At 67.3% G+C, this 43,062-nt stretch carries 33 protein-coding genes, 1 tRNA gene and 2 pseudogenes (1 of these 36 running past the window's edge); 11 read left to right on the top strand and 25 right to left on the bottom strand.

All coding sequences use genetic code 11. The features are described from left to right. The 8 genes and pseudogenes from ASE58_RS07855 to ASE58_RS07825 all read right to left on the bottom strand — a co-directional run. A pseudogene (locus tag ASE58_RS07855) lies at nucleotides 1-1,120 on the bottom strand (glycoside hydrolase family 125 protein); the annotation flags it as partial. Nucleotide 1,121: 1 nt separating this feature from the next. Beyond that, nucleotides 1,122-1,343 (bottom strand): annotated as a pseudogene (locus tag ASE58_RS18300) (glycoside hydrolase family 125 protein); the annotation flags it as partial. A 37-nt stretch (nucleotides 1,344-1,380) separates the two neighbouring features. Beyond that, entirely contained in the window at nucleotides 1,381-2,889 is a 1,509-nt protein-coding gene (locus ASE58_RS07850; RefSeq protein ID WP_055819462.1) for a tryptophan halogenase family protein, read from the bottom strand. Between the two features lie 89 nt (nucleotides 2,890-2,978). After that, on the bottom strand, nucleotides 2,979-6,041 hold the full coding sequence (locus ASE58_RS07845; protein ID WP_055819459.1) for a TonB-dependent receptor: 3,063 nt from the start codon (nucleotides 6,039-6,041) through the stop codon (nucleotides 2,979-2,981). Nucleotides 6,042-6,182: 141 nt separating this feature from the next. Further along, nucleotides 6,183-7,817: an endo-beta-N-acetylglucosaminidase gene (locus ASE58_RS07840; protein ID WP_055819456.1), complete on the bottom strand. Its 1,635-nt coding sequence runs from the start codon at nucleotides 7,815-7,817 to the stop codon at nucleotides 6,183-6,185. Further along, a complete protein-coding gene (locus tag ASE58_RS07835) occupies nucleotides 7,814-10,219 on the bottom strand; it encodes a beta-mannosidase (protein WP_055819453.1) in 2,406 nt (801 codons plus the stop codon). Before ASE58_RS07835 ends, ASE58_RS07840 begins: the two co-directional genes overlap by 4 nt. Further along, nucleotides 10,216-13,209, bottom strand: coding sequence for a GH92 family glycosyl hydrolase (locus tag ASE58_RS07830; RefSeq protein WP_055819451.1), 2,994 nt, complete (start codon nucleotides 13,207-13,209; stop codon nucleotides 10,216-10,218). Before ASE58_RS07830 ends, ASE58_RS07835 begins: the two co-directional genes overlap by 4 nt. 2 nt (nucleotides 13,210-13,211) lie before the next feature. After that, a complete protein-coding gene (locus ASE58_RS07825) occupies nucleotides 13,212-15,098 on the bottom strand; it encodes a sodium:solute symporter family protein (RefSeq protein ID WP_055819447.1) in 1,887 nt (628 codons plus the stop codon). A 189-nt stretch (nucleotides 15,099-15,287) separates the two neighbouring features. On the opposite strand from ASE58_RS07825, the gene ASE58_RS07820 reads away from it, so the two are divergent. From ASE58_RS07820 to ASE58_RS07805, 5 genes are all read left to right on the top strand, one after another. Further along, a complete protein-coding gene (locus tag ASE58_RS07820; RefSeq protein ID WP_055819445.1) occupies nucleotides 15,288-16,280 on the top strand; it encodes a LacI family DNA-binding transcriptional regulator in 993 nt (330 codons plus the stop codon). A gap of 79 nt (nucleotides 16,281-16,359) precedes the next feature. Continuing rightward, complete coding sequence (locus ASE58_RS17890) at nucleotides 16,360-16,509, top strand: hypothetical protein (RefSeq protein WP_156347655.1); 150 nt, start codon at nucleotides 16,360-16,362, stop codon at nucleotides 16,507-16,509. Between the two features lie 18 nt (nucleotides 16,510-16,527). Then, nucleotides 16,528-17,259: an ROK family protein gene (locus tag ASE58_RS07815; RefSeq protein ID WP_055819442.1), complete on the top strand. Its 732-nt coding sequence runs from the start codon at nucleotides 16,528-16,530 to the stop codon at nucleotides 17,257-17,259. A 15-nt stretch (nucleotides 17,260-17,274) separates the two neighbouring features. Continuing rightward, entirely contained in the window at nucleotides 17,275-19,605 is a 2,331-nt protein-coding gene (locus ASE58_RS07810; RefSeq protein ID WP_055819439.1) for a GH92 family glycosyl hydrolase, read from the top strand. 65 nt (nucleotides 19,606-19,670) lie between these two features. Then, nucleotides 19,671-20,375, top strand: a complete 705-nt coding sequence (locus ASE58_RS07805) for a dihydrofolate reductase family protein (RefSeq protein WP_055819436.1) — start codon at nucleotides 19,671-19,673, stop codon at nucleotides 20,373-20,375. A gap of 31 nt (nucleotides 20,376-20,406) precedes the next feature. Here the strand turns inward: ASE58_RS07805 and ASE58_RS07800 are convergent, their stop codons facing one another. The 7 genes from ASE58_RS07800 to glmM all read right to left on the bottom strand — a co-directional run bounded on the left by ASE58_RS07800 (nucleotide 20,407) and on the right by glmM (nucleotide 28,686). Further along, nucleotides 20,407-22,746 (bottom strand): hypothetical protein, encoded by a 2,340-nt coding sequence (locus ASE58_RS07800; RefSeq protein ID WP_055819433.1) that lies wholly within the window; start codon nucleotides 22,744-22,746, stop codon nucleotides 20,407-20,409. A gap of 97 nt (nucleotides 22,747-22,843) precedes the next feature. Continuing rightward, nucleotides 22,844-23,944, bottom strand: coding sequence for a dihydropteroate synthase (gene folP / locus ASE58_RS07795; RefSeq protein WP_235515902.1), 1,101 nt, complete (start codon nucleotides 23,942-23,944; stop codon nucleotides 22,844-22,846). After that, the gene (locus ASE58_RS07790; RefSeq protein ID WP_156347654.1) at nucleotides 23,920-25,053 is read right to left on the bottom strand and encodes a site-specific DNA-methyltransferase; all 1,134 of its coding nucleotides are present in this window, start codon (nucleotides 25,051-25,053) and stop codon (nucleotides 23,920-23,922) included. Before ASE58_RS07790 ends, folP begins: the two co-directional genes overlap by 25 nt. A gap of 198 nt (nucleotides 25,054-25,251) precedes the next feature. After that, nucleotides 25,252-25,845 (bottom strand): ribonuclease HII, encoded by a 594-nt coding sequence (locus tag ASE58_RS07785; protein ID WP_055819427.1) that lies wholly within the window; start codon nucleotides 25,843-25,845, stop codon nucleotides 25,252-25,254. Continuing rightward, complete coding sequence (gene thiD / locus ASE58_RS07780; protein WP_055763542.1) at nucleotides 25,838-26,992, bottom strand: bifunctional hydroxymethylpyrimidine kinase/phosphomethylpyrimidine kinase; 1,155 nt, start codon at nucleotides 26,990-26,992, stop codon at nucleotides 25,838-25,840. Before thiD ends, ASE58_RS07785 begins: the two co-directional genes overlap by 8 nt. A 177-nt stretch (nucleotides 26,993-27,169) precedes the next feature. After that, on the bottom strand, nucleotides 27,170-27,346 hold the full coding sequence (locus ASE58_RS17505; RefSeq protein WP_082457187.1) for a DUF1272 domain-containing protein: 177 nt from the start codon (nucleotides 27,344-27,346) through the stop codon (nucleotides 27,170-27,172). Then, complete coding sequence (gene glmM / locus ASE58_RS07775; RefSeq protein WP_055763539.1) at nucleotides 27,346-28,686, bottom strand: phosphoglucosamine mutase; 1,341 nt, start codon at nucleotides 28,684-28,686, stop codon at nucleotides 27,346-27,348. The genes ASE58_RS17505 and glmM overlap by 1 nt, the downstream gene beginning before the upstream one ends. 71 nt (nucleotides 28,687-28,757) lie before the next feature. On the opposite strand from glmM, the gene ASE58_RS07770 reads away from it, so the two are divergent. Next, nucleotides 28,758-30,023: a dicarboxylate/amino acid:cation symporter gene (locus ASE58_RS07770; RefSeq protein WP_055819424.1), complete on the top strand. Its 1,266-nt coding sequence runs from the start codon at nucleotides 28,758-28,760 to the stop codon at nucleotides 30,021-30,023. Nucleotides 30,024-30,162: 139 nt separating this feature from the next. Here the strand turns inward: ASE58_RS07770 and gorA are convergent, their stop codons facing one another. Next, nucleotides 30,163-31,512: a glutathione-disulfide reductase gene (gene gorA, locus ASE58_RS07765; protein WP_055819422.1), complete on the bottom strand. Its 1,350-nt coding sequence runs from the start codon at nucleotides 31,510-31,512 to the stop codon at nucleotides 30,163-30,165. Continuing rightward, complete coding sequence (gene pgi / locus ASE58_RS07760) at nucleotides 31,509-32,999, bottom strand: glucose-6-phosphate isomerase (protein ID WP_055819683.1); 1,491 nt, start codon at nucleotides 32,997-32,999, stop codon at nucleotides 31,509-31,511. Before pgi ends, gorA begins: the two co-directional genes overlap by 4 nt. Before the next feature lie 131 nt (nucleotides 33,000-33,130). Between pgi and lepB the strand changes: the two genes are divergently transcribed. Both lepB and rnc read left to right on the top strand, forming a co-directional pair. Next, the gene (lepB, locus tag ASE58_RS07755; RefSeq protein ID WP_156347653.1) at nucleotides 33,131-33,970 is read left to right on the top strand and encodes a signal peptidase I; all 840 of its coding nucleotides are present in this window, start codon (nucleotides 33,131-33,133) and stop codon (nucleotides 33,968-33,970) included. Beyond that, nucleotides 33,967-34,635, top strand: coding sequence for a ribonuclease III (rnc, locus tag ASE58_RS07750; protein ID WP_055819680.1), 669 nt, complete (start codon nucleotides 33,967-33,969; stop codon nucleotides 34,633-34,635). Before lepB ends, rnc begins: the two co-directional genes overlap by 4 nt. Nucleotides 34,636-34,905: 270 nt before the next feature. On the opposite strand, the gene ASE58_RS07745 is transcribed toward rnc, so the two are convergent. Further along, nucleotides 34,906-35,358, bottom strand: coding sequence for a hypothetical protein (locus ASE58_RS07745; RefSeq protein WP_055819416.1), 453 nt, complete (start codon nucleotides 35,356-35,358; stop codon nucleotides 34,906-34,908). A gap of 33 nt (nucleotides 35,359-35,391) precedes the next feature. Next, nucleotides 35,392-36,114 carry a phosphatase PAP2 family protein gene (locus ASE58_RS07740; protein ID WP_055819414.1) on the bottom strand — a complete coding sequence of 241 codons (723 nt, stop codon included), beginning with the start codon at nucleotides 36,112-36,114 and terminating at the stop codon, nucleotides 35,392-35,394. A gap of 62 nt (nucleotides 36,115-36,176) precedes the next feature. Between ASE58_RS07740 and ASE58_RS07735 the strand changes: the two genes are divergently transcribed. Next, nucleotides 36,177-36,710: a DUF3617 domain-containing protein gene (locus tag ASE58_RS07735; protein WP_156347652.1), complete on the top strand. Its 534-nt coding sequence runs from the start codon at nucleotides 36,177-36,179 to the stop codon at nucleotides 36,708-36,710. Between the two features lie 34 nt (nucleotides 36,711-36,744). On the opposite strand, the gene ASE58_RS07730 is transcribed toward ASE58_RS07735, so the two are convergent. Together ASE58_RS07730 and folK are read right to left on the bottom strand one after the other, a co-directional pair. Next, nucleotides 36,745-36,820: transfer RNA gene (locus tag ASE58_RS07730), tRNA-Lys, on the bottom strand. 15 nt (nucleotides 36,821-36,835) lie between these two features. After that, nucleotides 36,836-37,312: a 2-amino-4-hydroxy-6-hydroxymethyldihydropteridine diphosphokinase gene (gene folK / locus ASE58_RS07725; RefSeq protein ID WP_055819408.1), complete on the bottom strand. Its 477-nt coding sequence runs from the start codon at nucleotides 37,310-37,312 to the stop codon at nucleotides 36,836-36,838. A 22-nt stretch (nucleotides 37,313-37,334) separates the two neighbouring features. Between folK and ASE58_RS07720 the strand changes: the two genes are divergently transcribed. Continuing rightward, the gene (locus ASE58_RS07720; protein WP_055819405.1) at nucleotides 37,335-37,997 is read left to right on the top strand and encodes a uracil-DNA glycosylase; all 663 of its coding nucleotides are present in this window, start codon (nucleotides 37,335-37,337) and stop codon (nucleotides 37,995-37,997) included. A 61-nt stretch (nucleotides 37,998-38,058) separates the two neighbouring features. Next, complete coding sequence (locus ASE58_RS07715; protein ID WP_055819402.1) at nucleotides 38,059-39,828, top strand: DUF885 domain-containing protein; 1,770 nt, start codon at nucleotides 38,059-38,061, stop codon at nucleotides 39,826-39,828. Between the two features lie 24 nt (nucleotides 39,829-39,852). Here the strand turns inward: ASE58_RS07715 and ASE58_RS07710 are convergent, their stop codons facing one another. The 4 genes from ASE58_RS07710 to ASE58_RS07695 all read right to left on the bottom strand — a co-directional run. Continuing rightward, nucleotides 39,853-40,560, bottom strand: a complete 708-nt coding sequence (locus ASE58_RS07710) for a DUF4163 domain-containing protein (RefSeq protein WP_055819400.1) — start codon at nucleotides 40,558-40,560, stop codon at nucleotides 39,853-39,855. A 61-nt stretch (nucleotides 40,561-40,621) separates the two neighbouring features. Further along, on the bottom strand, nucleotides 40,622-41,962 hold the full coding sequence (locus ASE58_RS07705) for a dihydrolipoamide acetyltransferase family protein (RefSeq protein ID WP_055819395.1): 1,341 nt from the start codon (nucleotides 41,960-41,962) through the stop codon (nucleotides 40,622-40,624). A gap of 5 nt (nucleotides 41,963-41,967) precedes the next feature. Next, the gene (locus ASE58_RS07700) at nucleotides 41,968-42,972 is read right to left on the bottom strand and encodes an alpha-ketoacid dehydrogenase subunit beta (RefSeq protein WP_055763687.1); all 1,005 of its coding nucleotides are present in this window, start codon (nucleotides 42,970-42,972) and stop codon (nucleotides 41,968-41,970) included. A 10-nt stretch (nucleotides 42,973-42,982) separates the two neighbouring features. Continuing rightward, nucleotides 42,983-43,062, bottom strand: the 3' end of a protein-coding gene (locus ASE58_RS07695; RefSeq protein ID WP_055763512.1) for a 3-methyl-2-oxobutanoate dehydrogenase (2-methylpropanoyl-transferring) subunit alpha. Its footprint extends 1,213 nt past the window's final position; only the last 80 of its 1,293 coding nucleotides appear in the window; its start codon lies beyond the right edge, outside the window; the stop codon is at nucleotides 42,983-42,985.

Raw genomic sequence — 43,062 nt, 5'->3', positions numbered from 1 at the left:
TCCATGCCCTGGTGCGGCCCGCCGATCCCCTCGCCCGCGCGCCCCTTGAAGAACCACGGGTTGGCCTCGCTCCACGCCGCCGCCGCCGTCCGCTGCCACCGCGCATCGCTGGCGGGTACACAGCCGAGCCACGCGAGGCTGGAGAGCGAGGGTACGTTGGCATCGTCCATGAAGATCGCATTGCCAAAGCCATCGACCTCATAGGCCCACACGTCGCGCCCATCGGGCAGACGCATCGTGCCGTGCTGCGCCACGGCGGCGGCGACCTCGTTCGCCAGCGCGGTCGCATCGTTGGCGAGCGCGGCATCCTTGCGTGCCTCATTGGCGACCTGCGCCATTTCGCGCAGCGTCGTCACCGCAAACATGTTGGCCGGCACGAACAGCGGGTACTGGCAGGCATCGTCCGACGGGCGGAAGCCCGAATGGATCATGCCCACCTTGCGCGTCGGCGCGCCGTATCCGGCGAGCAGCGTCTCGGTCGGCTGGCGGCTGGCGCGCTGAAACTTGTAGGGTCCGGGCCCTTGCTTGCGCTGCTGTTCGCGGAAGGTGCGCACGATCGCGCGCATCGCCTCCGCCCAGGTCGCGTCGAACGGCGCGGCGTCGCGGGTGGTGGACCAGTATCCATGGCTCAGCCGCATCGAATAGCAGAGCGAGTCGATCTCCCACTTCCGCTCGGCCACCCCCGGCTTCATCTCGGTTTCGTCGACCTTCGCCCATTCGAGCGAGGTCTTGGCGGTCGGGTCTTCCATGAAGGCATTGGCATAGGGGTCGATCAGCACCGAGCGGGCGTGGCGCGCGATCAGCCCGCGGAACAGCTCGCGCAGCTTCGCGTCGCGCGGCGCCAGATGCAGGTACGACTTCACCTGCGCCGCCGAATCGCGCAGCCACAGGCAGGGAATGTCGCCGGTGATGACGAAGCTGTCGGCCTTCCCGCCGACCATCCCCATCCGCACCGTGGTGTCGAGCGTGTTGGGATAGGCATTGGCGAACAGCCACGCCAGTTCGGGATCGGCGATCATCCCGCTGACCCGCGCGATCTCCTGCTCGACCGACTTGCTCACGAACCGGCGATCCGCCGGCGCCGGGCCGAACCGCCGACAAGAGCGGAAAGCAGGGGCGCNATAGGCATTGGCGAACAGCCACGCCAGTTCGGGATCGGCGATCATCCCGCTGACCCGCGCGATCTCCTGCTCGACCGACTTGCTCACGAACCGGCGATCCGCCGGCGCCGGGCGCTTGCTCGCAAATGCCGGCTTGCCCTGCGCCATCGCGAAMCCCCCGGTCGCCAGCCCCGCGCCCAGCAGCGCGCCCTGCGTCATCAAAGTGCGGCGGTCGGTCGGCATCGGGCAGTCTCCGTTGGTAAACAAAATAGGCGCGCGGTCAGGCGACCGTCGCCTTGCAATGGTGGTCGATGAACTGGTGGTGCGGCGGCATGGCGGCGACCGCGCCGGCGATCTCCCCCCGCACCCGCGCCAGATACTGGTCGAGATGCCCCTCGGGCATGGCATCGACGATCGGGTGATAATCGGCGGGCACGATCCCCTGCCCGATCATCACCTGCACCCAGCTGGGCAATGCGAAGAAATCCTCGCCATTGCGGAAATAGCGGCCATCGGCGCGGAACAGCTCGATCGCCTCGCGCAGCGGATCGGGCACGTCCATCGTCCGGCAATAGCGCCAGAATGGCGTGTCGTCGCGCGTCGTTGCCTTGTAATGCAGTACCAGGAAGTCGCGGGTACGCTCATATTCGAGCGCAGTTTCCCGGTTGAACCGATCGGCCAGCGCCGGGTCGAAGTCGCGCCCGGGAAACAGGCCCAGCAATCGCCGGATACCTGCCTGCGCCAGATAGATGCCGGTCGATTCCAGCGGTTCGAGGAACCCGGCGGCAAGGCCCAGCGCCACGACATTGCCGCTCCAGGCCTTCACCCGCCGCCCCGCCGTAAACCGCAACTGGCGCGGTACGTCGAGCGCCTGTCCCTGCAGCGTATCGAGCAGCGTCGCCATCGCCTGCTCGTCGCTTTCATACGCGCTCGAATAGACATGGCCGTTGCCGACCCGGTGCTGCAACGGAATGCGCCATTGCCATCCGGACGAGCGCGCCGCCGCTTCGGTATAGGGCATGGGCGGCCCGACCGTCTCCGACGGGACCGCGAACGCCCGGTCGCACGGCAGCCAGTGTCGCCAGTCGAGATAGCCGGTCTTCAGCGTCTGCTCGATCAACACCCCGCGAAAGCCGGAGCAATCGATGAAGAACTCGCCCTCGACCCGCCGGCCATCGGCCAGCGTGATCGCGGCGACATGGCCGTTCTCACCCTGTTGCTCGACGTCGACGACCTTCCCTTCGATCCGCTCGACCCCGCGTCGTTCGGCCAGCTCGCGCAGGAACCGGGCGTAGAGCACGGCGTCGAGGTGATAGGCATAGGCAATGTCCGACAGCAGCGAACCCGGCGGGCCGTTCCACTGGAACCGACCGGCGGGCGCAGCCACGGTCTGGAGCGAATAGTCGCCAAGCGGCGCGGCCTTGCCGGCCAGGAACCGCCGCAGCCAGAGCTGGTGGAACGGCAGCGGCCCCAGCCCCTGTCCGATCGTACCGAAGCCGTGGATGTAGCTGTCGCCGATCCGCCCCCAGTCGGTGAAGCGGATGCCAAGCTTGAACGTGGCATTGGTGCGCGTCACGAATGTACGTTCGTCGATGCCCAGCGTCTCGCTGTTGAACGTCTTCATATGGGGGACACTCGATTCCCCCACGCCGACGATGCCGACCTCTTCGGATTCGACCAGCCGCACCGACACGCCGCGCCCCAGATAGGTGGCGAGCGCCGCCGCCGCCATCCAGCCGGCGCTGCCGCCGCCCAGCACGACGATGGTCCGGATGCGGTTGTCGGTCATTCGGCGTTGCTCCCTTTGCATGCCGCCGGTCGTATCAGCGCGACCGGTCCGACACAGCCCGTGCGCTCCGTCGGACCGGTACCGTGCCGTCAGAACTTGAAGGTCGCCCCGGCGAACAGGATGCGGCCGGAATAGCCGTTGGTCCAGAACCGCGCCTTCGTATCGTCGCCCAGATGCTGGCGCAGCTCCGATTTGGTCAGGTTCAGCACCGAAGCCGTCAGCACCAGCTGCGGCGTCAGGTTGTACGCGACGTTCAAATCCACCTGCTCATAGGGTTCGGTGTAGATCGTCAGCTGGTTGTGCGTGCCGTTCACCACCTCGCCCCGGCGGTTGTACGATGCGCGCGCCAGGAACTTGTCGTTTTCATAGAACAGCGTGAAGTTCGCCTGGTTCTCGGCACTGCCGACCAACGGTGACTTGGCGATCTCCCGACCGTTCAGCACGACGGCGGCAAGGTTCGTGTCGTTGAAGGTCAGGTTGGCCTGATACCCCACCCCGAAATCGAACGTATGCTGTGCATAGAATTCGATGCCCTGCGACACGCCGTCCTGCCCATTGGCCTGGGTCGAGAAGTTGCGGACGTTGACCGTCTCTCCGCCGATCGTCACCGCCTGATCCTGCGACACCGGCACGACGAAGTTCTTCACGTCCTTGCGGAACAGGCCGACGCCGATCACCGATCCGCGATGGTAATACCATTCGAGGCCGATATCGTATTGCCAAGCCTGAAACGCCTCCAGGTCCTTGTTCGACCCGCTGCCGGTCCAGCCGGGCTGGCTGGTGCCGCCACCGGCCACGCGGTCGCTGCTATATTCCTCCGACACGAAGTTCAGCGCCCCGGGGAAGGCGAGGTTGGTGAACGCCGGCCGCGCGATGACCTTCGCCACCGCACCGCGCACGACGAGGTTCGACGTGGCGTCGAAGGCGAGGTTCAGGCTGGGCAGGACGTCGGTATAGGTCTTTTCCAGCGTGTTCAGCTCGAACGTCTTCTGCCGCACCTCGGCACGCACGAACCCACTCTCGCAAATCTGGTTGGCCGCACCCGGCGTACAGGCGAGCGGGCGGCCATCGGGACCATCGGCGAAATAATCGAGGAAGCGTTCGACCGCATCGGTCGATTCCGCGCGCTGGTTCGTATGGACGACCCGCACGCCCCAGTTGCCACGCAGGCGATCGCTCTTGATGTTCGCCTGCAGGTATCCCGACCAGATCTTCTCACCCACATTGTAGATGAAGTCCGGCTCCTCGAACCGCACCGACCCGCCATAACGGTCGTCGAGATAGCTGAGATAATTGGTGAAATTGATGCCGGGGAACACGTTCGCCGCGAACCCGCCGGGAATGTTGGTGATCGGGTTCGACAGGAAGAATTCGGGCCGCGCAGTGCTGGCCGTCGTATCGCACTGTTGATAGCGGGTGGTCGTGCCCGGACAGTTCCAGATCGTGTTGCCGGTATTGCGATGCACCGTGCCGTCGCGATACTTCAAACCGAACTGCAATGAATCGAACGCCCCGTTCGACACCAGCCATGTGCCATCGGCCTGACCATAATATTGCGAGATGCGGGTGTTGATCCACGACGAATCCGTCGACCCGACATCGATCTCGGCAAGGCCGCCCAGAATGCGATCCTGCAGGTCGGGCGAAAAGGTCATGGTCGGGGTGCCGGTCAGGTCCCACGCGCTGAAGCGGTTGCCGGGCTGATAGGCACCGTTCACCGCCACGCGCGGCTTGGCCGACATGCGGAAGTTGATCGACGGCCCGCCTTCGGACCAGGTGCGGCCAAGCTTGATGGCGCCGACGAAATTGTCGCTCTTATATTCCGCCTCGAAATCGGCGGTCTGCGACAGCGCTTCCTCGCGGCTGTAGCCGCCGGTCAGCTGCGGGGTGGGCACGGTGCAGTCGTCGGGGCCCCAGCCGCCGGGCCGCTGACCGCCCGCCGCCGCCTGTGCCTCGCTGCAATAATATTGCTTGCCGTTGACCAGGCTGAACTGCGCGCCGGTGACGATCGTCCCGCTGGGATCGAAGGTCAGCTTGTCGAGCAGGCGCCCGCCGGCCCAGTTGCCATCCCCGTTGAAGCGGGCGATGTTCCATTCCGGAATCTTCAGCGAATTGTTGACGTAATCGCCGGTCAGGTTGAACCGGAAATAATTGGCGGTCAGCGTCAGCCCATCGGTCGGCCGCCATTGCGCCGTCGCCTGAACGCCCAGCCGTTCGCGATTTTCGTCGCGGATGCCGAAATTGACGGCGGTCGGCATGAAGAAGCCCGAATACAGCCGGCCGTTCTGGTCGTTGAAGCCCGACTGGCCCCACCATTCGCTGGGCTGTGGCGAGAACGGCGTGCCATTGACGTCGACGCCGCTGCGCGACGGGTTCTGATCGTACCACAGCCAGTCCTCGGTCGTGGCGCTCATCGTGCGCGTCTGGCGCTTCTGCCACGTCGCGCTGACCAGCACGCCGAACGTCTCGTCCTTGTTCTTCCACGACAGCTGACCCGACAGCTGCGGGTCGACGCCCTTGGTCGTGTCGGCATAGGTGCCCTCGGCCGTTACGAAGCCCGACCATGCCGGCAGGTCGAGCGGACGGCGGGTGTGCAGGATCACGGTGCCGCCGATGCCGCCTTCGTCGATGCGTGCTTCCGACGACTTGAACAGCTCGGCCTTTCCCAGCAGGTTCGACGGCATCAGCAGGAAGTTGAACGAGCGGGTCGCCTCGCTGTTCGTTTCCGACGACGCGATGTAATTGCCGTTGAGCAGCGTCAGCGTCAGGTCGGGTTGCAGCCCGCGCACGCTGACCGTGCGCCCTTCACCGCCGTCGCGGGTAATGACCACGCCCGGCACGCGCTGCAGCGCGTCGGCGACGTTGCGGTCGGGGAATTTGCTGATGTCCTCGGCAGTGATGACCTCGACGACGGCGGCCGAATTGCGCTTGTCGCGCAGGTTGCGGTCGATCGACGAGCGATAGCCGGTGACGAGGATTTCACCGTCGCCCTGCCCTTCGTCGGCGTTTGTCGCCGGCGTATCGGTCGCGACCGGATCGGCCCCGACCGTCGCCTGCGCCTGCGCCGCCGTGGCAAAGCCGATCATGCCGGCGACCGCGACACCGGTCATCAGCCCCGCCCGCACGCGCTCGCCCATCCGAAAATTCTTCATCCCGTCCTCCCCTTTTTCAGCGGCGGCCCGAACCGCCCGCCTCGCTGCTGCGCAGTCGTCCGGTCTCATGCCGACTCGAGCTGCCCTTAATCATGTAATCGATTACATGCACAACACGCGGCGAATATGTCAAGAGTCTTTCTAATCCCGGCAGCCGGCCTCGACCGACAACTGACCGAGGTGCAGGGCGTGGCGGGCGGCGCGAAGGACGATGACCGACACACGCACCTCCCCCGCGCCCGGTCGCATGCACCAGCGGGTCTGTTGCCATCCGGCACTGGCAGCGACGGGGCGGCTGGATTGCCCGACGCGCACGGCATAGCCCGCCCCGCCCCGCGTCACCGCCGTCACCGTGACCGCCTGCCCCAGCCGCAGCGTGTAGAGCGGCACCGTCACCCGCCCGCCCGCCGCCTGTGGCGCGATCCGCAGCGACGACCCACCCTGAAACGGCGCGTCATAATCATAGCCGACCGTGACCGGTCGCTGCCCCAGTGTCGCGAACTGCCACGTCGGCAGCGCATCCTGTCGCGCCATGTCATGCCACGGGCCGCCGACGATGCTGCCGCCCCGCGCCTCGACCCGGCCATGGCCGGTGTTGAAGCTGGTGGTGAAGGGCAAGGCCGGCACCAGCCCTTTGGTCGGCGCGAGCGAGGCCACGCCCGGCCAGCCCGCGCCGCCAGCCCTGCCCAGATCGCGCCCGTCACCCGCGAACAGCCGGCGCTCGGCATCCTCGAAGCGCGCCACATCGCGGGGGTCCTGCGCGAAATCACTGAAGCGCGGCGTGCGGGCATCGCCCGGCCAGCTATAGCCGAAATGCGGCGCGAACAGCGCGATCGAGCCATAGGCCCGCCCGCCGGGTCGTTCGCGTAGCGCATCCAGCCAGCCGCTGTTGCGAAACGCAGGCTGGGCATCGCGTGCCGGCCACAGGTCGGCACCGATGAACACGTCGTAGCGGCTACGCCCCATCCGCTCCGCCAGCGCCGCCCCCGTGGCCAGTCCCGCCCGCGTCCAATCGTAATTCAGGAACATCGCGTCCGCCGTGCGCCGCGTGCCGTCCTGCAAAAACCGGGCATTGGCGGGGGTCAGCGCATTCTGCCACCGCACGCGCCCATCGGGCAGCAGCGCGTCGTACCAGTGGATCGTCATGCCGGCTGGTGCGACCGCGCGGAGTTCGGCCATGAAATCGATCATCGCCGCGCCGTCTGCCCCCGCAGTTTCGGCATTCACGAACCAGCCGTCGAAGCCATAATGGCGCGCGATCCGCACCAGCTGCCGTGCCGCCGGGAAATGCCCCTGCGCATCGCGGCGCAGGAAGGACGCGACCGTCCCGGGCGATCCGCCCCACGCGACGGGCGCAAAGAACACCGTGCCGATGACCTCGACGCCGTTGCGATGCGCCGCCTCCACCCAGCCGCGAGACGGCAGGTTGATGCCGCGATCCGCCGTGCCCGCGAACCACGCCAGCGTGTCGATCTGCGGCCGATGGATGACGACATAGCCGTTGAACCGTGCCTGCCGCCCGCGCTCACCGCCCAGGTCGTTCATCCCGTCCGGGGCATAGAGCACGCGGACCTGCGGATCGATCGCCGCGCCCCGCCGCAGCGGCCGGGCGACGAAACGCCGCGCGACCGGTACCCGTGCGACATTGCCCGGATCGGCGGTCGCCCCGTCCGGGGTCCAGCGCAGCAGTTCGTCGATGGTCAGCGACAGTGGCGCCCCCTGCCCCGCCGCCGGGGCAGCCGCGATCAGCGCGGCAGCGGCAACCGCTCCCCTCATGCGATCCAGTCGACCAAGCTGGATGCTGCGACAGCGGTATCGTCGGCCAACCGTCCCGCACGCAACGTCACCCGCCGTTCCTCGCCCGGCAACAGGTCGAAATAATTGTCGGTCAGATTACCTGCAGCGACCACGATCTTCACCGCCCGCGCAAACCGCTCCGCGCGCACCACGACGGCACCGTCCTCGATCCGCACCGACAGCCCCGGATCGGGCAGGCGACAGGCGGGCGCATCGCGCACCATCCGCACGTCGCGCGCCAGTTCGCCCGAAGCCGCGACGATGCGGCTGACCAGCACATCGCCTGCCGCCGCCGGCACGTGCGCGACGATGGCGGCGGCGTTCGCAGCCACCATCATCGGCTCCGCCAGTCGCCAGTGCAGCGTGCCGTCGAACCCGATCCGTTCGACCACCAACTCCGCCTCGATCGGATCGATCAGATCCGACACGACATGAATTGCAAAGCCGTCGCCCACCGGCTCGGCCGACAGGATCAGCGGCGCAAACGACCGCGCCGCCTGATACTGCAGCGCCTTCCACCGACCATAATAGTCGATGCTCGACCACGAGATCGCCGGGAAACAGTCGTTGAACTGCCAGTAGAGCGAACCCATGCAGCGCGGCATCGCCCGGCGATGCGCCTCGAACGCGATGCGCAGGCCATCGGCCTGGGTCAGCTGGCTGAGCGTGCAGAAGGCAGCGAAGTCGCGCGGCTCGCCATAATGGTGGCGCAGGAACCGCCCGATGATCGCATCGCCGCGTGGGTGCTTCTGGTGCAGCGCCAATACCGCCGACCCCACCACGCGGTCGTCGGGATCGGTGAAGCGCTCGACCGAGGCGACGTCGGGATAGGACTGGAACCCGTATTCGCTCATGAAGCGCGGCACCCGCTCGGCATAGGCGCTCAGCGGTTCCTCGCCATGCCACACGCCCCAATAATGATTGTCGCCGCGGCAATCATCGGCGGGGTCGTTCCAGAAGCCAATCGGCGACGACGGCAGGTAGAACCGCTCCGGGTCCTGTTCGGCGACCAGTTCGGGCAGCACCCGCTCGAACAGCTCGCGATTGGCCGCGACCAGTCGCTCGAACAATTCCGGTGGATAGCCGAACGTCGTCGGCCAATCCCAATGCGCGATGCCCAGCGACACCTCGTTATTGCCGCACCACAGCGCCAGCGACGGATGCCGCCGCAACCGCCGGATCTGCTGCCGCGCTTCCTCGGCGACATTCGCGAGGAAGGCGGGATCGGACGGATACAGCGTGCAGCTGAACATGAAATCCTGCCAGATCAGGATGCCATGTTCGTCGGCCAGGTCGTGGAACAGGTCGCTCTCATACGTCCCGCCGCCCCACACCCGCAGCATGTTCATGTTCGCGTCGACGGCATCGCGGAAGAGCTGGCGGTAGCGCTCCGGCGTCACCCGTTCGAGGAAGCTCTCCGACGGGATATAGTTCGCGCCCTTCATAAAGGTGCGGCGGCCGTTCACCTCGATCTCGAAACACTCGCCGATCGCATCCGGCTCGTTGCGCACGCGGATGGTACGTAGGCCCACGCGGGTGCTCGCCCGGTCGATCACCCCGGCATCGTCATGGAGCGTCGCGGTGAAGCGATACAGGAACGCCTCGCCCAGCCCGTTCGGCCACCACCGGCGCGGGTTGTCGATCACCACCCGCGCCGTCGTGCCGCGTACCGGCGCGATGCCCTCGACGTCGCAAGCGATCTCGACCTCGCCCGCGCCTTCGACCGCGACGTCGAACGCGACGACGGCCTGCGCCTCGCTCAATGCCTCGATCCGGTACTGCACGTCGACGATCCGCCCGCGCCGCACCACATCCAGCCACACCGGCCGCCACACGCCGGAGGGCACATATTTCGGCCCCCAGTCCCAGCCGAAATGATAGGGCGCCTTGCGCACATAGACGCTGGCATGGACGTCGGTCTTGTCGTTCTCCGCCGGATAGGTGAAGCCGTCCGCCGCCTGGCGCGCCTCACCATAAAACACCGGCGATCGGAACAGCAGCACCAGTTCGTTTGCACCGACACGCAGCCGATCCTTCACCTCGACCCGATGCGACCGGAACATATTGTCGCTCGACAACAGCGCCGCGCCGTTCAGCGACACGTCGCACAGCGTATCGAGGCCGTCGAACACCAGCGCCACGCTGTCGCCCGCCAGTTCCTCCGGCGTCACGTCGAAGGTGCAGCGATACTCCCAGTCTGCGCGCTCGATCCATTGCAGGCGCGGTTCGGCGTCGCGATGATACGGGTCCTCGACCACCCCGGCGCGCCACAAATCGGTGAAGTTCGACCCCGGCACCTGCGCCGGCAGCCAGTGTTCCGCCCCCGACTGGCGAAAGGTCCAGCCGCTGTCGATCGCGCGGCGGGTCGTGGCAGGCATCATTGCAGGTTGATCTCGTCGAGGAACAGCCAGGCCGGCTTGCCCGGCGGCTTGAGGGAGGCGGGCATGTCGCCCCACGCGACCGCGCGGACGCGGTAATGGCGATACGGGCGACCGGGCAGCGGAATGGCGATACGCTCGACGCGCTGGGTCACGCCCTGCCAAGCGCCGATGTCGTGCGTGGCGATCGGGGTCAGGCGGGCGGGATCGTCGCCGGCCAGCACCTCGAACCGGCGCGGCGGCAGGATGCCGTTCATCGCATCGTCGAGATAACCGATGGTGAGCGTGCGCGCCGGCCTGGGGCTGCCGAGGTCGATGGTCGTGGTGATGTCACCGACCCGCCCGGTCCAGCGCTTGTCGCCATAGGCCTGCCCACCGACAATGCCGTCGATCAGCATCGCGCCGTCCTTCTCGCCATAGCCGATCCCGTCCTCGGCAATAGCGATGCGCGGGAAACCGGGGGCCAGCCCTTTCAGCAGGCTACGGACATAGTGCCGCTCCAGCGTCGTGCTGCGCCCCAGCTTCGGATCGAACGCGGCGGCACGGATCACGGTATCGCGATCGATCCGCACCGGCGCGCCGTAGCGGGTCGAGCGCAACGTCGGCTCGCCCCCGTCGCGGCTATAGCGGATCGTACCCCCCGCCGCCTGCAACGTCACATCACGCGTCACGGCAAAGCGCGGATCGTCGACCGGATCATAAGGCGCCCAGGGGGCACGCTGCGCCACCGCCACCTGTGCCCGATCGTCGAACGCGCCGAGGCTGCTATCCTCCGGCCGACTGCCCCAGCTCGACGGCTGCGCCCCCATCACGAAGCGCAGCGTGCCGCCCGCCAGCAACTGCCGGTGCGTCAGATAGCTGGCGGTCAGCGGTTGCCCGTTCAGCGTCGCCGACTGAACGTAGATATTGCGCGCCGACAGTCCCTCCGCCTCAACCGCAAACGTCCGCCCGCCGGGCAGGGTCACCGTCGCGCGGCGGTGGTAGGGCGCACCGATCTGATAGGTCAGATCACCCGGCGCGGCAGGATAGAAGCCCAAGGTGCTGAACACATACCATGCCGACATCTGGCCCAGATCGTCGTTATTGACCAACCCGCCCGGCCGATCCGAATACATTTCGCGCACCACGCGGTTTACATAATATTGCGTCCGCCCCGGCTGTCCGGCGAGGTTGAAGAGATACGGCATCTGATGCCCCGGCTCGTCGCCATGGCCATAGCGCCCGACGAACCCCGACAGGTCGACATGCTGCTCGCCCCCGATCGGCGTCGTGTCGCGAAAGATGCGCTCTAACCAGTCGCCATAGGCTGCCCGCCCGCCATGCAGCCGGATCGCCGCCGCCATGTCGTGCGGGGTGTAGGCGGAATAGGCCCAGATATTGCCCGACACGTAATGGCGGTTGAGGTCACCCCAATCGTCCCGCCGCATCGGCGCGAGCCGCCCGTCGGTCAGCCGCGGCAACAGCCAGCCGGAAGCCGGGTCGTACAATTGCCGCCACCCGGTCGCACGCTCAGCGAACAGCGTGGCATCGTCGGCACGGCCCAGCTTCGCCGCGACCTGCCCGATCGTCCAGTCCTCGTAATTCTGCTCGGTCGTCTTCGACACCGAACTGGCGACGTCCGCCGGCACGAAGCCGTAACGCAAATAGCCGTCCATGCCGTTCAGGTCATAGACGTTGCTGTGCTTCGTTCGGTCGAACGCGCTCGCCCGGATCGCGGCATAGGCGCTGGCGGGATCGACGCCCGGCAGCCCCTTGAGGACCGCATCGGCGACGATCGACACGATCGGATAGCCGATCATCACCCGGTTATCATGGCCGACCGCTTCCCAGCTGGGCAGGATCAGGGCGGCATCGCGGTGGCGCGACACCATGCTGGCGACAATGCCGCCGGCCTTGTCCGGATCGACAATGGTCAGCAGCGGATGGACTGCGCGATACGTGTCCCAGTTCGAAAAATTGCTGAACTGCGGGATCGCCGAGCGCAGCACCCTGCCCTCCACCCGATAGTCGCCGGTCACGTCGGACACGAGATTGGGGGCGATCGCCGCGTGATAGCTGGCGGTGTAGAAGATGCGCTTCTTCTTCGCATCCGCCTCGTCGATCCGGATCGCCGACAGCCGCTTCGCCCACATTTCCTGCGCCGCGCGGCGCACTGCGTCGAAGCTCTGCCCCTCGGCCTCCGCCCGGAAATTGGCCAGCGCCCCTTCCGCCGAAGCGTGCGAGATCGCCACCGCCACCTCGACCTGGCCCACATCCTTCGCAAAGCGGACATAGGCCCGCCGCGCTGCGCCCTTGCCCGCCGCCCCGGCGACCGGCCGGTCGGCTTCGGTCAACTGGCTCGCGGCGAACGGCTGCGAGAAGCGCGCCACGAAATAGACGGTGCGCCCGCCCGCCGACGACCCGATCGTCCGCCGCCACCCGCGAATCTCGCGATCGGACACCACCTCGATCCCACTTTCCAGCGCATGATCGTCGCCGACCGCATGGATCGGGTCGATCACCACATAGCGATCCCCCGCCCCGTTGAAGCGATAGCGGTGGAACCCGGTGCGCAGCGTCGTCGTCAGTTCGACATCGACGTCGGCATCGTCGAGGTGGACGCGGTAATAGCCCGCCGCCGCCTTCTCCCGATCATGCGAGAAGCGCGAGCGATAACCGCTGCCGGGCTTGTCCAGTGCACCCATCGCCGTGCCCGCCACCCGCGTCGGCATCAGCAATATGTCGCCCAGCGCCCCCAGCCCCGCGCCACTGATATGGGTATGTGCGAACCCGTCGATCACGGTGTCGCTGTAATGATAGCCCGAGGTCCACTTCCATCCGTCGCGGCTGTTCGACGGGCTCAACTGCACCATGCCGAACGGCAGCGTCGCGCCCGGAAAGACATGGCCGTCGCCATCGGTGCCGATCATCGGATCGACCCACTGCACCGGATCGTCCGCCTCCTGCGCCACCGCCGGGATCGCCAGCGCCAGCAGCATCGCCCCCGCCAGCATCCTCACGCGCGCCACCCCGCCGGGCCGTCGGCCATGTCCTCGGGCCAGTCGGCCAGCCGCCGATACCAGGTCCGCCACAAAATCCCTCCACACATCAGCACCACGGCCAGGCACGCGGCCATGGCGGCAAAATTCTTGACCACCAGGAATACCGGCGTCGCGACCAGCGCGGTCTGCATCAGCGTGCCAACGACGATATTGAACGCATTGCGCGGCAGATCGCGATTGGGCTGCGCGGCCGGGTTTTCCGCCTGCAACAATACCTGCACCGGACCCCAGAAGCCCCACGGCCGCACCTGCCGATAGAAGCCGAGCAGCACCGCCGGATCGGTCGGCTTCGTCAGCAAACTGGCCCCGATCGCCACCGCCCCCGACACCAGAATGATGAGCGGGAAGAGGTAGAGCGGCAGGATCGCCCCAGCCTGCGGCAGGACGGGCGCGAACACGAACGGAAAGCTCAGCGAACAGGCGATCCCGGCGACCATCCCGGCGAAATAACCCTCGCCGTTGAAGCGCCACCAATACCATTTGATGACGTTCGACACGGTGTACCCGCCCCACAGCCCCGACACGATCCATTGCAGCGCATCGTTGATCGACGCGACGAACAGCCCGATCCCCATCGCCAGCAGCACGACCGCGACCGACACCGCATAGCTCAGCCGCACCAGCAGCCGTTGCGACGCATCCGGGTTCACGTACCGCCGGTACACGTCGTTGACGATGTAGAGCGGCGCGGCATTCAGGCTGGAGGCAAAGGTCGCCATGAATGCGGCGAGCAACCCGGTGACGATGACCCCGCGCACGCCGGCCGGCATGAACGCCTGGATCGCGGCGGGCAGCAAATTCTCGAAATCGACCTTGCCCCCCGACGCCAGGTCGAGCCGGTCGACGAACACCAAAGCCAGCACGGTGAAGCCCGCGATCATCAGATACCGGATCGGCATCAGCACCACCGACACGAACCCGGTGACCTTCGCCGCATCGCGCGGGGATCGCGTCGCCAGCACCCGCTGCATGTCATAGCTCGGCGCCGGCCCCGCCGCGCTCTTCAGGATGCCCGAAAACAGCATCATCATCATCAGCGCGGTGAACAGTTCATAGCCATCGCCCGCAATCTTCGCCGCCGCCTCCGGCCGGATCGCCCGCCAGTCCAGCCCCAGATGCCAGCCGAAGCCCGGACTCATCCACCCTTTGGGCGTTGCCGCCGCGATCTGTTCGGGCGTGACCATCGTCATCGCCATGCCCGCGACGAAGAACGCCGCCAGCGTCATGATCGCGAACTGCAGCACGTCGGTCCACACGATGCCGGGCAACCCGCCCAGCACGACATAGACGGTGACGAGCGTGGTGAAGAACACCGCATAGGCGACCGGCACCTGTGCCGGCGAGAGGCTCAGCCCCAGTGCCGGGCCGATCGCTTCCCACGGCAGGAACAATTCCATGAACTTGCCGATGCCGACGAACGCATAGACGAGGAACCCGACGACGCAGATGACCGAAAACAGCACGACCGACAGGTGCGACAGCCGGCTGCCGCGATTGTCGCCGAAGCGGAACAGGATCCACTCCGCCCCCGACCGCACGTTCGACCGCCGCAGCCAGATGGCGAGGTACGCCATCAGGAACACCTGGTTGAACACCGGCCACAACCACGGCAGCCAGATGCTCTTCATCCCGTACAGGAACAGCAGCGTCGACAGCCACATCGTGCCCGAAATGTCGAACATGCCGGATGCGTCGGACAGGCACAGCAGATACCACGGCATCTTCTTGTTGCCGAGATAATAGCTGTCGATGCTCTCGGCGGCCCGCGCCCGCACCATCAGCGCGATCGCCAGCGTCGCCACCAGATATGCGAGCACGATCAGCCCGTCGATCGGCGCCACGCCGCCCCTCCCCACTACCGCGCCCGCACCGGGACCGCTTCTTTGCGAGCCAGCCTATGCAGCATCGCCAAGCCTCGCAAGCGAATAATGTAATGGATTACATATCCGACCTGGTGTAGCCGCGACCCCTGCCCGCCCGCTTGACTTGGGGACGACGCTTGGCAGAACCAGGAACGGGGAGCACGGGCCATGAGCAGTATCATCGATGTCGCCAAGGCGGCGGGCCTGTCGACCGCCACCGTATCGCGCGCACTGCGCACCCCGGAAAAGGTGACCGAGGCGACCCGTGCCCGCGTCATGGCGGCGGTGGAGGCGGTCGACTACCGACCAAACCTGCTGGCGCGCAACCTGCGCTCCGACCGGTCCTTTTCGGTGCTGGTGCTGGTGCCGGGCATCGCCAACCCGTTCTTCGCCAATGTCACCGCCGGCATCGAATCGATCGCGTGGCGGCGCGGCTATTCGGTGTTCCTGGGCGACACCCGCGACTCCCGCGATCGGGAGGCGCATTATGAGCAGCTGGTCGAAACCCGCCTCGCCGATGGCGTGATCCAATTGTCGCCGGACTACGGCTTCAACGCCCGTCAACGTGCGGCGACCTATCCGATCGTCCATGCCTGTGGCTGCGAACTGACGCAGGCGCCCTCGGTCCGCATCGACAATGCCGGCGCGGCACGCGAAATGGCCGAGCATCTGATCGTCGCCGGCCACCGCCGCATCGCCACGATCAGTGGCCCGGCGGCAAACCCCCACGCCGTCGACCGGATGAAGGGCTATCGCGCCGCGCTGGACGCGGCCGGCATCGCCTTCGATCCGGCGCTGGTCCGCTTCGGCGACTGGTCGATGGGGTCGGGCGCGGCGGCGGCGAACGAGTTTCTGGGCCTGCGCGACCGGCCGACCGCGATCTTCAGCATGAACGACGAAATGGCGATCGGCGCGATCCAGTCCGCTACCGCGCGCGGCCTGCGGGTCCCCAACGACCTCGCGATCACCGGGTTCGACGATATCAGCTTCGCGGCGCACTCCACCCCGTCGCTCACCACCATCGCCCAGCCGGCCGAAGCGATGGGCGCCAAGGCGTGCGAAATCCTGATCGACCGGATCGAGGGCAAGGCCACAGACGATACCGTCCACATCCTGCCCCACGAACTGATCGTCCGCCAAAGCAGCGCGCCCGCAAATTAAGCTTGGTTTCGGCCGATGTAATGGATTACACGGCCAGCATAGGCGATGACGAACCCGTCGCGTCGGACAGGGAGAGCGGATGCCGATGATCGTCGGGGTCGACATTGGTGGGCATCACGTCGCGGCGGCGGCCATTGCGCCGGAAGCACCGGACATGCTGGTTTCGGGCAGCTATCACCACGTCGCCTGCGCGCCCGACGATGATCGCGCCACGCTGATCGCTTCATGAGCCGGCGCGATCGACAGGGTGACCGACCGCATCGGCCCGGATCGGGTGCGGGGCATCGGCATCGCCATGCCCGGCCCGTTCGATTACGCCGCCGGCGTTGGTTATTTCAGGGGGAACGCGAAGTTCGCCGCGCTGTACGGCGTCGACGTCGCACAGGCACTGACCGAAGCGCTGCGCCATCCCCGCCCGATCCGCTTCCTCAACGATGCCACCGCCTTTGCGGTCGGCGCGGCCCCGGCACGGGGCAATGTCGTCGGCGTGACGCTCGGCACCGGGCTGGGGTCGGCGTTCCTGCGCGAAGGGATTCCCGCGATCGATGGCGACGACGTGCCGCCGCACGGATCGCTGTGGCACCTGCCCTTCCACGACGGCATCGCCGACGATCATGTCTCCGCCCGCTGGCTGACCGCGCGCATTCGCGAACGGCTGGACGGCATCCCTACGGTCATCGCCGCCGCCGACGCCGCCCGCACCGGCGATGCGACTGCCGCCGCGATCTTCGCCGACTATGGCAACAACCTCGGCACGGTCCTGTCGCCATGGGTCGATCGCTTCGACGCCGGCACCGTCCTGCTGGGCGGGCGCATCTGCGGCGCGTTCGACCTGTTCGGCCCGGCGCTTCGTCGGCACCTGCCCGCGACGCACATCGCGGTCCATGCCGATACCGAGGACGCCGCGATCATCGGTGCCGCCCGCACGTTCGACGCGACTTTCTGGGACCGCGCCCGCCACCACCTGCCGACCCGTTGAGATAAGGACCGCCGCATGGCCCTGCCCCGCCTGACCGCAACCGCTACCGCGCTGGCGCTGATCCTCGCGCCCCTCGCCCCCGGCATCGCGCAGGAACCGCGTCCCGATCCGGTCGATCTGGTCAACCCGCTGATGGGCACCGATTCGACCTATGCGCTGTCCTACGGCAACACCTATCCGGCGATTGCGCTGCCATGGGGCATGAATTTCTGGACGCCGACCACCAACAAGGCCGGCGACGGCTGGGCGTATCGCTATCGCGACACCAAGCTGTGGGGGTTCAAGCAGACCCATCAGCCCAGCCCGTGGATGAATGATTACGGCGCCTTCTCGCTGATGGCGATGACCGGCGCACCCAAGCTCGCGGAAGCCGACCGCGCATCATGGTTCTCGCACAAGGCAGAGGTTGCCCGCCCCTATTATTACAGCGCCTACCTCGCCGACTACGACACCAATGTCGAAATCGCCCCGACCGAACGCGCGGCGCAGTTCCGCTTCACCTTCCCCGACAGCGACCAGAGCTGGATCCTGCTCGATGCGTTCGACAAGGGATCGGCAGTCACCATCCTGCCGAAACAGCGCCGCATCATCGGCTATGCCAGCAACAATAGCGGCGGCGTGCCCGCCAATTTCCGCAACTGGTTCGTGCTGGAATTCGACCACGACTTCGCGATCGCCGACACGATCGGCGACGGTTTCAAGCGCCAGAGCGGCGTGACCAAGGCGGAGGGCAAGCGCGTCGGCGCACTCGTCGGGTTCAAAACGCGCAAGGGCGAACAGGTAAATGTCCGCGTCGCCTCCTCGTTCATCAGCGCCGAACAGGCGCAGCTGAACCTGACCCGCGAACTCGGCCGCGACAGATTCGACACGACCAGGGCAAAGGCCCGCACCGCGTGGTCCGCGCTGATGGGCCGGTACAAGGTCGACGATCCCGACCTCGACAATGTGCGCACCTTCTATTCCGCGCTCTACCGCACGCAACTCTTCCCCCGCCGCTTCCACGAATATGACCGTACGGGCAAAATGGTCCACTATAGTCCCTATAACGGGCAGGTGTTGCCCGGCCCGATGTTCACCGACAACGGCTTCTGGGACACGTTCCGCGCCGTGTTCCCGTTGTTCACGATCATGGAGCGCAAGCTCGATGGCGAGATCATGGAGGGCCTCGCCAACACCTATCGCGAATCCGGCTGGCTGCCCGAATGGGCCAGCCCGGGCCACCGCGACGTGATGATCGGGTCGAACTCGGCGGTGAACATCGCCGATGCCTATCTGAAGGGCATTCGCGGCTACGACATCGAAACGCTGTACGAAGCGATCCTGAAGAACGCCACGACCAGTGTCGGCCGCCCCCAATCCGCCGAGGGCAAGACGATCAGCGCGGTCGGGCGCGAGGGCGTCGAATATTACAACCGCTTGGGCTACGTCCCCTACGACGTCGGTATCAAGGAAAACGCCGCCCGCAGCCTCGAATATGCTTATGCCGACTTTACCATCGCGCGCCTGGCCGAAGCACTGGGCAAGAAGGACGACGCCGCGATGTTCCGCGCTCGCGCGCAGAATTATCGCAAGCTGTTCGATCCGACGGTCGGCTGGATGCGCGGGCGTAACCAGGACGGCAGCTTCCAGACGCCGTTCAACCCGCTGAAATGGGGTGACGCCTTCACCGAAGGCAATTCGATGCACTATAGCTGGTCGGTGTTTCAGGACGTGCGCGGCCTGATCGACCTGATGGGCGGCGACCGCGCGTTCGTCGCGAAGATTGATCAGGTGTTCGACAGCCCGCCGAAGTTCGACGAAAGCTATTACGGGCAGGTCATCCACGAAATCCGCGAGATGCAGATCGTGAACATGGGCAATTACGCCCATGGCAACCAGCCGATCCAGCACATGATCTACCTCTACGACTATGCCGGCGCGCCATGGAAGACGCAGTGGCATGTCCGCAACGTGATGCGCCGCCTCTATGCCGCACAGCCCGACGGCTATCCGGGTGACGAGGATAACGGCCAGACCTCGGCATGGTATGTGTTCAGCGCGCTGGGCTTCTATCCGGTCACCCCTGGTGCGAACCAGTATGTCATCGGGTCGCCGCTGTTCCGCCGCAGCGAACTGGCGCTGGAAAACGGCAAGCGCTTCGTGGTCGAGTCACCGGGCAACAGCGCGACCAACCTCTATATCCAGTCGGCGACGCTGAACGGCCGCACGCTCGATCGCACCTGGATTTCGCAGGACGAGATCATGGCCGGCGGTACCCTCCGCTTCGTCATGGGGCCGACCCCGAACAAGGGCTGGGCCACCGGCCCCAACGCCGCGCCCTATTCGATGAGCCAGCCGACGCGCTGACCGGTGGACCCGGCGGGGTCGGGCGGCGTTGAAGCACGCCCGATCCCGAATGCGAGCCACCCGCCATGTCCGACCGCCCCCGTATCCTCTGCCGCATGACCTCCTCGATCGATGGCGGCCTGCACCCCAGCCGCTACACCGACAGCCCGGACGGAACGGTAAAGGACTGGACTGGCATCTATGAGGACCTCCACGACCGCCTGCATGCCGATGGCTGGATCGTCGGACGGGTGACGATGGCCGAAATGGCAAAGGGCGATCCGACACCCGCGACCGGCACCGACACCCCGCCGCGCCCGCACCTGTTCCAGCGGCGCGACGCCGCGCCCTATGCCATCACCCTCGATCGCGCGGGCAAGCTGCGCTTTGCCAAGGGCGATGTCGGCGGCGATCATTTCGTCGTCCTGTTGGGGAGCAGCGTCGGCGACGCGCATCTCGCCGAACTGGCGGCGAACGGCGTCTCCTACATCGTGTCCGACAGTGACGAGATCGACCTGCCCGTCGCGCTTGCGACGCTGCGCCACGACCTCGGCATCGAAACCCTGCTCCTTGAAGGGGGCAGCGGGATCAACGGCACCTTCCTCGCCGCCGGGCTGGTCGATGAATTCAGCATCGTGCTGACCCCGACGCTTGACGGCGCCGCGGGGGCCGAACGGATCGTCGCCACGCCAGACGGGTTGCGGGGCAAGGTCACGCTATCGCTGATCGACTGCGAGCGCCTTGCCGCGGGTGCCGTGCATCTGCGCTATGCGGTGCGGCCGGCGCAGTAGCGGCCCGTTGGCCGGAAACTTCGCGCGTCGATCACTTCGCCCGCAGCACCGCATCGCCGGCATCGTGGAGTCTCAGGTACAATGTCCCGTCGCCGCCGCGCGGGACCGATACCGACGTGCCGACGAACCCGCCGGGCAAGGTGACCGCTGCGGCCATATCGGGTGCCGTGCCGATCGCTGCGATCAGGAACAGGTCGCGGCCGGTGACCGTGCACGCGTCGCGGCACTCGATCCCGGTCAGCACCGGCAGCCGCACCAGCGTCGCCAGCTTCTGCCAGTCGCCCGCCGCACCGCCACGCCACGCCCGGATGCGCAACTCACCCGATACGGCGGGACCGAAGGCGGCCTGCGGCGCGATCGTCGCCACCACCACGTCGTCGCCAACCCGCTGGACCGCGCCCGACGCGATCGTCAGCCGCCGGGTCACGTCGCCCGCCGCGATCTCGATCCCGTCCTCCGCCCCGGCCAGCCCGCCCATGACCCGCGCGGAAAAGGTCAGCGCGCCCGTCGTCGGCACCAGCCCGGCGGGCAGCTCGATCGGCCGCGCACCCGCCGGCGGATCATAGGCCACCCGCCGTTCGAGCAGCTGCATCGCCGCCCGCGCCGGTGCGACCGTCGCCGCGACACTGGCACTACGCCCGTCGCGCAGCTGCACGCCGGCGGTCGTGTCGCCGCTCTCGCCAAGCGGCGCGTCGGCCATCAGCGTCAGCCGGTCCCCCTCGCCCACCCGTGTGAGCGCCCCCGCCGCAAAGCGCGTGCCGCCCAACGTCAGGGCCGCGACCTGATCCAGCCGCGCGCCCTCCAGCACGCCGTCCTTGTCACCGCGATGGACGGTAAAGCGGTCCAGCCGGCTCGGCTCCGCCCGCCCGTTGAGCGCGATCTGGTCCGGTGCCACCGCGCCATGCCTGACCACGGTCAGCGTCAACGGCCCCGGCCGCGTCTTGCCAAGCGGCAAAGTCGCCTCGATCGCATCCGCGCCCGCCGCCTTCCACCCGATCGACCGGCTGAGCCCCCCGGCATCGCGCAGCGTCAGCCCGGACACGCAGGCCGACGCCCCGCCACGCAGCACCAGCGGATGATCGCGCCCGACGATGACGTTCGCATCGGGCTGCGGCGTCCACGCACCGGGGCCATCGATCTGCGCCGGCACGCGCGGCCCGCTGAACCGGTCGAACCCCCAACTGCCCTGCACCACCGCGTCGGTGATCGGCCCGGCAACCCCCGCACCGCCGCCCAGCACCAGCCCGCCGCGTTCGGCATCGGGAGTGAGCTTCAGCAGCGACACCTTCCCATCCGCCGCCGTCACCTTCAGCGTCAGGTCACGGGCATAATCGGTCGCGAACAGCAGCGCCGCATCGTCGAGCGGCAGCACGAGGTCGGGCTTGGCAAGGCACAGCGCGCCCGGCGCGCTCGACCGCCACAGCGGCGGCGGCGCATCGCCGATCGGCGGCAGGGGTGCGACCAGCACCGATCGCGGATTCTGGAACGACGGCGCGCTGTTGAGTTGCAGGTGGATCGCCGTGCCCTGCCCCAGCGCGAGGGCCGGCAGATACTGATATTGCGCACTGCGAAACGCGCCGAACAACCGGGCCAGATCGCGGGCCAGCCCGATATAGGGGCTGTAATAGCCCGCACCGCCCTCACGCGTCGCCGCCACCCGGTACGCGATATCGACCGGCGCCCCGGTCACCGTTTCGGTCAGCGTCGCCCCGCGCTGCGCCTGCAGCACCAGCGCGTCGCGCTGCTGCGTCAGGCACACGGCCTGCAACGCGCGCTGTTTGAGCAGGCAGTCGGCATTCAGCTTGATCCGAAGCGCCTCGGCCAGCACCGGCGCGGCGGTGGCCAGCCGTTCGGGCGCGGCATCGCCGATCCGCCCGACCGCGCCGACGAACGCGTCCAGCCGCTGCCGGTCGAGCGATGCCTGATACAGGTCCTGCGCCGCGCGCACGAACACACCGGGCCGCCCCCGCACCCCACCGCGCACCGCCGAAAAGCCGCCGCCGGCTTCGGGTGCGAGGAACAGGATCGCCTGTTCGGCACCCTCCGGCACGGTGACGGTCAGCACGTCCTTTTTGGGCTTCCACGTCTCGACCGAAAAGAACCAGTTCTTGGGCGGCGGATTGGTCGCCCCGCGCAGGAACGCGACGATCAGCAGGTACCGCGCCGACTGATCCGCCGGCAGCAGTGCACGCGCCGTCAGCGTGTCGCCCCCGCGCAACGCCGGTACGGCGGCGACCGGGAGTTCGACATCGCCCCGCTTCACGCTGACCGCCACCTCCGGCCCGTCGAGGTCGAACCCGTTCTGCTGGGCATTGGCCGGAGCGGTAAACAGCGCCGACAGCGCGGCGAGGAACAGGAATACGCGAACCATGGGCCGCGCTATAGCGGAGGGGGGCCGGGTTGATCCACCGGCTTGGCAACCTGCTCGACAGACCGTGTTCGTCCTTCCCGCGCGGGCGTGGTGTACGTTAACGCGCTACCAACGCCGCATCGCGCAAGCCGCGCCACACCCGGATCGCCTGCACCGTCTCTGCCACATCATGCACCCGCACGATCTGCGCGCCCCGCTCGACGCCTGCCATCGCCAGCGCGACCGACCCGCCCAGCCGCTGATCCGCCGGCGCCTCTTTCGACAGCGCGCCGATGATCCGCTTGCGGCTGGCGCCCAGCAGCACCGGGCACCCCAGCCCGTGAAACAAGGCCAGCCCATTCACCAGCGCCAGATTGTCCGACAGCGCCTTGCCAAAACCGATGCCCGGATCGACGATGATCTTCGCCCGATCCACACCGCCCGCAACCACCGCCTCGACCCGCGCCTCCAGCCAGTCGAACACGTCGAGCAACGGGTCGCCATAGCCATCACCGCCATGCGGCCCCTGCGCCGGTGCGGGCGAATGCATCAGCACTACCGGGCAGCCGCTCCTGACGACTACATCCAGCGCGCGCGGATCATAGGCCAGCGCCGCGACATCGTTGACGATATGCGCGCCCGCCGTGAGCGCCGCGTCCATCACCGCCGCCTTGCGGGTGTCGACCGACACCGCGACCCCCGCCGCCGCCAGCCGTTCGGCGACCGGCACGACGCGGGCGATCTCGTCGCCTTCCCACACGGTCGCAGCACCCGGCTTGGTGGACTCCCCACCCAAGTCGATCAGCGCCGCCCCCGCCGCCGCCATCGCGACACCCGCCGCAGCAGCACCCGCCGGATCGCCGACATGCGCTCCACCATCCGAAAAACTGTCGGGGGTGACGTTGAGTATCCCCATCACCTGCGGCTGATCGAACCGCAGCACCCGCTCGGCCAGTTGCAGCGGCGGACGGGCGGCCGTAATCCGCCGGTGCAATAACCGCGCCCGCTCGGCCTGTTCCGGGGCGAGCGTCGCGGCCCACGCATCGAACGCCTCGACCGGCACCGTAAGCCGCAGCCCGGCGCGGTCGCGCACCTCATAGGCGGCGAACCACAGCATCCCGCCCGCCAGCCGCGCCGCCGCGCCATCGGGCAACCCGACCGGCGTATCGACGAAACGAACCGGGCGCAGATACATCAGGGCTGCGTCGCGAGCAGCCATTGCTGGCGCAGCGCATCGATCTGTACCAGCCCCTTGGCACCTTCGGTATGCCAGAAGGTCCAGCCATTGCACGACGGCGCATTCTGCAACGTCGACCCCAGCTTGTGGATCGACCCCGCCGCCCCGCAGTCGGACAGCAGCGACCCGTCGGCCAGCACGGTCGCACGAAAGCGGCGCTTGCTGTCCATCACGACCGACCCCGGCGGCAACAGGCCGTTTTCGACCAGCACGCCGAACGCCACGCGCGGCGGCTTGGAAGGCGCGCGCATGGCGCGGATCGCCGATTCATCCAGCGGCAACGCCGCTTCGATCCGGGCGGTCGCCGCCTCGACATAGGTCGCGTCGCGCTCGATCCCGATGAAATGCCGCCCCAGCCGCTTGGCGACCGCGCCGGTCGTGCCGGTGCCGAAGAACGGGTCCAGCACCACGTCGCCGGGCTTGGTCGATGCCAGTAGCACGCGGTACAACAGCGCCTCGGGCTTCTGCGTCGGGTGGACCTTCGTCCCGTCCTTGCGCAACCGCTCCTGCCCGCCGCAGATCGGGAATTCCCAGTCCGATCGCATCTGCAGTTCGTCGTTCAGCGTCTTCATCTGGCGGTAGTTGAAGGTATAGCGCGCCTTCTCGCCCATCGATGCCCAGATCATCGTCTCGTGCGCGTTGGTGAAGCGTGTGCCCTTGAAATTGGGCATCGGGTTCGATTTCCGCCACACGATGTCGTTCAGGATCCAGAAGCCCTGATCCTGCACGATCGACCCGACGCGGTAGATATTGTGGTAGCTGCCGATCACCCAGATCGTGCCGTCGGGCTTCAGGATGCGGCGTGCTTCCTTCAGCCACGCCTTGGTGAACCGGTCGTACGCGGCAAAGCTGTCGAACTTGTCCCAATCGTCATTGACCGCGTCGACCTGGCTGCCATCGGGCCGCAACAGGTCGCCGCCCAGTTGCAGGTTATAGGGCGGATCGGCGAAGATGCAGTCGATCGACTTGGCCGGCAGCGACCGCATCGCTTCGATGCAGTCGTCCATCAGGATCCGGTCGAGCGGCAGCGCGACCGTCTTGGTCGTCGTCGCCTTCTTCCGCCGGGTTTTCACTGCCACCATCGTCGTCATTCCCCTTGCATTGCTGCCATCTCGCGGAATCCACGAGTCGCGGTCAAGCGGAAATGCTTGACTCTTTGGATGAGCCAGATTCGTCGCGACGACGAATCGAGTCGCCGCATCGCAGATGTTGAGCGTACCGGGCCGCTACGGACTCCATATCTGGTAGCACTCGGTTCGTCGCAATTCCCTCCCGACACGGAAAGGAATTCAGAGAAGCAGCGCCTGCGCGACCGGTGCGAAGCTCCGCCGGTGCAGCGGCGTCACCCCGAGCGTCCTGAGCCCCTCCAGATGCACCTTCGCGCCATAGCCCTTGTTCGACGCCCAGCCGTACCCTGGATACTCCCGATCGGCCGCGATCATCATCGCGTCGCGCGTTTCCTTCGCAACGATCGATGCGGCGGCGATCGACAGGCTGATCGCGTCGCCGCCGACCACCGCGACGCCCGAATACCTCCAGTTCGGGCAACGATTGCCATCGACTAGCACCTTGGCCGGTGCGATGCCCAGCGCATCGACCGCACGCTCCATCGCCAGCATCGTCGCCCACAGGATGTTCAGCCGGTCGATCTCCTCGACGCTGGCGATCCCGACCCCGACCGTGGCGCATTCCAACAGCCGCGCGTGCAGCATGGCGCGGCGCTTCGCGCTCAGTTGCTTGGAGTCGTTCAGCCCCTCGGGCACGCAGTCGCGATCGAGGATGACGGCGGCGGCGACCACCGGCCCGGCCAGCGGCCCGCGACCGGCCTCGTCCACCCCCGCCACCGGCCCGGCATAGCGGGCCTCATGGCTGAAATCAGGCATCGGCGATGCGCCACGGCGGGAAGCGCCGCATCTCGCCCGCCTGATACAGGCACACTTCGTTGCCCGCCGGATCGAACAGCCGCGCCTCGCGCCAGCCCCAGGGGCGATCGATCGGCTCCTGCGCGAACGACAGCCCTTGGCCCTTCAGATAATGGACCACGACGTTCAGGTCGCCGACCTCGAAATACACCGCCGGGACCTTGCGCTCCTCGGTCATCTCGATCGAGAAGGTCGCGCCGCCCTCGCTCTCGAACCGGGCATAGCGGCGGCTGGAGCGCACGATCGTCTTGAGGCCGAGCAGGCGGTAGAAATGCTCGCTCGCCGGCACGTCGCTGGCCGGCACCGTCACCTGGTTCAGCATCGGCGACCAGCGCGACTGGTTGAGGTCCAGCCGCACCCCCTGCTGCGCCATCGGCCCCGCGCCGCGGCCCAGTTCCTCGGCATCCAGCATCGCGATCCGCACGAAGCTGCGCGCCCGGCCGATCGCCTCGACCAGCGTCCATTCCTTGGCCAGTTCGCACGCGATCGCGGTTGACAGGGTGCAGCCGGTGCCATGCGTCGCCATACCGTCGATGCGGGGGCTGGACCATTCGATCAGCGGCGCAGCACCGGGCCCGCGCTGATGCAGCCGGTCGACCAACACCTCGCCCGTGCCATGGCCACCCTTTTCCAGCACGGCGCAACCGCGCTCGAGGATCGGGCCGACCCCGCCCAGCGCCGCCAGTTCGGGCAGGTTCGGCGTCGCCACCGTGGCCACCGCCATCAACCGCTCGAACGCCGCGACCGTGGCTTCATCCGCCAGCCGCGCGCCGCTGGTCGAAATCATCACCGGATCGAACACCACCGGTATGCCGGGCAGGTCGCGCAACCGGTCGGCCAACGCGTGCGCGGTACGTGCCGATCCGATCATCCCGATCTTCACCGCATCGACGCCGATATCGCGCACCACCGCGTCGATCTGCGCCATCACCATGTCGGTCGGGATCGGGTGGACGGCATCGACGCCCAGCGTGTTCTGCGCAGTGACCGCCGTGATCGCGGTCATCGCATGCGCGCCCAGCATCGTCGCGGTCTTGATATCTGCCTGGATACCGGCGCCCCCGCCGGAATCGGAACCGGCGACGATCAGGATACGGGATATGGTCATGGGGTGGGGTTAGCCGCGCGATGCGGACGCTACAAGCTCCTCCCCACATGGTGGGGAGGGGGACCGTCCGCGCAGCGGATGGTGGAGGGGGTTCGCCGCGCAATGCAACCGTTCCGTATGGGGACACCCATCCTCCGCCAGCCTGCGGCTGGTCCCCCTCCCCGTGCCGGGGAGGATCTATTTGCGGCGGGTCGGGCGATCCACCAGCTCGCCCAGACACTTCGGGCAGACCTCGTCCAGCTCGTCCGCACAATCGGCGCAGAACGTATCCTCCAGCGAACAGATGAACGCGCCATGCGCCGCCGCCGGCAGCGGTGCGTCACACCGCTCGCACGCAGCCTTCATCGCCAGCATCAGGCCGCCGCCTGCCGCACCGCATCACAGATGCGATCGACGACCTGTTCGACATGACCGGCATCCTCGCCCTCGGCCATCACGCGGATCACCGGCTCGGTCCCCGATGCGCGCAGCACCAGCCGCCCGCGCCCGGCCAGTTCCGCCTCGACGCCGGCCACGACGTCCTTGACCCGCGGATCGTCGAGCGGCTTGCCCCCGGCGAAGCGCACATTCTTCAGCAACTGCGGCAGCGGGTCGAAGCGGTGCAACACCTCGCTCGCCGGCGCCCCGGCGCGCTTGATCTCGGCCAGCACCTGCAACGCCGCGACCAGGCCGTCGCCGGTCGTCGCATAGTCGGACAGGATGATATGCCCCGACTGTTCGCCGCCGACATTATACCCGGCGCTGCGCATCTTTTCGAGGACATGGCGGTCGCCCACGGCGGTGCGGACGAGGCCCAGCCCCTGCGCCGCCAGATGCCGTTCCAGCCCCAGGTTCGACATAACGGTGGCGACGAGCCCCCCGCCCTTCAGCCGCCCGGCGCGTGCCCAGCTGGCGGCGATCGTCGCCATCAACTGATCGCCGTCGATCACCTTGCCCGCCTCATCGACCACGATCAGCCGGTCGGCATCGCCGTCCAGCGCGATGCCGACCTGCGCGCCCGATGCGACGACGGTTTCCGACAGCGTTTGCGGCGCGGTCGACCCGACGCGGTCGTTGATGTTCTTGCCATTGGGCGTCACGCCGATCGCGATGACCTCCGCGCCCAGCTCCCACAGCGCCGACGGGGCGACGTTGTACGCCGCGCCGTTCGCGCAATCGACGACCAGCTTCATGCCGTCGAGCCGCAGATTTTCGGGGAAGGTCGACTTGGCGAAGTGGATATAGCGCCCGCGCGCATCCTCGATCCGGTTGGCGCGGCCGATGTCCCCCGGCGCGGACAGCTCGATCTCGCTGTCGATCAGTTCCTCGATCGCCAGTTCGTCGGCATCCGACAGCTTGTACCCGTCCGGCCCGAACAGCTTGATGCCATTGTCATGATAGGGATTGTGGCTGGCGGAGATCATCACGCCCATGTCGGCGCGCATCGAATGGGTCAGCATCGCGACCGCCGGCGTCGGCAGCGGCCCGACCAGCACCACGTCCATGCCCACCGACGTAAAGCCCGCGACCATCGCATTTTCGAGCATATAGCCCGACAGGCGCGTGTCCTTGCCGATCACCACGCGGTGGCGGTGATCGCCCCGGCGGAAGTGCGCGCCCGCGGCCATGCCGATCCGCATCGCCATCTCGGCGGTCATCGGCTTGGTATTGGTCAGGCCACGAATCCCGTCGGTGCCGAAATATTTCCTTGCCATCGTTACATACGCCTTCAGGTTGAGCGTTCGGTTGGGCGGGGTATTACCGCCACTTTATTAAAAGGGCGAGCATGTCGCAGGCGACACGAATTTTGGCGGGATTGGGTGCGGGGCTGGCGCTGGGGGTGGTGCTGGCGGGACAGTCGCCCGATACGGCCGTGTCGGGCATCGCCATCGCCGAACCGATCGGCACCGCGTGGCTGAATGCGCTGCGCATGACGATCGTGCCGCTGGTCGTCGCCCTGCTCATCACCGGCATCGCCCAGACGGCGGAGGCCGCGCGCGCCGGGCGGATCGCCACCCGATCGCTGCTGCTGTTCATCGTGATCCTGTGGACGTCGTCGGCGCTGGGGGCACTGTTCACGCTGACGCTGCTGGACCTGTTTCCGTTGGGAACCACTGCCGCCGAAGCGCTGCGCTCGACCTTCGGCACCGCCGCGCCGGCGGCAAAGGTCCCGCCGTTCACCGACTTCCTCGTCGCGATCGTGCCGACCAATCCGGTATCGGCGGCGGCGAACGACCAGTTCCTGCCACTGATCCTGTTCACCCTCGTCTTCGGCTTTGCGCTGACCCGGTTGCCGCAGGACAATCGCAGCGTGCTTGTGCGGTTGTTCCAGGCGATCGCCGATACGATGCTGATCGTCATCAACTGGGTGCTGTGGCTGGGTCCGATCGGCGTGTTCGCGCTCGGCTATGTCGTCGGCGCACGGGCCGGCACGGCGGCGTTCGGCGCGTTGATCCATTATGTGCTGGTGCTGATGAGTGTGGGCTTGGGCATCTGGCTGCTCGCCTACCCGCTGGCGCGCTTCGGTGGTCGCGTGCCGATCGGCCGGTTCCTGAAGGCAACCGCCCCGGCGCAGGCGGTGGCGATCTCGACGCAAAGCTCGCTCGCCTCGCTGCCGGCGATGCTGAAGGGCGCGGGCGATGTCGGCGTGCCGGTCGCGACGTCGGGCGTGGTGCTGCCGATGGCGGTCGCGCTGTTCCGCGCGACGGGGCCAGCAATGAACCTCGGCGTCGCGCTGTATGTCGCGCATGTCTTTGGCGTGCCGCTGGGCGCCGGACAGATCGCGGCGGGAATCGCGGCCGGCGCGATCACGACGATGGGTGCGGCCAGCCTGCCGGGACAGATCAGCTTCGTTTCCTCGATCGCCCCGATCGCGGTGGCGATGGGCGTGCCGGTCGAACCGCTGGCGCTGCTGGTCGCGGTCGAGACGCTGCCGGATATCGTGCGCACGCTGGGTAACGTGACGATGAACGTCGCGGTGACCGCGACGATTGGCGAGCGGGTCGGCGGATCGGCGGTTAGCGAGGCGGACGCAATTTTGCGCGACGCCTAAATCCTCCCCGGCACGGGGAGGGGACCGCCGCGGAGCGGTGGTGGAGGGGGTTGTCTGCATACGGAACCGTGGCGTTGCGCCGCGATCCCCCTCCACCATGCTGCGCATGGTCCCCCCCCGTGCCAGGGAGGATCGAAAACTACCGCATCAATACCAGTTCTTCGGCCATCGTCGGATGCAGCGCGACCGTCTGGTCGAACGCGTCCTTCGTCAGCCCGGCCTTTACCGCGATGGCGGCGGCCTGCAGGATTTCCGGCGCATCCGGCCCGATCATGTGCAGGCCGACGATCCGCCCTGTCGTCTCCTCGCAGATCATCTTGTACAGCGCGCGCTCGTTGCGCCCGGCCAGCACGTTCTTCATCGGGCGGAAGTCGGACAGGTACACCTTGACCGAGCCGAGCTTCGTCTTCGCCTCGCCCTCGGTCATGCCGACGCCTGCCATCGGCGGGTGGCTGAACACCGCGCTCGGGATGCAGTCGTAATCGACGTACACGTCCTTGCCGCCATAGGTGCGGTCGGCGAACGCCTGCCCTTCGCGAATCGCAACCGGGGTCAGCTGCACGCGATTGGTGACGTCGCCCACCGCATAGATCGACGGACAGCTCGACTGCGCCTGATCGTCGACCTGCACCGCGCCCTTGTCGTCCAGCGTGACGCCGGCATTCTCCAGCCCCAGGCCATCGGTATTGGGCACGCGGCCGGTCGCGAACATCACCATGTCGACCGTCACCGGTTCGTGCCCCGACATCTTGACGGTCAGGCAGCCATCCTCGCCCTTCTCGATGCCTTCGAACTCGGCATGGAAGCGGAACTCGATGCCCTTGGTCATCGAAATCTGCAGCAACCGGTCGCGGATCGACTCGTCATACCCGCGCAGGATCACATCGCTGCGGTTGATGAGGATGACGTGCGCACCGAACTGATGGAACACGCCGGCGAATTCATTGGCGATATAGCCCGCGCCCGCGATCAGGATGCGCTTCGGGATGGCATCCAGATGGAACGCCTCGTTCGAGGTGATGCCATGTTCCGCCCCCGGACAGCTTGGCACCGCCGGCCGTGCCCCGACCGCGATCAGGATACGCTCGGCCGTCACCTCGCGCCCGCTCGCCAGCTTCACCGAATGCGGGCCGCTTACGACCGCGCGCTCGTGGATGATGTCGACGCCATGATTCTCCAGCGTGGCTGTGTAGGCGCCGTTGATCCGGTCGACCTCGGAGAGCACATTGTCGCGCAGTCGCGGCCAGCTGAAATCGCATTGCGGCGGCACGTCCCAGCCGAACGCCTTCGCATCGCGCAGATCCTCGGCAAAGTGCGCGCCGTACACCAGCAGCTTCTTGGGCACGCAGCCGCGGATGACGCAGGTCCCGCCGACGCGATATTCCTCCGCCACCGCCACCTTCGCGCCGTGCGCCGCAGAGACGCGGGCGGCGCGGGTGCCGCCCGATCCCGCGCCGATGACGAAGAGGTCGTAATCGTAATCGCTCATGCAAGTCCTGCCCGTGCCAGAAGGTCGTTGGTCGACGCATCGAACGTCTGACCGCCCGCATCGGCTGCCTTCGCCATTTCTTTTCCAAGCTCGACGCCGAACTGGTCGAACGGATTGATGCCCAGCAGCGCCGCGTTCACGAACACCCGCGCCTCATAGAACGCGATCAGCGCGCCCAGCGTGCGCGGGTCGAGGTCCTGCAACAGGATCGTCGACGACGGCCGGTCGCCGGCATAGGCCCGCGCCGGATCGGCATTGGCCTTCCCCGCCATCAGCGCCGCACCCTGTGCAAAGGCGTTGAGCAGCAGCTGCCGATGGTGTGCCGGGTCGAGCGTATCGCCTGCCTCGACCACCGCGACGAACTCCAGCGGCACGATCCGCGTGCCCTGGTGCAGCAGCTGGAACACCGCGTGCTGCGCATCGGTGCCGACCCCACCCCAGGTGATCGCCGCCGAATTGCGCCCCAACGGCTCACCTGCCGCCGTCACCGACTTGCCGTTCGATTCCATCTCCAGCTGCTGGAGATAGGACGGCAGCAGCCGCAGCCGCTCGTCATAGGCAAAGGTCGCCCGCGTCTCGAGGCCCCGGACCTGCGAATAATAGAGGTCGGCAAAGGCGGCCAGCACCGGCGCATTCTTGGCCGGCTCGGTCAGGCGGAAATGGCGGTCCATCTCCGCCGCACCCTCCAGCAACTCCTCATAGGCCTGGAACCCCAACGCCAGCGCGAACGGGAACCCCAGCGTCGACCACAGTGAATAACGCCCGCCGACCGACTCGGCGAACGGCAATACGCGGGTTTCGTCGACGCCCCATTCCACCGCCTTGTCGGGCGACGCGGTCAGCGCGATCACGCGTCCGAACGGGTCCTCGACCCCGCCCTCGCGCATCCACGCCATTGCCGACTCGGCGTTCAGCATCGTCTCGGTCGTGGTGAAGGTCTTGGACGCGACGACCAGCAGCGTGGCGGCCGGATCGAAGCCCTTCAACGCCTCCTCCATCGCCACGCCATCGACGTTCGACACGATCGCCACGTCATACTTGTCCTCGTCCCGGCCCAGCGCGTCGAAGATCAGGTCGGGGCCGAGCGCCGATCCGCCGATGCCGACGTGCAGGATGTGGCGGACGGGGCCGAACGCATCGGCCTCGATCGCGTCGATCACCTGCCGCATCCGCGACTGGAACGCGCGCGCCTGCGCCACGTCGTCCGGATTGCCCTCGCCGCGCTCGGCCGTGTGGGTCGCTGCGCGGCCCTCGGTCACATTGACCACCGCGCCTGAAAACAGCGCATCACGCTTGGCGGCGAGTTCCATCGTAGTGGCGAGGCCGGTGAATGCCGCAATCGCGGCATCGTCGAGATGCGTCTTGGCGAAATCGAAATGCACCCCCGCGACATCGACGGTCAGCTTGCTCAGCCGGTCGGGATCGTTCGCGAACAATTCGGTGAGCTTCGAGCTGCCAAGCCCCTCGATCGCGGACCAGTCCTGCATCGCCATATCGTCCCTCGTGCTGTCGTCGGTTAGGATGCGGGCAGCCCTAGAGCGCGGACCGGGGGGAGGTCCAGCCAAGATCGCGTCCAACCCGCTTGACGCCTCGCCCCGGCGCACGCATGGCTCACTTCATGGCTCTCGACCCCGTACCGGCTACCCCCACGCCGACTCCGCCCGCGCCCGCCTCCAAGCCGAAGCGTTCGGAGGGGGCCGACCTGATGGTCTTCCTGCTGAAGCTCGCCATCGTGGTGTTCATCATCCGGTCGTTCCTGTTCTCGCCCTTCTCGATCCCCTCGGGGTCGATGCAGCCGCGGCTGATGATCGGCGACTATCTGTTCATCACCAAATGGAACTACGGCTATTCGCGCTATTCGCTGCCATGGGGCATGCCGCTGATCCCCGGCCGCATCCTGCCCCGCACGCCCGCGCGCGGCGATGTGGTGGTGTTCAAGGCACCACCGGCCGCGAAGCAGGACTATATCAAGCGCGTCATCGGCATCCCCGGCGACACGGTGCAGATGCGCGGCGGACAGCTGTTCCTGAACGGCAAGGCGATCCCAAAGCAGCGCGTCGCCGACTGGATCGCGCCGGTGTCGCCCAATACCGACTGCGACTACAGCTTCCAAAAGGTCGTCGCGAACCAGCCGGTCTGCGCCTATCCGCAGTTCCGCGAGACGCTGCCGAACGGCAAGAGCTACAACGTCCTCGACCTCGGCACGACCGAGGCCGATGATACCGGCGTGTTCACCGTGCCCGCCGGCCACGCTTTCCTGATGGGCGACAATCGCGACGACAGCGCCGACAGCCGCTTCCCGGCACGCGAAGGCGGCGGCATCGGCATCGTTCCGCTGGAGAATATCGAGGGCAAGGCCGTCGTGAACTTCTTCTCGACCGATGGATCGGCACAGTGGCTGCTGCCCTGGACCTGGTTCTCGGCCGCGCGGTGGCACCGGGTCGGGGAAGGCTTCTGAGCGACGCCCTGCATGGCTGGGTCGCGCAGGCACTGGGCCGCGCGCCCACCCGGATCGACGATTACGCCCGCGCGCTGACCCATGGCAGCACCGCGCGCGCGACCTATGAGCGGCTCGAATTCCTCGGCGACCGCGTGCTGGGCCTCGCCGTCGCCGAATGGCTCTACGACCGCTTTCCCTCCGAAAGCGAAGGCGCGCTGTCGAAGCGGTTCAACGCGCTCGTGACCGGCGCGGTCTGTGCGGAGATCGCGCGCGGCATCGGCGTGGTGCCCCACCTCAAGCTCGGCAAGCAGGCGCGCGACGACGGCGCAGGCAACAGCGACAATGTGCTGGGCGACGTGATGGAGGCGCTGATCGGTGCCTTTTATCTCGACCACGGCCATGACGCTGCACGTACGTTGGTGCGCGATTTGTGGGGATCGCGGATCGACGCGCAGCTTCGCGTGCCGCGCCATCCCAAATCCGCGCTGCAGGAATGGGCCGCCGCCAACAACCGCCGCCCGCCCGAATATGCGATCGTCGACAAGAGCGGCCCCGGCCACGCCCCGCGCTTCACCGTGCGCGTGACGATCGGCAAGCTCGCCCCCGCCGAAGCGACGGGCGCGTCGAAGCAGGAAGCGGAAACGCTTGCGGCGCAGGCATTGCTGGCCCAGCTGGACGGGTAGGACGCGCTTCTCGGTGCGGGTATCTCCGCACCGTCGTGGACCCAGACGATATCATCGAACGATCGATCCACAGCGAGACCGTATCCCCGCGCAGGCGGGGATCCAGGGCCACGAAGGCTGTCCTGCCGTTACTCTGTACCCCCGCCTGCGCGGGGGTACACGGCGCTTTGCAGGGGCTTGGAGCGTTCACCACCCTCCCCCTAGACCGACGGGACCGGCCTGTGTCTGCGTCACCAGATTTCAACCCTCGCTGGGATGGCCCTCACGCCGTCAGCGCGCCCCGGCCCCGGTCTGCTGCGCTAATTCGGCCTTGGTGACGTTCAGCACCAGTTTCCCGCGGACCTTACCAAACACTTCCGCCGGCACCATCGCCCGCGAGGCGCCCGCCAGCAGCTGCACGCCCTCGGGCTTCACCGCCTCGATCGTACCCAGCGCCACGCCGGTCTTGTCGAACACCGATGCGCCCACGGTCAGGTCGGCGGCGGTCGCCGCGACGATGTTCCTGGAGCTGCGGCGCGACGCGCGGGCATCGACCGTCGTGCCGGCTTCGTCGCGAATCTTGTCGAGCGCGAATTGCTGGTCGCGGTCGTTGTTGACGCTGTGCGTCGTGTCCTCGGAATTGGGCGAGCTGCTCGGCGCGCCGCCGACCGGCGCGATCTGCGCCCGCGCGCTGCCTGCACCCACCAGCAACGCTGCCATCGCCAACGCGAATTTCGCCGTCATCCATCCCTCCACATCTCGTTGTTTGCGCTAACGCTACCTCGCCCTGCGACCACTCGCAAAGGTTTCCGTCGTTACCGACCGCGCGAGCACCCGCAATTCGATCCGCCACCATCCGATCGCCCACAGCGCGCCGAACAGCCATCCGGCCACCACGTCGCTCGGCCAGTGTACGCCCAGATAGACCCGGCTGACCCCGATCGCGACGACCAGCAGCACCGCCGCGCCCATGGCAAAGCCGCGCGCCGCCGGCTGGCGCAGCAGCGGCCAGGCGAGCGTCGCCAGCGTCAGATAGACGATCGCCGAATTGGCGGCATGACCGCTCGGGAAACTGTTCGACGTTTCCGCCATCAGGTGCGGGACCAGGTCGGGGCGCGTGCGGGCGATAGCGTGCTTGAACAGGACATTCGCCCAACTGCCGCTGGCGCACGCCGCCGCGATCAGCACCCCGGTCCGCCACCGCCCGGCACTGGCCAGCAGCAACGCGACGAAGACGACGAGGATGGTCAGGACGGTCGTACTGCCGAGCGCCGTGATGTCGCGGACCATCGACGTGAACTTCTCGGACGCGACCGGTGCGCCATCGGTCCCGCGCAGCGCCAGCAACAGCCGCCGGTCGAACGCGAAACTGCCCCCCTCCACCACCCGGTCGGCGAGGAGGAACAGCGCCAGCAGGACGAACCCGGCGGCGGCGACGCCGATGATGCTCCACGGAACGCGACGGGACGGGCGGGGTTCAGGACGAAGGGTGTCGCTCATGCCTGTCGCAACGCGGGAGCGCGATAAAGTGTCGCCCGAAAACCATAGCAGGAGTGCGATGCGTGAAGAAACTGATCCCTCTGATGGCGCTGGGCGCACTGGCGCTGTCGGCGTGCGGCGACCAGAAGACCGGCTCGACCACCCTGACCAGCAATTCCGCGACCGGTGAGATCGTGTCCTCCGAAACCGGGTCGGGCGCGGAGACGCCGAAGCTGGAGGCCGGCAAATGGGAGGTCCGCACGCAGGTCAGCGACCTGAAGATGGCGAACATGCCCGCCGGAATGCCCGCCAACCCGCCGGCACAGACCGCCAGCGTCTGCATCACGCCCGAACAGGCGGCCAAGGGGCCTGAAGAGATGCTGAAGCAGTCCGGCGCGGACTGCACCGTCACCAGCAACAGCTTCGCCGGCGGCAAGATCGAGAGCGAAGTCAGCTGCAAGCTGCCCGGCGACATGCAGATGAAGGGCAAGACCACCGGCACCTTCACCCCGACCAGCTTCACGACCGATCAGCAGATGGAAATGACCGGCAAGACGACGATGTCGCAAAAGGTCCATGTCGAGGCGAAGCGCATCGGCAACTGCGACGCCAAGTAACGGAGAACGCAAGAGAATCCCGGCGGTGCGGAAGTGGTGAGCCCGTCGGGATTCGAACCCGAGACCTACAGATTAAAAGTCCGTTGCTCTACCAACTGAGCTACGGGCCCACGAAGCCCCCGCCCCTAATCCCGCGGACGGGCGCGGTCAACCAGTTGGTGCAACTGGCGGATCGTTCGTCCCGACACCGGATCGCGCCAGTCGGGCGCGATATGGCGCAGCGGGCGCAACACGAACGTCCGCTCGCGAAATGCGATATGCGGCACGCACAGGCCGGGGCCGTGCCAGCTGCCCCCCGACCACAGGATGATGTCCAGATCGATCACCCGCGATCCCCAGCGTCGCCCGCGCCGCCGGCCGAAGCTGCGCTCGATGGCCTTCAACTGCGCGAGCATAGCGGGCGGCGACAGCGACGTATCCAACAACAGCACGGTGTTGGCATAGCGCCTGAGCGACGGCCCCAGCGGTGCGCTGGCCATGATCGGCGCGACGGCGCGCACACCGTCCAGCGCGGCGATGGCGGCGCGTACTTCGGCGGTCGGACTGCCGTGGCGGCCCCAACGGTTCGATCCGATCGCAATCGCATAGGTTGAGGTCGCCATCGGCTGCGCCTATCGGCTGCGGATGGAAATCGCTACCCCCACCGACACCGCCGCCAATCCCTCCCCCGACTGCACGCTTTGCTCGCGCCTCGTCGAACTGCGCGAAAGCCTGCGCGTCGAGCATCCCAACTGGTGGAATGCCCCGGTCGCCCCGCTGGCCGATGCCGATCCGTGGCTAGCGATCATCGGCCTGGCGCCAGGCCTGCAGGGGGCCAACCGCACCGGCCGCCCCTTTACCGGCGACCGATCGGGTCCGTTATTCTGGAACACGCTGATCGAAGCGGGCCTTGCCGAAGGAACTTACACCGGCAAGGTCGACGATGCGCCGGTGCCCAAGGGGATTGCGGTCATCAACGCCGTCCGCTGCCTGCCGCCGGAAAACAAGCCGACGCCCGAGGAAATCCGCACCTGCCGTACGTTCCTCGACGCCGACCTGTCGGCGATGCCGTCGCTGCGCGTCGTCGTCGCGCTGGGTGCGATCGCGCACCAGTCGGCGGTGAAGGCGCTGGGCGGGCGCCTGCCCAAGGCCCGGTTCGCGCATCTGGCGGAACATCGGATGCCGAGCGGGATCGTGCTGATCGATAGCTTCCACTGCTCGCGCTACAACCAGAATACCGGGCGGCTGACGCCCGAGATGTTCGCGGCGGTGTTCGCGCGCGCGATCGAACTGCGCGAGGCCGGTTGAATCCGCTTGTACCGCGCCACGACCGCGATAGCCTGTGCCAAGGACCTTGGGGGAATTTCGAATGTATCGTCGCCATTTCGTCGCGCTGATGGCGCTCGCGCCGCTCGCCGGCAGCTTTCCGGCACTGGCGCAAAGCGGCCCGGCGGGTGATTTCGCGCGGCTGTCGAAACGCTATCTCGACGGCATGGCGCGGCTGCATCCGGGCTATGCCACCGCACTCGGCAACCATAGCTATGACGATCAGGTCGAGGACCTGTCCGCCGCCGGGCGCGAACGCGACGCGGCGTTCCTGCGCACGACGCTGAGCGAGCTGGAGGCGATCCCGCGCGCATCGCTGTCGCGCGACGATCAGGTCGATGCCGCGTTGCTCGACAACGACCTGCGGTATCAGTTGTGGACGCTGGAGGTGCTGCAGCCCTTCGCCTGGGACCCGCAGGGGGCGGCGGGCACCATCTCCAGCGGGCTATACGCGCTGGCCGCCCGCGACTTCGCCCCGTGGCCACAGCGGCTGCGCTCGGCAACGAAGCGGATGGAACAGGTGCCCGCGATGTTCGCACAGATGCGCGAGAGCATCGTGCCCGACCGCGTGCCCGCAATCTATGCGACCACCGTCGCGAAGCAGAATGCGGGCGTGCTGCAGATCGCCGACACGATGCTGGCCCCGCACCGCGCGACGCTCGGCCGTGCCGATCGCGCGCGGTTCGATCGCGCCGTCGCCACGTTGAAGACCGCGACCGCCGAGCAGCAGCGCTGGCTCGACACCGTGCTGGTCCCGGCGGCCAAGGGCGATTTCCGCCTCAGCCCCGAACTGTACGACCAGAAGGTGAAGTTCGCCCTGCTCTCCCCCCTGTCGCGCACCGAGATCAAGGCGCGCGCGGTCAAGGCCGCCGCCGACACGCGGGCGGAGATGTACGGCCTTGCCCGCCTCGTCCTGCGCGGCCGGCCGAAGGCGCCGCCGACCCCGGCGAAACCGACGTCCGCGCAGCAGCAAAAGGCGATCGAAGCTGCGCTGGAGATGAGCTACGCCCGCCGCCCCACCCGGTCGCAGGTGATGGCCAAGGCCCGCTCGACGCTGGAAACCGCCACTGCCTTCGTGCGCGAAAAGAAGCTGGTGCGCGTGCCGACCACGCCGGTCCAGATCATCGAGATGCCCAAGTTCCAGCAGGGCGTGTCGGTCGCCTATTGCGACAGTCCGGGGCCGCTCGAAAAGAACCTCGGCACCTTCTATGCCGTGTCGCCGATCCCGGCGGACTGGACCGAGGCGCAGGCGACCTCGTTTCTGCGCGAATATAACGACTTCATGATCCACGACCTGTCGATCCACGAAGCGATGCCGGGCCATTACCTCCAGATCGCGCACAGCAATGAAAACAAGTCGGTCCTGCGCGCGGTGCTGTCGTCGGGGCCGTTCGTCGAAGGCTGGGCGGTCTATGCCGAAGGGATGATGGCCGATGCCGATTATCTGGACGGCGATCCCCTGTTCAAGCTGACCGTGCTGAAGATGCGGATGCGCTCGATCACCAACACCCTGCTCGACATCGGCATCCATACCGAAGGGCTGACCGAAGCGCAGGCGATGAAGCTGATGATGGAAGGCGCGTTCCAGCAGGAGCGCGAGGCGGCCGGCAAATGGACCCGCGCCCGGCTGGGATCGACGCAGCTGCTCAGCTATTTTGTCGGCTATAGCGAACATATGGACATGCGCCGCGAGGCTGAGCGCCGGGCGGGCGGCAAGTTCGACCTGATGCGCTACAACGACGCGGCAATCAGCCACGGATCGCCGCCGGTGCGGTTCGTACGGGCGCTGATGTTCGGGGAAGCCATCGCCTGAAATCCTCCCCGGCACGGGGAGGACCTACCGGACCACAAACGCCGCGCGATATTCGGCCTTCACCGCGCGCAGCACCGCCGGCGTCACCGGCAAGGTCACTTCATACGGCCCCTCGGCATAGGAACCGGCAACATATTGATCGGCGATCAGGCCGATCCGGTCGAACGCCTTGCCGCTCGACGATCCCAGCAGCACGGTCAGTTCCTTCACCTTGGGACACTGACCAAAAATATCGTCGGTGCCGGACGCGGAGCCCAACCGCTTTACCCGCTCGCGCTTCAGCCAATCGCACCAGGGTTTGCGTAGCGCCGCGTCCAACCCGGCAGCCGACACGAACACCGTCTTCGGTTCGATCCGCTTCGCCGCCCGCTTGTCCCACAACAGCCCGCCGGATGCGCCATAGCCATGTGCCCCGCCCGAATAGCCATAGGTAGCCACTGACAGGCTCAGGAAGCGCGGGGTATCCGCGACAACCTGCCATTCCTTCGATGCATCATACTTGCGGAAAGGCGATCCGTCGCGCTGCGTCTCACGCCGGAACGCTGCCGCCTCGCCAGCGACCTTGGCGCGCAGCTTGGCCTTGTCCGCGTCGAGCCATGCCTTAAGCGGCGCGATACGGGCGGCTTGTTGCGGATAGGTATAGGCGAAATCATAGTTCGCCGATGCCCGCGGTGCCTGCGCCGATGCCGCAGACGCCGCCAATGCCAGCCCCAGTAATATCATTCGCGTCATCGTACAGCCTCCCACCCGGCATTCCTGCCGCCGGGAGGCTGTACGCGCGCTGACCGGCGGGTCAGTCGGCGAACAACAGCACCGGCGTTTCGATCAGCCGCTTCAACGCCTGGACATAGCTGGCGGCGTCATGGCCGTCGACGACGCGGTGGTCGCAGCTGATCGACAGGTTCATCAGCTTGGCCTTCACGATCTCCTCACCACCGCCGGCCCGCGCGCGGAATACCGGGCGCTCGACGATGCGGTTCGGGCCGATGATCGCGACCTCGGGCCGGTTGATGACCGGCGTGGTGGCGATCCCGCCCAGCGGCCCGAGCGAGGTGATAGTGATCGTGCCACCCGACAGCTCTTCCGACTTCGCCTTGCCGGTGCGTGCCGCTTCGGCCAGCCGGACAATCTCGGTCGCCAGCTGCCACGGGTTCATGTCCTGCGCATCGCGGATGACCGGCACCATCAGGCCCGCATCGGTCTGCGCCGCCATGCCCAGATGGACGCTGCCGAAGCGGGTCACGACACCCGCCTCATCGTCGTAGCGCGCGTTCAGCATCGGGAAATCGGGCAGCGTGCGACAGATGGCGACGATCAGCAGCGGGAGCATGGTCAGCTTCGGCCGATTGCCCCGCGCGGCGTTCAGGTCGGCACGCATCGCCTCCAGCGCGGTCACGTCGATTTCCTCGACATAGGTGAAATGCGGGATGTGGCGCTTGGCCGCTGCCATGTTCTCGGCGATGCGACGGCGCATGCCGATGACCTTCACGGTTTCGTCCGGGCGGGCACGGCTGGCGTTCGGAGCGCGATAGCCCTGTGCGCTGCCGTAGCGGAGATAGGCGTCGAGATCGGCGTGGCGGATGTGTGGGCCGTCGTGGTGGACGGCGGACAGGTCGATGCCGAGATCGGCCGCGCGCGCACGGACGGCAGGGGAGGCCAAAACTCCTCCCCGCTCGCGGGGAGGGGGACCGTCCGGCGCAGCCGGATGGTGGAGGGGGGTGGCCTCCTGCGGGACAGGCTGCGGGGCGGAAACAGGCGTGGCGTCCAGCGGCACGCCCCCTCCACCATGCTGCGCATGGTCCCCCTCCCCGTCCCGGGGAGGATTTTGAACTTCCTCGACCCCCGGATTCTCCGCCTCGACCCGCTCGGGCTCGGCCGGCTGCACGACCTCCTCGGCCGTTTCGATCACCACCAGCGTCGACCCGATCGCGATCTGGTCGCCCGGTTCGCCCGCCAGTTCGACCACGGTGCCCGCAACCGGGCTTTCCATTTCGACCGTCGCCTTGTCGGTCATCATGTCGGCCAGACGGCCATCTTCCTCGACGCGGTCGCCGACGGCGACGTGCCAGGCGACGATCTCGGCTTCGGAAATGCCTTCGCCGATGTCGGGCAGGCGGAAAGAGAAACGTGCCATGGCGGTCAGTCCTGCATGATCTTCTTGAGCGCCTGTCCGATGCGGACAGGCCCCGGGAAATACGCCCATTCGAGGCTGTGCGGATACGGCGTGTCGAAGCCGGTCACGCGCTCGATCGGCGCTTCGAGATGGTGGAAGCAGCGTTCCTGCACCAGCGCCGACAATTCGGCACCGAAGCCGCCCGTCCGCGTCGCCTCGTGCACGATCATGCAGCGGCCGGTCTTCTTAACCGACGCCTCGATCGCCTCGATGTCGAGCGGGACCAGCGTGCGCAGGTCGAGGATTTCGGCGTCGATCCCGGCGGCCTCCACGGTCGCCTGCACGACATGGACCATCGTGCCATAGGCAAGGATGGTCAGGTCGCTGCCCTCGCGCACGACCTTCGCCTTGCCCAGTTCGATCCGGTAATAGCCCTCGGGCACTTCGCCACCCGCATGTTTCGACCAGTTCTGCGCCGGCTTGTCCCAATTGCCGTCGAACGGGCCGTTGTAGATGCGCTTGGGTTCGAAGAAGAGAACCGGGTCGTTGTCCTCGATCGCGGCGATCAGCAGGCCCTTGGCGTCATAGGGCGTCGACGGGATCACCGTCTTGATGCCGCTGACATGGGTGAAGATCCCCTCGGGCGACTGGCTGTGGGTCTGCCCACCGAAGATGCCGCCGCCGAAGGGCGAGCGTACCGTGATCGGCGCGGTGAAGTCGCCGGCCGAGCGATAGCGCAGCCGCGCCGCCTCGCTGACCAGCTGGTCGAGCGCGGGGTAGATATAATCGGCGAACTGGATTTCGGGCACGGGGCGCAGGCCGTAGGCGCCCATGCCGACCGCGACGCCGATGATGCCGCATTCGGTGATCGGCGTGTCGAACACGCGGGTCTTGCCGTATTTCGACTGGAGGCCGGCGGTCGCGCGGAACACGCCGCCGAAATAGCCGACATCCTCGCCCATCACGATCACGCTCGGGTCGCGGTCCATTACGACGTCCATCGCGGAATTGATCGCCTGGATCATGTTCATCCGCGCCATGTCAGTGGCCCTCCTTGCGTGCCCAGGGTCGGCCGGAGGCTTCCTCCTCGGCCATCATCTGCGCCTGTTGTTCGCGAAGGT

The sequence above is a fragment of the Sphingomonas sp. Leaf9 genome (assembly GCF_001421355.1).
Taxonomy (GTDB): domain Bacteria; phylum Pseudomonadota; class Alphaproteobacteria; order Sphingomonadales; family Sphingomonadaceae; genus Sphingomonas.
This window is presented reverse-complemented; position numbering and strand designations above follow the sequence as displayed.

Coding starts and splice junctions, on each gene's coding strand:
- ASE58_RS07850 (WP_055819462.1), bottom strand. CDS start 2,889: ATGACCGACAACCGCATCCGGACCATCGTCGTGCTGGGCGGCGGCAGC.
- ASE58_RS07845 (WP_055819459.1), bottom strand. CDS start 6,041: ATGAAGAATTTTCGGATGGGCGAGCGCGTGCGGGCGGGGCTGATGACC.
- ASE58_RS07840 (WP_055819456.1), bottom strand. CDS start 7,817: ATGAGGGGAGCGGTTGCCGCTGCCGCGCTGATCGCGGCTGCCCCGGCG.
- ASE58_RS07835 (WP_055819453.1), bottom strand. CDS start 10,219: ATGATGCCTGCCACGACCCGCCGCGCGATCGACAGCGGCTGGACCTTT.
- ASE58_RS07830 (WP_055819451.1), bottom strand. CDS start 13,209: ATGCTGGCGGGGGCGATGCTGCTGGCGCTGGCGATCCCGGCGGTGGCG.
- ASE58_RS07820 (WP_055819445.1), top strand. CDS start 15,288: ATGAGCAGTATCATCGATGTCGCCAAGGCGGCGGGCCTGTCGACCGCC.
- ASE58_RS17890 (WP_156347655.1), top strand. CDS start 16,360: ATGCCGATGATCGTCGGGGTCGACATTGGTGGGCATCACGTCGCGGCG.
- ASE58_RS07810 (WP_055819439.1), top strand. CDS start 17,275: ATGGCCCTGCCCCGCCTGACCGCAACCGCTACCGCGCTGGCGCTGATC.
- ASE58_RS07805 (WP_055819436.1), top strand. CDS start 19,671: ATGTCCGACCGCCCCCGTATCCTCTGCCGCATGACCTCCTCGATCGAT.
- ASE58_RS07800 (WP_055819433.1), bottom strand. CDS start 22,746: ATGGTTCGCGTATTCCTGTTCCTCGCCGCGCTGTCGGCGCTGTTTACC.
- folP (WP_235515902.1), bottom strand. CDS start 23,944: ATGGCTGCTCGCGACGCAGCCCTGATGTATCTGCGCCCGGTTCGTTTC.
- ASE58_RS07790 (WP_156347654.1), bottom strand. CDS start 25,053: ATGACGACGATGGTGGCAGTGAAAACCCGGCGGAAGAAGGCGACGACG.
- ASE58_RS07785 (WP_055819427.1), bottom strand. CDS start 25,845: ATGCCTGATTTCAGCCATGAGGCCCGCTATGCCGGGCCGGTGGCGGGG.
- thiD (WP_055763542.1), bottom strand. CDS start 26,992: ATGACCATATCCCGTATCCTGATCGTCGCCGGTTCCGATTCCGGCGGG.
- ASE58_RS17505 (WP_082457187.1), bottom strand. CDS start 27,346: ATGCTGGCGATGAAGGCTGCGTGCGAGCGGTGTGACGCACCGCTGCCG.
- glmM (WP_055763539.1), bottom strand. CDS start 28,686: ATGGCAAGGAAATATTTCGGCACCGACGGGATTCGTGGCCTGACCAAT.
- ASE58_RS07770 (WP_055819424.1), top strand. CDS start 28,758: ATGTCGCAGGCGACACGAATTTTGGCGGGATTGGGTGCGGGGCTGGCG.
- gorA (WP_055819422.1), bottom strand. CDS start 31,512: ATGAGCGATTACGATTACGACCTCTTCGTCATCGGCGCGGGATCGGGC.
- pgi (WP_055819683.1), bottom strand. CDS start 32,999: ATGCAGGACTGGTCCGCGATCGAGGGGCTTGGCAGCTCGAAGCTCACC.
- lepB (WP_156347653.1), top strand. CDS start 33,131: ATGGCTCTCGACCCCGTACCGGCTACCCCCACGCCGACTCCGCCCGCG.
- ASE58_RS07745 (WP_055819416.1), bottom strand. CDS start 35,358: ATGACGGCGAAATTCGCGTTGGCGATGGCAGCGTTGCTGGTGGGTGCA.
- ASE58_RS07740 (WP_055819414.1), bottom strand. CDS start 36,114: ATGAGCGACACCCTTCGTCCTGAACCCCGCCCGTCCCGTCGCGTTCCG.
- folK (WP_055819408.1), bottom strand. CDS start 37,312: ATGGCGACCTCAACCTATGCGATTGCGATCGGATCGAACCGTTGGGGC.
- ASE58_RS07720 (WP_055819405.1), top strand. CDS start 37,335: ATGGAAATCGCTACCCCCACCGACACCGCCGCCAATCCCTCCCCCGAC.
- ASE58_RS07715 (WP_055819402.1), top strand. CDS start 38,059: ATGTATCGTCGCCATTTCGTCGCGCTGATGGCGCTCGCGCCGCTCGCC.
- ASE58_RS07710 (WP_055819400.1), bottom strand. CDS start 40,560: ATGACGCGAATGATATTACTGGGGCTGGCATTGGCGGCGTCTGCGGCA.
- ASE58_RS07705 (WP_055819395.1), bottom strand. CDS start 41,962: ATGGCACGTTTCTCTTTCCGCCTGCCCGACATCGGCGAAGGCATTTCC.
- ASE58_RS07700 (WP_055763687.1), bottom strand. CDS start 42,972: ATGAACATGATCCAGGCGATCAATTCCGCGATGGACGTCGTAATGGAC.